The 57671-nt window shown below is 69.3% G+C and carries 32 protein-coding genes and 3 pseudogenes (2 of these 35 cut by a window edge); 14 read left to right on the top strand and 21 right to left on the bottom strand.

Translation table 11 applies throughout. The features are described from left to right. The 4 genes from QI554_RS31000 to QI554_RS30985 form a co-directional block, all read right to left on the bottom strand. Window positions 1-139: the beginning of a PrgI family protein gene (locus QI554_RS31000; protein ID WP_281474593.1), read on the bottom strand. The gene continues 800 nt to the left of window position 1, outside the view; 139 of the gene's 939 nt are visible here — the first part of the coding sequence; its start codon is at window positions 137-139; its stop codon lies beyond the left edge, outside the window. Window positions 140-145: 6 nt separating this feature from the next. Continuing rightward, window positions 146-1957, bottom strand: a complete 1812-nt coding sequence (locus QI554_RS43675) for a TrbL/VirB6 family protein (RefSeq protein WP_485131018.1) — start codon at window positions 1955-1957, stop codon at window positions 146-148. Between the two features lie 539 nt (window positions 1958-2496). Further along, window positions 2497-2919, bottom strand: a complete 423-nt coding sequence (locus tag QI554_RS30990) for a pilin (protein WP_281474590.1) — start codon at window positions 2917-2919, stop codon at window positions 2497-2499. A gap of 343 nt (window positions 2920-3262) precedes the next feature. Continuing rightward, entirely contained in the window at window positions 3263-4045 is a 783-nt protein-coding gene (locus tag QI554_RS30985) for a hypothetical protein (protein ID WP_281474589.1), read from the bottom strand. Between the two features lie 521 nt (window positions 4046-4566). On the opposite strand from QI554_RS30985, the gene QI554_RS30980 reads away from it, so the two are divergent. From QI554_RS30980 to QI554_RS30960, 5 genes and pseudogenes are all read left to right on the top strand, one after another. After that, complete coding sequence (locus tag QI554_RS30980) at window positions 4567-5205, top strand: hypothetical protein (RefSeq protein WP_281474587.1); 639 nt, start codon at window positions 4567-4569, stop codon at window positions 5203-5205. Next, window positions 5202-6122 (top strand): TRM11 family SAM-dependent methyltransferase, encoded by a 921-nt coding sequence (locus tag QI554_RS30975; protein WP_281474585.1) that lies wholly within the window; start codon window positions 5202-5204, stop codon window positions 6120-6122. Before QI554_RS30980 ends, QI554_RS30975 begins: the two co-directional genes overlap by 4 nt. Continuing rightward, window positions 6119-6640 (top strand): annotated as a pseudogene (locus QI554_RS30970) (DNA cytosine methyltransferase); the annotation flags it as partial. The gene QI554_RS30975 and the pseudogene QI554_RS30970, both read left to right, overlap by 4 nt. Before the next feature lie 567 nt (window positions 6641-7207). Further along, the gene (locus tag QI554_RS30965; protein ID WP_281474618.1) at window positions 7208-7927 is read left to right on the top strand and encodes a hypothetical protein; all 720 of its coding nucleotides are present in this window, start codon (window positions 7208-7210) and stop codon (window positions 7925-7927) included. 498 nt (window positions 7928-8425) lie between these two features. Beyond that, entirely contained in the window at window positions 8426-9463 is a 1038-nt protein-coding gene (locus QI554_RS30960; RefSeq protein ID WP_281474584.1) for a hypothetical protein, read from the top strand. 643 nt (window positions 9464-10106) lie between these two features. Here the strand turns inward: QI554_RS30960 and QI554_RS30955 are convergent. The 3 genes from QI554_RS30955 to QI554_RS30945 all read right to left on the bottom strand — a co-directional run bounded on the left by QI554_RS30955 (window position 10107) and on the right by QI554_RS30945 (window position 16480). Further along, on the bottom strand, window positions 10107-12569 hold the full coding sequence (locus QI554_RS30955) for an outer membrane protein assembly factor BamB family protein (protein ID WP_281474583.1): 2463 nt from the start codon (window positions 12567-12569) through the stop codon (window positions 10107-10109). An 857-nt stretch (window positions 12570-13426) separates the two neighbouring features. Beyond that, window positions 13427-14422 (bottom strand): PQQ-binding-like beta-propeller repeat protein, encoded by a 996-nt coding sequence (locus QI554_RS30950; RefSeq protein ID WP_281474582.1) that lies wholly within the window; start codon window positions 14420-14422, stop codon window positions 13427-13429. Between the two features lie 789 nt (window positions 14423-15211). Then, window positions 15212-16480: an outer membrane protein assembly factor BamB family protein gene (locus tag QI554_RS30945; RefSeq protein WP_281474580.1), complete on the bottom strand. Its 1269-nt coding sequence runs from the start codon at window positions 16478-16480 to the stop codon at window positions 15212-15214. Window positions 16481-16646: 166 nt separating this feature from the next. Here QI554_RS30945 and QI554_RS30940 point away from each other — a divergent pair, with 166 nt between their 5' ends. Next, the gene (locus QI554_RS30940; RefSeq protein ID WP_281474579.1) at window positions 16647-19757 is read left to right on the top strand and encodes an AAA family ATPase; all 3111 of its coding nucleotides are present in this window, start codon (window positions 16647-16649) and stop codon (window positions 19755-19757) included. Between the two features lie 64 nt (window positions 19758-19821). On the opposite strand, the pseudogene QI554_RS30935 reads toward QI554_RS30940, so the two are convergent. The 6 genes and pseudogenes from QI554_RS30935 to QI554_RS43630 form a co-directional block, all read right to left on the bottom strand. Continuing rightward, window positions 19822-20918: pseudogene (locus tag QI554_RS30935) on the bottom strand (integrase core domain-containing protein). 81 nt (window positions 20919-20999) lie between these two features. Continuing rightward, window positions 21000-21179: a hypothetical protein gene (locus QI554_RS30930; protein ID WP_281474578.1), complete on the bottom strand. Its 180-nt coding sequence runs from the start codon at window positions 21177-21179 to the stop codon at window positions 21000-21002. 46 nt (window positions 21180-21225) lie between these two features. Beyond that, window positions 21226-21939, bottom strand: coding sequence for a hypothetical protein (locus tag QI554_RS30925; protein ID WP_281474577.1), 714 nt, complete (start codon window positions 21937-21939; stop codon window positions 21226-21228). Between the two features lie 98 nt (window positions 21940-22037). Further along, on the bottom strand, window positions 22038-23129 hold the full coding sequence (locus tag QI554_RS30920; protein WP_281474576.1) for a site-specific integrase: 1092 nt from the start codon (window positions 23127-23129) through the stop codon (window positions 22038-22040). Beyond that, the gene (locus QI554_RS30915) at window positions 23126-23509 is read right to left on the bottom strand and encodes a hypothetical protein (protein ID WP_281474617.1); all 384 of its coding nucleotides are present in this window, start codon (window positions 23507-23509) and stop codon (window positions 23126-23128) included. Before QI554_RS30915 ends, QI554_RS30920 begins: the two co-directional genes overlap by 4 nt. A gap of 365 nt (window positions 23510-23874) precedes the next feature. After that, a complete protein-coding gene (locus QI554_RS43630; protein ID WP_425528086.1) occupies window positions 23875-24033 on the bottom strand; it encodes a transposase in 159 nt (52 codons plus the stop codon). A 293-nt stretch (window positions 24034-24326) separates the two neighbouring features. Here QI554_RS43630 and QI554_RS30905 point away from each other — a divergent pair, with 293 nt between their 5' ends. Beyond that, window positions 24327-25112 carry an LAETG motif-containing sortase-dependent surface protein gene (locus QI554_RS30905; RefSeq protein WP_281474575.1) on the top strand — a complete coding sequence of 262 codons (786 nt, stop codon included), beginning with the start codon at window positions 24327-24329 and terminating at the stop codon, window positions 25110-25112. 251 nt (window positions 25113-25363) lie between these two features. Here QI554_RS30905 and QI554_RS30900 read toward each other — a convergent pair whose 3' ends face one another. Beyond that, complete coding sequence (locus tag QI554_RS30900; protein ID WP_281474572.1) at window positions 25364-25921, bottom strand: hypothetical protein; 558 nt, start codon at window positions 25919-25921, stop codon at window positions 25364-25366. Between the two features lie 1329 nt (window positions 25922-27250). Here QI554_RS30900 and QI554_RS30895 point away from each other — a divergent pair. After that, window positions 27251-27622, top strand: a complete 372-nt coding sequence (locus QI554_RS30895; RefSeq protein ID WP_281474571.1) for a sigma factor-like helix-turn-helix DNA-binding protein — start codon at window positions 27251-27253, stop codon at window positions 27620-27622. Window positions 27623-27787: 165 nt separating this feature from the next. Here the strand turns inward: QI554_RS30895 and QI554_RS30890 are convergent, their stop codons facing one another. The 5 genes and pseudogenes from QI554_RS30890 to QI554_RS30870 all read right to left on the bottom strand — a co-directional run bounded on the left by QI554_RS30890 (window position 27788) and on the right by QI554_RS30870 (window position 33359). Beyond that, entirely contained in the window at window positions 27788-29284 is a 1497-nt protein-coding gene (locus QI554_RS30890) for a polysaccharide deacetylase family protein (protein WP_281474570.1), read from the bottom strand. A 238-nt stretch (window positions 29285-29522) separates the two neighbouring features. Continuing rightward, window positions 29523-30452 (bottom strand): glycoside hydrolase family 16 protein, encoded by a 930-nt coding sequence (locus QI554_RS30885; RefSeq protein WP_281474569.1) that lies wholly within the window; start codon window positions 30450-30452, stop codon window positions 29523-29525. A 239-nt stretch (window positions 30453-30691) separates the two neighbouring features. Next, window positions 30692-30838: a hypothetical protein gene (locus QI554_RS30880; protein WP_281474567.1), complete on the bottom strand. Its 147-nt coding sequence runs from the start codon at window positions 30836-30838 to the stop codon at window positions 30692-30694. A gap of 124 nt (window positions 30839-30962) precedes the next feature. Beyond that, window positions 30963-32129 carry a glycosyltransferase family 2 protein gene (locus QI554_RS30875; protein ID WP_281474565.1) on the bottom strand — a complete coding sequence of 389 codons (1167 nt, stop codon included), beginning with the start codon at window positions 32127-32129 and terminating at the stop codon, window positions 30963-30965. Window positions 32130-32517: 388 nt separating this feature from the next. Further along, window positions 32518-33359: pseudogene (locus QI554_RS30870) on the bottom strand (IS5 family transposase). Between the two features lie 353 nt (window positions 33360-33712). On the opposite strand from QI554_RS30870, the gene QI554_RS30865 reads away from it, so the two are divergent. The 5 genes from QI554_RS30865 (at window position 33713) to QI554_RS30845 (ending at window position 49339) form a co-directional block, all read left to right on the top strand. Then, the gene (locus tag QI554_RS30865) at window positions 33713-33922 is read left to right on the top strand and encodes a hypothetical protein (RefSeq protein ID WP_281474562.1); all 210 of its coding nucleotides are present in this window, start codon (window positions 33713-33715) and stop codon (window positions 33920-33922) included. A 422-nt stretch (window positions 33923-34344) separates the two neighbouring features. Next, window positions 34345-46095 (top strand): LamG-like jellyroll fold domain-containing protein, encoded by an 11751-nt coding sequence (locus QI554_RS30860; RefSeq protein WP_281474560.1) that lies wholly within the window; start codon window positions 34345-34347, stop codon window positions 46093-46095. Next, entirely contained in the window at window positions 46067-46603 is a 537-nt protein-coding gene (locus QI554_RS30855) for an SMI1/KNR4 family protein (protein WP_281474559.1), read from the top strand. The genes QI554_RS30860 and QI554_RS30855 overlap by 29 nt, the downstream gene beginning before the upstream one ends. Before the next feature lie 497 nt (window positions 46604-47100). Further along, window positions 47101-47271: a hypothetical protein gene (locus QI554_RS30850; protein WP_281474558.1), complete on the top strand. Its 171-nt coding sequence runs from the start codon at window positions 47101-47103 to the stop codon at window positions 47269-47271. 613 nt (window positions 47272-47884) lie between these two features. Then, window positions 47885-49339, top strand: coding sequence for an alpha/beta hydrolase (locus tag QI554_RS30845; protein ID WP_281474557.1), 1455 nt, complete (start codon window positions 47885-47887; stop codon window positions 49337-49339). Window positions 49340-49981: 642 nt separating this feature from the next. Here the strand turns inward: QI554_RS30845 and QI554_RS30835 are convergent. Further along, complete coding sequence (locus QI554_RS30835; RefSeq protein ID WP_281474556.1) at window positions 49982-50566, bottom strand: hypothetical protein; 585 nt, start codon at window positions 50564-50566, stop codon at window positions 49982-49984. Then, window positions 50563-51702, bottom strand: coding sequence for a type VII secretion-associated serine protease mycosin (gene mycP / locus QI554_RS30830; protein WP_281474554.1), 1140 nt, complete (start codon window positions 51700-51702; stop codon window positions 50563-50565). Before mycP ends, QI554_RS30835 begins: the two co-directional genes overlap by 4 nt. A gap of 1300 nt (window positions 51703-53002) precedes the next feature. On the opposite strand from mycP, the gene QI554_RS30825 reads away from it, so the two are divergent. After that, window positions 53003-57671, top strand: the start of a protein-coding gene (locus QI554_RS30825) for a LamG-like jellyroll fold domain-containing protein (RefSeq protein WP_281474553.1). It continues 6512 nt past the right edge of the window; only the first 4669 of its 11181 coding nucleotides appear in the window; it begins with the start codon at window positions 53003-53005; the stop codon falls past the right edge of the window.

Raw genomic sequence — 57671 nt, 5'->3', positions numbered from 1 at the left:
CCCACAGGAGGAGGAACACGGCGGTGAGCCAGAGGGCTTGGCGGACGGTGAGCGGTCCGAGCACGCGGTCGTCCTGCTCGATCTTCGGGATCCGGACCGGAGGAGGGTTCTCGTCGTCGGGGTACAGGGGCGGGGCCATCACGGGTCAACTCCCTTCTGTGGGTGGCGGGGTGTCTGTCGGGTCCAGGGGTAGGTGGAGGCGGATCGGGCGGCCGGTCGCGCGCGGCGGCCGCGGCGGGGGCCGTTCGATCTGCGGCGGCTCCACTGGAGCTGCTGCGGGCAGTGGGCGGGGGGCCTGCGCCGGGGCGCGCGCGGCGGTGCGGGGCCGCGCGTGCCGGTCTCGCTCGTCACGGGGCCACGTGACAGGGGGCGGTGTGGCCGACGGGGATGCGGCAGGCGACGTCGGCCCCGCCGGCGCGGGCCGCGACGGCGGGGGCGACGTGGAGGGCGGGTGCGGGCGCGTCCTGTTCCCGGCGCTCGGGGCGGGCCGCGCAGGAACCGGCGTCGCCCCGGTCGGCGGGGGCGCCGCGTCACCGCGTTGCACCCGATGCGGGGGAGATGACTGCGCGCGTGACGCCGCTGCAGGACCACGCGGTCCTTGACCTGCGCGGGAGGTTGACGCCGGGATCGTGGAGAGAGGCGGTACGGCAGTGGGAGGGGGATTCGGACGAGCCGGTGCGCCGGCTGAGCGCGGCGGGGCCGACGTTCGCGCCGTTGCGTCGGCGCCGCCGGGCAAGGGCGGTTGGCGGCGGCCACGGGTCTCAGATCCGTGCGCGGCTGGCGTGGAAGCCGACGGACTTGGCCGTGCCGACGCAGCTGATTGCCGCGGCTCGGGAGCGGACGCCTGGCGTGCGGCCGGCGGCGCCGTCACGGCGCCGCGGGGGCGCCCCGCAGCGGGCGTGCGGCGTGTTGGGCTTCGCTGTTGCACCTGACCGGGCGTCGCGGGCTGCGCCGATACCGCTTGGTGCTGCACGGTCGGGCCCGGGGCAGGCCCTGCCGCCCGGGGGCCTGCGGCTGCCGCCTGGACCGGCGCCGTATGTGGTGTCCCGCCGCTGCGACCGCGCGCACGGCCGGCTCGTGGGCCACCCCCGCGAGGTCCTCGGCCGCGTCCGCCGGGTCCACCCCCGCGGACCGGGCCCGAGCCGGGGCCGCGTCCACGTCCGCCACCACGGGGTCCGCGGCCGCCTCCGGGCGGCCGTCCGCCGCCAGCGCCCGGCTGGCGTTGCCGCCACCACGAGGCGGCTTGGCTCCCGAGCCGCCAGTACAGCAGCCCGCGTAGCACGGTGCGGACGATGCCACCGCCGGAACGGCGGGGCGCGGCTTGGAAGATGACGCTGGTCGCCCACTTGGGGATCTTCAGCAGGATGTAGAAGAGGGTGAGTCCGGCCAGGACTGCGCCGATCCCGCCTGCGGTGGGGAACCCGAACGGGCTGGCGTTGGTCTGCCCGTACAGGGTCCGGATGCCGACGATGAGCGTGGTGGCCTGGGCGACCTGGATGGCCAGGCAGCCGCCGAACGCCCGCCACCACAACCGGGCGAGGCCGTCGGTGGCAGGTGAGGCGTGGCAGGCGATGGCAAGTGGCGCGCACGCGGCCAGGAGCATCACCACGGCGACGCGGACCATGAATCCGAGCAGGACCGCGATGAGCACGGTGAACTGAACGATCACCAGGATGAGGAAGAACAGCCTGCCGCTTGTGGGGTTGAACAGTTTCGCGACGATGCCGGCGCCGTCGACGCCTTGTCCGAGGATGGTCTGCGCGACGGCGTTGGACAACTCGACCGCGTAGTGCATCAGTTCCAGCGACGTCGCCGCGGTGAGGAAGGCCACGACCAGGCGCGGCCCGATCTGCTTGGCGGCATGGCGGGTCTGCACGGACTCGTACGCCATGACGGTGACGCCGCCCGCGACAATGAACAGCCCGTACAGGCTCGCCGTGATCCCCAGCGATGTCATCCACACGGCGCGGATCGACGGGTTCGCCGCCGGGTCGGGGGTGGCGAGGAGGGTGCTGCCGAGGAGGTCCAGCAGCGGCTGGGCGGCCTCTTCCACGATCTTTCCGAGCAGCGCCGTGATCGCGCTCACGACCAGCCCGGAGATGTCGGGCATACCCAGCCCGCCGGAACCGGTCAGCCAGCCGCCGATCGTGTTGATCCAGTCCCCGGGGTTGAACGGGTTGAAGAACGCTGGGGTGACTGGGGTGTTGGTATTCGGGTCCGACGGCACGGTGCCCGGCCCCGGAGTCCCCCCGGGCCCTGGCGCGCCGGGAGCCGGGGTCCCAGGCGTCGGTGTCGGCGTGGGCCCCGGTGTGGGATCGGGCGCCGCCGGCAGCAGGCTCGGCACGCTCGTGCCGTGCGCGTCGTCGGCCGGTGCGGCGAGCGCGGATGCGCCGCCGAAGAGAACCACCGCGGCGGCGACGAGCACAGCGGCCCACAACGCGGCCCGGGCGAGTGCGCTGCGCGCAGTAGACGGTTTCCGGCACATGCCGCACTCCGCTACGCGGGCTGGGGCGGAGGGCTGCTGGCGGGGGCTTCGGGGGTGGCGGGCGTGGTGTCGCCGACGAACCCTTGGAGGATCTGGAGGATGATCGGCGCGAGGACGGCGAGCATGTAGCCGATCCCGGCGGCCTTCAGCGCCGACTTGGCCTTCTCCACCTCGCCCGGATCGCCGCCGGCCAGCAGGTACCGCAGCCCGCCGATCGTCAGGAACAGGGTCGCCGTCGCGGCGAGGATCCCGGTGATCCAGTTGCGGGTGTTCGCGATCACCACCGGGATCGTGTTGACCGCGTAGGCGTACTTCGGGTCGGCGAGGACGAGCAGCAGTCCGGCGGGCAGGGGCGTCCACAGCGTGCGGACGGCGCGGATGCGCCGACGCCGGGCGGTCGGCGCGCGGCGGTGAGCGGGGTGCTTGCGGGGCATGGGATCGGCCTCCTCGACGCGGCCCGGACCGGGGCCGTGCGGACCATCGGCTGACATGGGTGCGGTTGGTGCAGGGCTCGTCGGTGCCGGATCCCGTCTCGGGTCGGGGGCGGGGCCTCGGGCGCCGGACCTCCATTCGCGAGGTGCGGCGGCCTGGCTGGGCTCGGGTGTCAGCGCGAGCCGGACACCCGCCCCCGGCCGAGCCGTGAAGGCCCGGCACCGACAGGCGACCGGCCGCGGGGCGGGAGCCTCGGGCAGGGCCGGTCACCTGTTACGGAGGATTTCCGTGCCGGAAACGACAGGCGGGCCGCCAATTCCTCGGGCCAGTCGCCGACTTGATTGGTCAGACGCGGTGGCCGCGCAGCGCGTCGGCCAGGCGTTCCTCTGCACGTCGCCGGCGTCGCTGCAGCATCCTGGGCGTCGTCCCGGACACCGAGGCCAATTGCGCACAGGAGTCCGAGCCGAGCCGGGTGGTGCCGATCAACTCGCCCTCGGCTTCGTCGAGGACCCCGGCGCGGACCGCACGGGCCAGGACCAGGTCGGGATGCCCCACGGGCGCTGCGCCCGCGAGTGTCCCTGAGCTTACGCTGCCACCAGCGAACGCGTCGGTCTGGCCGAGGCGTTCGGCGACGGCACGGGCCCGGTGCCGGTACGCCCAGGCATGGCCCGCCCGGTCGGCGACGCGCAGCAGGCTGCGCGCGACCTGCGGCGCATCGGCGTCGACGGCGTGCAGCGCGGCCAGGAACGCGGCCAGGAGTTCCTGCTGGACGTCGTCGCGGTCGTCCGCCGCGAGGCGCCCGAAGCGGCGCTCGATGCGGCGCAGACCCGGCAGTGCCAGCCCGGCCGCGGCCACCCCCCACACCGTCCGTCCCGCGCGCACCTGCCGCAGGATCTCGGCCCACACACGGTCCGCCCACTCAGCCGGCGTCTCCGCCCGCCCCGGTAGCAGTCCCCGCGCTGCCAGCACCCCGAGCGGCATGTTCGTGCCGTCCACGACGAGGACGAGCGGCACGGGATCGGCGGCCAGCGCCGTGAACGCGGCTTCCACATGCGCGAACGGCGGCCAGGGCGCCACCCCGTCCCAGACGGACAGCTGCGATGAAGTGTCAGGCACGGCAGAGGGCATGACCGGGACTCCTCCCACGAGCAGCGGATCGGAGTCCCAGGCGGCCACCTGCCCCCGCCACCGCCTCGCCGGTCCCCGCCCACAACCTCGCCGGCCCCTCGCCCCTCGCTTGCCCTGCCCTCGCACGTGGCTCGCCCGTTCCGTGCATCCGCGCCCGTCGCACCGTTCGTCGGCCAGGCCGGTGACCGGCCAGCCCGGGCCCCTGCCGTCCGGCTCGTCGGCGAGCCGTCCCCACCGTCTGTGCCGCTCGCCTGGCAGGGGCCGGTGACACGACGGAGCATGAAATCCGGTCGGGTTCGCCGGGCGACGCCTCCCGCGCCCGTCGGTTAGCGGACCGCGCTGGCGCAGCCGGGCCGCGCCCGGACGGGACCTGTGGCGGCGCTTCAGGCCGTGTCACCACGGCGGCCGGATTCCGTGGTCGCGCGCTCATTCGTGCGGTGCCCCGTGTCGTTTCCGGTCCGCGGATTCTCCGTAACGGGCGTCAGCGCGAAACCGGACGGCCCTCTGGTGCCGACCCGCTCATGCCCCACCCCACCGCCACTCCCGACCCGCCCGAGCCCGACGACCGGCTTGATGTGCCCGTCACCGTCTGGCTCGCCCCCCGCCCCGGCCACAGCAGCCGGACCAGGCAACCCGCTGTCGCACGCGACGCGTTCGCGTTGCCGAGCTGGGTCCTGACCCGCCTCGCCGACCTCTACACCACCCCCCTCGCCGGCCCTCACGCGCAGCTGCGGCTGTGGCGCCCGCCCAATGCCGGGCCCCTGGTCCCGCCTCGCTGGAGCGGCCTGGCGGCCGGGATCGTCGTCGACCTGACCACCGCCGGCCTCCCGGCGGACACCCACGCAGTGGCCGTGCTCCACGCCGCCGCCGAGAACCTCACGCCCGGCGGGTACGTGTTCGCGGTCACCGCCTACGACCCCGACGGCGCCGAGGAAGTGTGCGGGCCGCTGGTCCGCGCTGCCGTTGCCCTCGGACTCGCCTACGTGCAGCACCTGATCGCGGTCAACGGCCACGCCGACGGTGACCGCATCGTCCCCCACCCCGGCGACGCCCCGCCCACCACAGGCCGCACCGGCCGACCCGTGCACGTGCCGGTCCACACCGACCTGCTCGTCTTCCGCACGCCCCTGCCCGACACACCGTCAGGAACAGGCCGGTGACGGGGCGTCCGGCCGGCGGTCGTTGGTCGGTGTGGGCGACCGCGCAGCAGTCGTCTGCCGCGCAGCGCCGCGGCCGGTACACCCCCGGATCGATGGCCCACCCCGCCAAGATGCTCCCCGCGATCGCCGCCCACGCCGTCGACGCCTACACCCGCCCCGGTGACCGGGTCCTGGACCCGATGTGCGGCACGGGCACGACCCTCGTCGAAGCCGCCCACGCCGGCCGCCACGCCCTCGGTGTGGAGTACGAGGCCCGGTGGGCGCAGGTTGCCCGCGCGAACCTCGCCCTCGCCGGCCGCCAAGGAGCGCTCGGCAGCGGCCGGGTGCTGGTCGGTGACGCCCGCCACCTCGCCGAGGTGATCCCCCCGGAACTCCACGGCCTGTTCGCGCTAGTGGTCACCTCGCCGCCGTACGGGGCGTCCGTCCACGGACGGGTCACCTCCACCCGAGACAGCGGGGAGGCCGGGGTGCACAAGTTCGACTGGACCTACGGCACCGACAAGGCCAACCTCGCCCACCAGCCCCTCGCACGGCTGCTGGACGGATTCACCGCGATCCTCGCCGGATGCGCCGCCGTCCTGCGGCCCGGAGGCCGGGTCGTGGTGACCACCCGGCCGTGGCGTCGCGGCGGCGAACTGGTCGACCTGCCCGGCATGGTCGCCGCCCGCGGCCCCGACGCGGGACTCGAGTTCGAGGAACGGTGCGTCGCCCTCCTCGCCGGCATCCGCGACAGCCGACTCGTTGCCCGCCCGTCGTTCTTCGCCCTGCACAACGCCCGGAAAGCCCGCGACGCCGGACAACCCCAGGCCCTCATTACACACGAAGACGTCCTCGTCTTCCGCCGCCCGCAGAAGCCCGGAAGTTCCCGCGAATCCCAGGGTGTTCAGCGCGTACTCAGTCGGGCGGCACCGCGATGAACGCCCGCACCGCGCGGCGCCTGGTGCGCCGCACCGACCGGCCGCTCCAAGTCGGCTCGCTCTGCACCGGGTACGGGGGCCTGGACCTCGCGGTCGCCGCACTGTTCCCGACCGCGACATGGGCCTGGTGCGCCGACGACGACAAGCACATCGCCGCCGTGATCGCCGCACGCTTCCCCGGAGTTCCGAACCTCGGCGACATCCGCGCCGTCGACTGGCAGCACCTCGCCGCCACGGCCCCGGTCGACATCCTCACCGCGGGGTTCCCCTGCCAGGACATCTCACTCGCCGGATCACGGGAAGGGATCGAACGTGGAAACCGCAGCGGACTGTGGTTCGCCGTCCTGGACGCCGTTCGCCAGCTTCGACCCGGGCTCCTCGTCGTGGAGAACGTCGCAGCACTCCGACGACGGGGACTCGACACCGTCCTCGCCGGACTGGCCCAAGCGCGGTATGACGCGCAGTGGACGAGCGTACGCGCGAGCGACATCGGGGCGCCGCACCGCCGCGACCGGATGTTCCTGTGCGCGTGGCCCGGACCGCACCTGCCGCAGGCTGCCGACGCCGCTTGCCCGGGACGCGTTCGGGCCGGGACTGCGCGAGGACCTGCCTACCGTCATCACCGCGATCGCCTCCGGTCACGTCACTGCACCGCCGGCGCGCACCCGCACCTGCCCCACCGGGAGGCAACCCTTTCGCACGGAACCTGCTGCTCACCCCGACGGCGAACCTCGGCGTGTGCGGCGGCAGCCAGCCACCCGCCAAACGCCGCACCGCCGGCCACGGACCGAACCTGGCCGACCAGCTCGAACACTGGGACCCCACACCCCACCCGAACGACTGACCGGCGAGCCCCCCGGACAGACCCGCACGCCGCCACCACACACGATCGGCGCGGCAATCCCCGCACGCCGTCACGACACCGAATCCGGGCCCACACGCCGGGAGACTCGGCCTGCCCTGCTGCCAACACCCACCGCGAGCGAGGCCGCCAAGGGCTCACCACGCCAACGCGGCGGCCTGTACTCGGCGCTGACCCCCGAACCCCCGAAACCCCGCACACGCCATGCCACTCCGGCCAACCCATGTGGGACTGGGGCCCATACGACCAAGCCGTCACCCGCTGGACCACCCTCCTCGGCCGACAGCCGCCGCACCCCGTCCACCCCGGTCCCCGAGGCAAGCCCCGGCTCAACCCCGCCTTCGTCGAATGGATGATGGGCCTGCCCACCGACCCCGGCTGGGTCACCGGCGTCCCCGGCCTGCCGCGCACCGCACAACTGCGCGCCCTCGGCAACGGCGTCGTCCCCCGACAAGCACTCCACGCCATGCGTGAACTGGCGGCTGACACCGCTCGGTCCGGCGCGAGCAACCTCCTCACCTCGAACCTCGCGCGAGCACCGTGGCGCCACAGCCTCCGGGCCCGCCCCCACACCAGCCGGCCCCGGCCGCCGCCGCACGCCATCGAACTGCCCCACACCGCAGCACCACCGCGGACGCACCACCACCGCAGCACACCCTCACCCGAGAAAGGCACCACCATGACCCACACCGACGCCACCACCACCTGGACCGAGACCGACACCACCACCGCGGACGTCGCGGCGGTCGGCACCCACAGCCGCACGCCGCTGCTCCTCACCCCCGACGAGGCGGGCGCCCTCGTGCGCCGCAGCGGCGGCTGGATGCGCCGCAAGGCCGCCGCCGGCGACATCCCCTGCACCGTCCTCGGCCGGACCATCCTGTTCTCCGACACCGACCTCGGCGACCTCGTCGTCATGCACCACCGCCCCGCCAACCGCTGACCATCAAGCCGCGCTCGTGAACAGCCGCGCCCGGACCACGTCCGGGCGCGGCCGTTTCGTTCCTCCTTCTCCAAGGACGAACCGATGCCGGAAACCCCGCCCAAAAAATCGAACTACCCGACCACGACCCGGTACTGAACGAGGACACCGCCCGACTGCTGCTGCGCATGCTCACAGCCCTGCTGCCACAACCCGGCTCGCCTCCAGCGGACCCCACCCGGAGCCCAGCCGAAGAGGCGTTGCTGAGCTAACGGAGCTTGCAGCACCTGGAGAAGGGCTGGGCTCGTCCGGCGAGTCATCGCCTGGGTCTGACAGCGCCCGATGGCCGTTGTCCGGTCTCAAATAAGTCCGGGCAGCACGAGGCTGTGACCTGGGGTGCCCGGACTTGTCTGAGACGGCAACGACCGAAGCGTCTCAGTGAAGTCCGGGCAACTATTCATTCGTCATGTCGGGATGCGACGGGGGCCGACGCGGCTGCCGAACGTAGACTCGCGCGCCATGGAAGAGATCTTCAAGCTCGGCGACATCCGCTGCCCGTCCGGCAATCTTGTGGTGGTCGACGGTGGTCACCTGGGTGTCTGGAGCGGCGAACGCTCGCCGGCGGAGATCGACCCTGAGATCCTCGGCATCGACGACCCATCGCTGATCAGCGACGTCGCGAACGCGGTCGACTTCGCCGTTCTCGGCCTCGACGCCGAGGAGGCGGCCCGGTCCTTCGACCGCCAACCGGGCCTCATGATCTATGACATTCCGGCGTCCGGCGCTGACGGGATGCGGGCGGCTTTCGACGAGCACTGCCGAGCCGCCAGGCTCAACGCGTGGTTGGAACCGCTTGCTGACCGCGAAGCGCATGCCCAGCGAGTCCGCCGAATTGCGGCCGCTGGCAGCGGGGGCTTCTTCATGTTCGGGATCCCGGTCATCGCGATCGGCGGCATCCCGCGCGACCGCGACCTACCGGTATTCGCGTCCCGGGCGGATTTCGGCCCCGGGATCGGCGAGCGTTGGTCTCAGATCTCGGTCCAAATAGCCGACGTGCCGGTGGAGTCGTCGCGCCTGCTCGGGGAGATCCGAGTGGACTGGGCTCGCGTGCTCTTCGGCGACACCGACGCGCTCAACGCCTGGCAACACGATGAGCCGGTGGACGGCCTGGCGGACGTCGCGTTCTGGGGCGCTGCGGCCGATGAGGCAGCCTCCCGCTTTGGCGCCCCGGAACTCGGCGAGCCAGGCGAGGACGGCATCCGCGGCTGGAGCGGCCTCGCGCTTCCCGAAGCAATCGAGAAGGCCCGAACGCTGCTGCGCTGGAAGGAAGAAACAGGCCGCCGCCTGGCCGTGGACTTCCGACCGCACGCCCACCACTGGCAGGTCATGCGCCAAATCCGCGCTTCGGAACTGGAATCCGGGACCGTGGACTTGGGCGACGCCCGTGCGCTCTGCGCCATGACCAGTTGGGGCGACGGCTACTTCCCGGTGACAGCGGACATCGACTCGACTGGTGCGGTGGTGTCCGTTCGGGTCGACTTCTCCCCGGCACCGTGATGAGGGGCGGCGTGGGGAACCAGCTGTCGAAGCAACTGTGCCAGATGCTCGGCCCCATCAAGTGCCCGGACATGACTGAGACACCCGCCCATCTGCCCGAAGATCGTTGAGACTGCCCGGACTTAGCTGAGACCGGGCAGCCGTGCAGACGAGAGAGAAGGGGCTCTGGTCCACTTGTTTACGAGACGGCAGGGTAATGCCGGTTACCCTGCCGTTCCGGCGTGTTGCCCGGGTGCGGCGAAATCGGCGGCCGCCGCCAGCTCCTTCTACGCGCGCCGTCCGCCACCGCGCCGTGGAGGAGAGCCTTTTCGTGCAGGCGCGCGGAGCTCGGCAGGCACGGGCTTCCGTAGGCGGACCGTCAAAGCAAGTCCGCCCACCCGCACCGGACGGACGTGCCAGGACTCCTCGTGCTTCGTGCCTGCGCTCACGCTGCGGCGGTGCGGCGTCTTCTGGGCGTGCCGGTCGCGGTCCGGTGCTTGCTATGCCAACTCGACTGACTTTGGCGGAATTTGCTGGGCCAGGCCTGTGCATGTTGACCGCACTGCGCCAGGCCGCAGAGCCGAACCGGGGCATGCGTCCGTACGGCATGTCGTGACGTGCCCGGCCCCCTAGAGGATCCCGGCTAGCCTGGTCTCCGGCCCGTTTACGTTGCGGCGGTGGGCTTGGGAGACTTGGTCGAGGGGCCCTGCCCAGTGGCCGCGTCGATGGCGTATACCGCCAGGCCACTCGGTACGTACACCGAGCCGCCCGCCGCCGCGGGCTGGGGCATGGGCGTGGCAAAGGACCACTTCTTCTTGCCGGTTGCGGCATCCAAGGCATAGAGATTCTTGCGAGCACTGACGTACACCGAGCCGTCGACGACTGCAGGCGCCGTGACGAGGAGGTCATCGATCTCGGAGAACCAGCGCGAGGCCCCGGTAGCCGCGTCCAGAGCGTGGACTCCGCCTTTGCCGGGGACGTACACCACGCCGCCGACCGCGTTGGGGACCCACGCCGTGCCCCCGTCATAGGCGGCGTTGGCGATGGTCCACCTCTCCGCCCCGGTCGCGGCGTCCAAAGCATGCAGGTGCTCTCGGTCGGTTGCGTAGACCACACCGTCGACCACCGGCGTGCGGACGGCGAGTGTGCCGTGCGCGTTGAACGTCCACTTCACTTTCCCCGTCGCGGCGTCCAAGGCCAGCAGGACTCCGTCTCCCGCTGGCCCGACCCTAAGGTCGGTGAACGCGAAGGCCGGCGTGTATACGACCCCGGCCGCCGCGGAGGGCGAGTAGCTGTTCGCCCCCTCCCCCCACGTTCTCTGCCCAAGGCGTGGATCCGCTTGTTGTTCTGCGGGCCGGAACGACCATCGGTGCCGTCCCGTCGTGGCGTCCAGCGCGTGCAGTGTGGAGTTCTCGCTGTTGACGTACACCGCCCCGTCTGCCACTGCCGGCGAGCCGTTGATCGGGCGGTCGGCCGCGTACGACCACTTCTCCGTGCCTGTGGCCGCGTCCAGCGCGTACACACTCTTGTCCTTGCTGCCGACGTACACCGTGTCGCCGACGGCAGCCGGCGGGAGCTCGATGAAGTACCGGGCAGTGAAAGTCCACTTGGTCGCGCCGGTGGCGGCGTCCAGTGCGTAAAGGGTGCTCTGGAGGTTGCCCACGTACACCGTCCCGTTCAACACCGCCGGGCTCCCGAATTCGACAGGGCTCCCCGGGGCAGCACGCCAGACCGGCCCTACGGGCGGCGAAGATGCAGCAGGGGTGTTGTCGCCGTCGCGAAGCAGCGCGGCCGCCACGCTGCCGCCACCGACGGCGGCGGCTAGGCCCGCCCACAGCACCCAACGCCGGGTGGGCCGAGACGGCTGGTCCTCCGGCCGGTCGAAGTCGTCCAGGGCTCCCCACGGATCGTCGTCCGCGGTCCACCGGGGCGGCGTACGCGGCGCGGTGGCGGTGGGCGGTTGGGGCCGGCCCACCGGCGGTCCGGCGCCCCGGTCGCGCTCCGTTGCCGCGTCGTGGATGCCGGCGGCGGTGTCGGGGTCCTTCGCGCGGTCGCCGGCTCTCTCATCCCCGCGGGGTCCGCCACCGCTGGCGTCGGTGGACACAAGATCGACTGGTGGCACTGGGGGTGGCGCTTTAGGCCGGTCGGAGAACCCGGCTCCGACGGGTGTTATGGGCTCGGGTGCCGGTCGGGTGGGCGACTCCAAGAGACCAGCGGGCTCGGGTTCGGCGTCGAGGGCGGTGGTGGCGGCGCTCAGCAGGGCGTGGGTGACCGGGTTGGGGAGCCATCCGGTCGCGAGTCCGGTGCGGACCGCAGTGGCGGCGTCGGGGAGGCGTTCGAGGACCTGGTGCGGGGTGGGGCGGTCGCCGGGTTCCTGGCTGAGGCAGTCGCGCAGGAGGTCGGTGTAGGCGTCGGGGACGTCGGTCAGGTCGGCTCTGCCTTCGATGATGTTGGTGAACACGACCGTCCACGGGCCGGATCCGAAGGGCGCCCGTCCGGTGGCGGCGTAGGCGAGGACGCAGGCGTAGGAGAAGACGTCGGCGGCGGCGGTGACGTCGGGGGTGCGGAACTGCTCGGGTGCCATGAACGCCACGGTGCCGACGGTCTGGCTGGAGCCGGTCAGGGAGGTGGCTCCGGCGAGGGCGGCGATGCCGAAGTCGATGACGCGCGGGCCGTCGGCGGCGAGCATCACGTTGGCGGGCTTGATATCACGGTGCACCAGTCCGGCGGCGTGGATGTCGGCGAGCGCGACCGCCAGCCCGCCGGCGAGATGCAGCAGCGTGCGTTCGGGAAGCGGCCCGAAGGCGGTGACCGCCTCACTCAGGGACAGGCCAGGGACGTACGCGGTCGCCAGCCACGGTTCATGCGCGTCGGGATCGGCGTCCACCACCGGCGCGGTGAACCGCGGATCCACCTCGCGGGCGGCTTGCACCTCGCGCGCGAACCGGGCCCGGAGCCTGCCGTCGCCGTCGTCTGCCAGTACATCCGCGCGGATGGTCTTGACGGCCACCGCCCGCCCCGACGGACCGCGGCCGAGATAGACACGGCCCATCCCGCCGGCGCCCAGCCGCCCGACGATCCGGAACGGCCCGATACTGCGCGGATCTTGCGGATGCAGCTGCTGCACAGGCCCCCCACGCCCCAACCGTCAACAAGTCAAGCGTGCCAGAGATCGTGCGCTGGTCTCCGGCAAACAGTCCACCCGGACAGCGCTCAGACGCGCCGCATCAAGCCACGCTTCCTCGGAACACGGGCCGATGTTGCGGTGCCGCCCAGGTTGGTCCGGAGAATTCCATTCGCCCCATGCCGGGTTTACGGTGGTGCGTCCCAGGGAGGCCGGCTACGACGCGCGCACTAGTAGGGCTCTTCACCCGCGCCCCCACCCGGCACGCGGCTCCCTGACGACGGCCCCGCTCGCGTCCCCCGGTGAATTCCAACGGAGGCGTCGGCCGGCAGCGACCTCACAGCGCCTCTCACCCGCTCGGATGGACTTCTCGGCACCTACCGGGTGCCCGGTTCGGTGACGAACGCGGCGTACAGCCGCTTGAGCGTCACGGTATCGACGTGGAAGAAGTCGACGGCGAGGAGTGATTCGGCCGTGCCCGCAGGAATGTGCGCCAGGTGTCGTCGCGCCGGCCGGGCGGTGGAATCTGGCGGGCCCGCAGGATCCGGCGGATCGTGGACGCGGCGACGCGGGGGCCCAGACGCCGTAGTTCGCCCTGGATCCGCACGACGTCCCAGGTCCGGTTCTCGGTCGCGAACCGCACGGTCAAAGCGACCACAACGACCAGGTCAAACTGGCATCCCCGTTTACGACCACTACAGGGATCACGCTGCACCGGATGGGTCCGAAGGCCGACTGCGTCGGCCGGTTCCCCAAGGCCGGGCCGCTGCTGAGCCGCCGCGCCGACCTGGACATGATCGCCGAGCACGGGGACGAGCTGCTCCGGCTCGCCGCGCCGCCGTCCACGTCTGCGCGACACGTCACGCGGGATCGAAGACCCACCACGTGGTCGCGTCCGCGGGGGCACCGGTCACCAGGACATGCCCGTCCCGCGAGACCGCGCGAACGGGGGTCGAGCCGATCGCGGCGTCCTTTCCGGTGGTGAGGTCGATCGCGATGGGCGCGCGGTTCATACCGTAGACGAATCGCAGGCCCACGACGGGCTGTTGCACACCGCGTTCAGTGGTGTATCGCGTCCAGGAACGCGGACCCTTGTCCAAGTCCAAGGCATTGGGTACAGCGCCGGAGTAGGCGTCCAGCGTGAGGGAGCCGGAGGTGTCGGGACTCAGTTCGACCGCGGTGTTTCCGTCAGGGCCAAGGAGCAGTATGCCGCTGGACTCTCCTGCGGGCAGGTCGCGGATGTGGGCACCCGTGAGCGGGTCGTACACCGACATCATCGGGCCATTCGCCCAATGCACGAGCAGTTTCCCCTGGAGGTCGGCGGGCAGGGGACCCACCAGATTGCGCCCGTACGCGAATACCAGCGGGGCCAAGCTGGACGCGCCTGCGGGCTTCTGAAGGTCGTTGACCGTCCAGCGGGGCGTGCCTGTTGCCAGGTCGTAGCCGCGCGGCCCGTTGCCCGCGTCCTCGACGGCGACAGCGTCGCCGAGCACCACGGCCACGTCCGTGCAGCGGCCGATGGCCCTGCCTGGGCCGCAGATTGCCGGGTTGAGTGCGCCCGCTAGGCCGGACGGGGTGATCAGGTAGCCGTTGGTGTATCCCAGCGGGCCTTTGGCGGCCGGGTCGAGCTGGCCGGCCACCTCGCCGATCTTGCGCGCCTGGGCGTCGTACGCGGTGAACTTCGCTGTCTCCTGGGGGCCGGTATGTTCCGCGGTGACGATTGCCGGGTGGTCATGCCAATAGCCTCGGAACACGTTCGCATGGTCCGACAACGGCACCGAGCCGAGCACCTTGCCCGTGGCGGACTCGAAGAAGGTCAAGGACTGGCCCGGGTTGCCCGGCTCTTCCACGGCCACTGCAAAAGTGTTGTCCAGTTGGGCAACGTCTTGGACTGCGGCTGTTCCGCTACGTCCCCAGGCTGGTTGTGCGGCGGCACCGGGGACTTGTGCTGCGGTGAAGTCGGGCACCCTCTGCCCGGCCGCGTCGGCCGATGCAGGGCTGCTTTGCGCGCCCGACGGAGTGTTGGCCGTGTCGGACCCGCCGCCCCCGCACCCGACCAGCGCCATCGCGAGAACCGCAGCTCCGCATGCACCAATTCGTTGCGCCATCAAGCTATTTCCCCCGTCGAAGGTCGTGAATTCCGGAGCAAAATACATGTGTTGGTCGACTAGGTGATGCAGAGATCGCGCGCCTCAACCGGTATGGCGACCGATTTGGTAACCGGACACCGTGTTTCATAGGTGTCGCATGTGAAGCACCGTCAAGCTCGAGGCTCGGTGCAGGCATTCGCCGTTTCATGGGCCGGCGCAAACGGCACCTGCGTTTGCCCCGACCCATGACCGCTTCCCGACGTGAACCCCGAGCCGTACCAGCGCGCCGAAGCGCACGCCTGCCCGATGTCCACCCCGCCCCCGCGCCGGCGCAGAGCCGGTCGGGCACGTTCGCATCGACTACGCCCACGCCTCCGCCGCCCGCCAGTCACTCGGCACCCAGCTCGACTCCCTCGCAGGGGTCGGTGTTGTCCGGATCTTCTCCGAGAAGATCTCCACCCGCGCCACCCGCCGCCCCGAATTCGACAAGGCCGTTGCATTCACACGCGGATCATCAGACCTGGCGAATGCCCAGGACGATGTCCCCGTTTTCGACTAACCGGCGCCGTTCGTCGGGTGTTGGCTGGTGGCGGGTGCGTGGCCGTCGATGGCGGTGAGTTGGAAGGTGCCTGTCGGCGGGCGCAGGACCACGTAGACGGCGTTGCCGGCCGCGGCGAGCCCCGAGACCGGTTCGCCGGAAAGGGCGATCCTCCCCTTCACCGTGCCGTGGTCCGGGTCGATGACGAGCAGTGTTCGCGATCCGTTGCCGGCATAGACCGTGTCGCCGGCGCCGGCCGCGATGATCTCCGCCGCGTCGTGGGCAAAGCCGGTCACGTCTACCTTCCACCGGACCATGCCCGACACCGTGTCCAGGGCGTACAGCTTGTCGGATTGGCCGCCGCCGATGAACACGCTGCCGTTGCCGACCAGGGGTTGCTCCTTGCTCTCGGCGTGAAGCTTGGCGTGCCACTTCTCGGATCCGGTGCGGGCATCGAGGGCGTACACCCCGCTGCTGCCCGTGTTCACGTACAGGACGTCCTGCATCACGGACGGCGGCAGTTGAGGTTCGCTGTCGACCTTGCTCCGCCAGCGTTCCTGGAACGATGTGGCGTCGAACGCCACGACGCCGGTGGATTCGGCGCCGACGGCGATGATCAGGCCGTCGTGCCCGATCGGCGGGAAGTCGTAGGAATCGCCTTTTCCGAACGTTCCTTTGTCCTTGCCGGTCGCCAGGTCCACGGCTTGGAGTCCGCCGGGCGCCGTGCCGAACACCACGGTCTGGCCGATCACACCCGGTTGACCGATGCCCCCGTAGACCCCGGCCTCGTACTTCCAGCGGACCTCGCCCGTAGCGGTGTTCAGCGCGTACACAGCGTCGGTGTTGTTCACCACGAGGGTCCGGCCGGCGAGCACCGGCTTCGTTCCCGATCCGACGCCGGGCACCGACGCACTCCAGCGTACTTTGCCGCTGTCGGCCTCCATGGCGATGACGCGCCCCTGATGCCCGTCGAGTTCGTAGGCGACGTAGACGGCGCCGTCGCCCAGTACCGGGTCGGTCGGCCGAGAGCCGTCGATCGGGACGGTCCATGGTGTGACGTGCCCACCTCCGCCCGAACCGCCGCATCCGGTCATCCCGGTCACGGCCAGGAGCAGCACTGCGGCCACGGCCCCCCGGAAGGACCGGTGGGCCAGACGTCGGGTCCCCAATGCGTTCCCCCCTTGCTGTCGAGTGCGGATGCCTTCACGGCACGCGACTCGGCTGTCGAGTCGGTCCCTCCATGGTCGGCGGGCTGCGATTTGTCCGCGTGGACGCACGCGCAACATCGAATATTTCTCGGATAATTGGGCGCCCGAAGCGGCGTCGATGCGTGGCTGACACGGGGGATGGGCGATGGGAGAAGATTCGGGTGAGGTCGGCGGGCGGAATGCGGAGTCTCGGCGTCGGGGCAGGCCGCCCAAGGAGATCGAAGGGGACAGTCCTCGGCAGGAGTTGGCGCGCGCCCTGACCGCACTGCTGGCCGGCCGGGGCTTGACACGGGCCGCCCTGGCCGAGCGGCTCAACTACCGCAGCAGCACCGTTTCGGAGGTCTTCGCGGGGACGAAACTGCCGTCGCGCGCGCTCATGTCGGCGATCGTCGTGCAGCTTGGGGAAGATCCCGGAACATGGCTTGCGCGCTGGAACGCGGTCCGGGAGTTCGAGGAATCCGTGCGCGACGCCTCTCGTGCCGGCTTCCCGCGGCAGATGCGGCAGCGGGAGGCGGCGCAGGGCGTCCTGAGCGTGGTGGCCGCATCCGCCCTCGCGGTGTCCGGCCGGACACCGGTTGCCGCGTCCGGTTCAGGCCCGCACCGGGATCGGCCGGCCTGCCAGCTGCTGGAGCGCGACGCCGAGATCCGGCTGCTCCAGGACCTGGTGGACGGCGCAGAGGCCGGTCGCAGCGGCGTTCTTGTCGTCAAGGGCGAGCCTGGCATCGGGAAGTCCGCTCTCCTGGCTTCCCTGCGGCCGTCCGCGGGTGTGGCGCGGCTCGCGGTGCGCTGCGCGGAGAACGAAGCCGAGTTGGCCTTCTCGGCGCTCAGTGCGCTCCTCCAGCCCATCGTCCACCTCGTCCCCGGCCTCCCGGGGCCGCAGATGCGCGCGCTACAGGTTGCTCTCGCCTTGCGCGACCCGGACGCGGACGAGGCGGCGCCTCGGCAAATCGCCATCGGTCTGGGCACGTTGGGCCTGCTCGCCGCGGCGGCACCGGTTGTGGCGGTCGTGGACGACGCCCAGTGGATGGACGAGGCATCGGCGGCCGCGCTCTCCTTCGCCGCGCGCAGGATGGGGGCCGAGGGGGTCGCACTGCTGGTCGGCGTGCGGTCGAACGAGTCCTGCGCCATGGACCTGAGCGGATATCCGCACGTGTCGCTGACGGGGCTGTCGCCGGGCCCTGCGAAGGATCTAGTCGACCGAGTCCGCGGCGGCCGTTCCTCGAACGCTCCGTCACTGGAAAGGCTGCTGCGTTGGACAGGCGGCAACCCGCTTGCCCTGAGGGAGCTTTGCCGGTCCGAAACGCCGACGGATGCGACACACGGGGAGAGTTCTCCGCTGGCTCTGCCCGAGATGCTGGACGGCGTCTATCGGAAGCGTCTGGCGCCGCTGCCCGAAGGCACCCGCCGGGCTCTGCTGATCTGCGCCGCCAGCTATACCGGGGACATTGCCGAGATCGCCGCCGCTGTGGGGCCGGCCGCCCGGGTCGGCCTTGAAGTTGCCGAAACCGCGGGCCTCATCACCCTGTCCGACCGCACCGTGGACTTCGTGCATCCCTTGATCCGCTCAGCCGCCTACCACGCGTTCGCCCCTGCGGAGAGACGCAACGCCCATAAGCTGCTTGCTCGTTCCGTCGCGGAAGTCGGCACGGACCCGGATCATCAGGCGTGGCACATGGCGGAGGCCGCGTTCGGGCCCGACGAGCGGGTGGCCGTTGCCCTGGATGCCGTGGCCGAGCGGGCACGCCGACGCGGGGCCCTCGATGCCATCCGGCATGCGTATCACCGGGCCGCCGAGCTGACGCCGCGTCCGGAGGACCGGGCGAGGCGGCTCCTGCAGGCTGCGGTCGGCGCCAGGCTCGCCGGTCTTCCCGACGAAGCGCTGTCACTGCTTTCGCAGGCGCTCGACCTCACCCGCGATCCCCAACGGATCGGCGAGATCCAGCATGCACAGCATCAGATCCGGCAGATTCGGTCGGCACCGCGCGATGTGGTGGCCGAGTTGGCCCGGACGGCCGCCGCCCTCCGTTCCGAGGCCCCGCGCGCGGCCGCCGAGCTTCTCGCCACCGCGACCTCGGCGGCGGGCATGGGCGGTCAGATCTCCCAGGCCGTCGCCATGGCGGAGGAGGGCCACAAGCTCGCCTGCGCGGCGACGGGCTCGGGGACTCCCGCGACGACGGTGATGTACGCGTACGCCCTGCTGGCCTCAGGGCGTACCGCGGCAGCCTCGGACCTCCTTCGTGCGGGAAACGAGGCGTTGCTCGCCGCGGACCCGCTCGCGCAGGGCCCGGAGGTGTTCGGCTATGCCTGCCTGGTGCTCACCTTCCTCGACGAGTACACCGCCGCGGATCGCCTGGCGGCGCACGCCCTGGACCGGATCACCGCCGTCGGCGCGTTGGAGCAGTTGGCCGTCCTGGCCAGCGGCATCGCGGAGTTGCGCTTGCGGCAGGGCCGGTGGCGGGCGGCGTACGCGAGCGCGGCACGGTCGGCGGCGCTCGCCGACGCACTGGGGCAGTCGGCGATCACCGGCTATGCGCTCGCCACACTGACCCGCATCGAAGCCGCCCGGGGAAGTTGGCGGCGCTGCAAGGAGTACGCGGCGCGAGCCGAGTCCCTTCTGGAACCGGGCGGCTTCCACATCGTCGCCGCGTTCAACCGCTTGGGAGTCGCGCAGTCAGCGTTGGCCCACGGCCAAAACGCGTTAGCCGCCGCAGAGTTGGAGTCCATCGGCCGACGCGTCGACGAATCCGGTCTGCGTACCGCAGCGGTGATTCCCTGGCACGGCGACCTCGTGGAAGCGTTGCTGGGGGCCAACCGCCGCAAGGACGCCGCTCGGGCCGTCGACGCGCTGGCAGCGCTGGTCGACCCCGGCTCGCCGCCGACCTCACGCGCCACACTCGCGCGATGCCGGGGCCTGCTTGCCGAGGACGGCCGTTTGGCGCACGACCACTTTGCCGTGGCGCTGCACCTCCAGGCGCAGATCGCGGACCCGTACAGCCTGGCGCGGACCCACCTCGTCGTCGGTGAACGGTTCCTCCGCGACCAGAGGCGCGCGGACGCCGACCGGCATCTCACCGCGGCGTGCCGGCTCTTTCGGCGGGTCGGCGCCGAACCGTGGGCGCGCCGGGCCGAACGCAGGCTCGACGTGACCGATGCCAGGGGAGCCGAAGTCGATGGGTACAGCACCCTCACCGCACAGGAGGCGCAGGCGGCTGCGCTCTTCGCCGAAGGAGCGTCCGAACAGCAAACCGCGGACGGGCTGTTCGTCTCGGTGCCCACGGCCGAGGCTCATCTCGAGGCTGCGGCCGCCAAGTTGGCTCTGCCGTCGAGACACGATCTCACCCATTTCCTGACGTGACCAAAGGCGGCGGCGAACGGTTCGGGCGTGACCCTGTAGGTGCCGACAAATACGTCCATGCAGGTCACGCGGCATGTCGGTATTCGTGGAGGGTTCCGCCGAGCCGGTCGTGTCGGCGTATGTCGAGGTGCGCGATCCGGTCGGGTTCGGTGATCGGTTCGGGCAGCGCGCGCAGCGGCGCGGCCTGCAGGAGTGTTCGGTGCGGGCGGTGGTTGTTGTAGTGCTGTTCGAACTCGCGTAGCGCGTGGAGCAGGTGGCGTTGGTTTCAGATGGGCGTGTGGTCGAGGAATTCACGGCGGCAGGTGCGGACCCAGCGTTCCATGAGCGCGTTCATCCGCGGGGTGCGCACCGCGGTGAGAACGGCGCGGATGTCGGCGTCGATAGGACCTCGTCGAAGAGCACCGGGAACTTGCCGTCCCGGTCACGGATCAGGAACTTGACGGTGGCGCCGGCGTCTTCCAAATCCATGATCAGGCTGCGGGCGGCCTGGGTGACCCAGGCTGCGGCGGGGCGCGGTGTGGCGCCGAGGATGCGGACGCGGCGGGTGGCGTGTTCGATGACGGCGAGGATGTACTGGCGCTGCCCGGTCAGGGTGACGGTCTCGATGAAGTCGCAGGCGAGGATGGCGTCGGCCTGGGAGCGCAGGAAGTCGGTCCAGGTGGTGGCGCCGCGTCCGGGTGCGGGATCGACGCCCTCGGTCCGGAGGATCTCCCAGACGGTGGACGCGGCGACGCGGACGCCGAGCAGGGCGAGTTCGCCGTGGATGCGGCGGTAGCCCCACGACGGATTCTCGCGCGCGAGCCGCAGTACCGGGAGCCGGATGGAGCGGACGGTGGGCGGGCGTCCGGGGCGTTTCGGGCGGGATGCGGCCGCGTGGCGGCGGCGCATCAGGTCGCGGTGCCACCGCAGGACGGTGTCCGGTCGGACGGTCAGCCGCATGCTGCGTAGCGCCGCGCGCGGGAGCGGGTGGAGCAGGGCGGCGAGCCAGGCCCGGTCCGCGGCGGTGAACGGCGGACGCGTGTTCCCGAGCTGTCGTTCGAGGACGGTCAACTGATGCCGGAGCGCGAGGATTTCGGCGTCCTTGGCGCGGTCGCTCATCGGGAGCAGCCGCAGGGCGGCGAACGCGTTCGTGACGGCGGGGTAGGCCACGCGGAGAAGCACGGGTGATCATGCTGCCGCAGCGGTGATCCCGCCCCTGACGCGGACCGGTGGCACCGTCCGGTAGCAGCCCCTACAGGGTTCTCACCTGCGCGGACGAGTTTTCGGCACCCACACCGCCGTCGCGGCCCACTTGATCCGGTCCCGGCGGGGCATCCCTAGGAACCCGGCGACGAACCTGGCCGCGAGCAGGGCGACCAGGACCGCGACCGTGAGCCCGAGGACAGCGACGAACACAGACAGCGTGATGGCGTAGCGAGGCATGACGGACTCCAGCCGCGGACCGGACGCGGCAGCCGGAAAGCCGTTCCTACGCTGCGAATTCGTAGGCGGACGGGGCAGAGCCGGTCGTCACCACCACCACGTGCCGCGCCAAGGCCCGGGCAGGCGGCGCGTGTCGGGTCGCTGCGCCGGTGGGACGGCCAGCGCGAGGCGGGGTGTGAGAGAGGTGGTGCCGCGTACCCGCGCCGCGTACACGGATGGCTCGCTGCACGGCCCGGCGCACCCGCAGGACAAGCGTGTGCCACAGGCGCCGGGCCAGCCGGGACCGGCAGACGTCGAGGAACCGACGGAAGCTTGCGAGCACGACGGCGACGGGCGAGGACCTGAGCTCGGCCGCGAAGGCGCCGGCCAGAGCGTCGGGGCGCGGCGTGCGGTACGGCGCGGTCGGGGTCTTCATCAGGTGGACGTGGTGCAGCCGGCCGTCGCCGTACGCGAGGATCTCGAAGTTGCCCGAGCAGAGTGCGCCGGTGAAGCGATGGGTCTCCACGAACTGCCCCCGCACGAGCGACTCGACCTCGATCGACGTCGCCCCTCGGAAGACCTTGAACCACTTCGCGGCCACGGCCGCGCGACAGACGGGCCACCGCATGCCCACCCGCTCGACGACCAGCCGCAGATGCGGCACGTCGTGCTGCGCGTCCAGAGCACACGCGACAGGGGTGGGCTGCAGGCTGGGACAGGGGACGTCGGCGGAGGTGACGTCGGGCCGGTCGGGCCCCGCGTCTCTCGCCGGACAGAGCATCGCCGTCACGCACCCCGCGGCATCGGTGGACGCTGGCCTATCGTGCCAAAGTCCTCGGCGCCCCACCGCCCCTTCGGCCCGATACATGGCCTACGGGGCTACAGCCCCAGCCCGAGGGCGGCGTTGTCGGCCCACTCGTCGACGATGCGCATGTACCCGTACAGCGCCGTCGAGGTCGGCGACCAGCCCCCTTGGTCCGCGATGGACTTCGCGTCGTGTCCGGCGCGGCGGGCCGCGGTGGCGAGCCCGGCCCTGATCGAGTGCCCGGTGATCTTCTCGACGCCGGCGTTCTTCGCGATGCGTTTGAGGATCTCGCCGACGGCCTCGGGGGACAGGCCGCGGGACGGATCGAGGTTGCCGTGCCGGTCGATGGGCCGGAAGGCCGGGCCGCCGGTGTCGTCGGCGATGCCGGCGGCCTCGATCCAGGCGCGCCAGGCCCGCACTGGGCAGGTGAGTGGGTGGGTGCCGTACGGCGCCGAGGCGGTGCGGGCGCCGGTCTTGACCCACCGCAGGTGGACGAGCAGCCGCTCCCGGGCGCCGTCCTCGTCGTCAAGCACCTGGTGCACGACGTCGCCGACCCGCAGGGAGGCGGTCTCGCGGCGGCGCGCGGCGACCGGGAAGCCGACCAGCAGCAGGGCGCGGTCCCGCAGCCCGGCGAGGGTGTTGCCGGGCAACGCCTGGCTGATGCGGCGCAGTTGGGTGACCGCGAGCGGTGGGGCCTGGCCGCGGCCGCGCCGCTCGCCGGTCTGGGACAGCCGCCGTGCGACGGCCTTGATGGCGTCGCGCGCCATCGCGCCGGCGCGCGGGTCGACGGCGGCGCCGCGGTGACGCAGGGTGACCGTGGCGCCGGTGACGCGGCGGTTCATGGTGGAGACGGCGGCGCGCTTGGCCTGGTCGAGCCAGGCGACGAAGGCGACCATCGCGCCCGGTGTGCCGGTGAGTTCGGGGATGCCGAGGAACGTCGTGTACTCCTGCCACACGCGCCAGTCGTCGGCGTAGCCGCGCGCCGTGTTGGGCGGGGTGTGCGCGGCGACGTAGTCGGCGGCCGCGGTGTCCAGCAGGGCGAGCCGGGCGGCGGTGTCCAGCCCGGACCAGCCGGGCAGCGCGAACGCCGGCGCCGCGGCGGTGTCGTCGCGGTGGTCGGGGACGGCGAGTGCGCTTCCCGGAGCCGCGTGCGGTGCGGTGGTCACGTGCCGGCCCCCACCTTGGCCGCCGCCGCAGCGACGGCGTCGACCGCGCGGCCGGCGGTCTCGACCACGGTCTTGCGGGAGCTCTTCTCCATGCCGAGGAACCGGAACGCCCGCTTGCTCTCCTCCGCCGACCCGTGCAGCGCGGTCCGGACCACCAGGGAGTGGAGCCGGAGCCGGCCGACCTTCACCACGCCAACCACCACGACGGCGATGACGAGGGCGGTGCCGATCTTCTTGCCGAGCGCCGTGCCGAGCGCGGTGCCGAGTGCGGCGTGGCGGGCGGCGCGGTCGGCGGCCGCCGCCGCGTCCTGGTCGGCCTTCGCCTGTGCGGCCGGGTCGTCCGCCGCGGTGTGCTTCGTGGTTGCCGTCCGGCTGGCCATGCCGCCCCCCGAGTGCGCTGCTCTGGTCCCGGAGCGGCGCTCCGGGATCCGGTATCCGGGGCAGAGCCCTGACCCGTGATATCGGAGGTTATGGCGGGCCAGCGCGCCCGGAAGGCCGACGCGCCCGCCAAGAACGGCGGAACGGTCATGAAGTTCTTGGGGGAGACCGGGGTCCACTTTTGGGCCTCTGCGGGCGGCCCGGACGTAGCCGGAGTCGATCACCGCTCGCGACCAGTCCAGCTTGCCGGCACCGTGGAGCTTCTCCAGCAAGACCGCGCGCAGCCCGTCCCACACGCCGGCGTCGTTCCACGCCCAAAGGCGCCGCCAGCAAGTCATTCCGGACCCGAACCCGAGCTCCTGGGCAACTACTCCCACTGGATCCCGGTGTGCAGCGCGAACAAGATCCCGCACAACGCCTGCCGGTCGGGCACAAGCGGCCTGCCCGGCACCTTCCTCAGCACCGGGACCGGCAGCAGCGGCTCGACCCACCCCCGCAACTCGTCCGAGACGATCGACGGAAGCAACTCCCCTTTGCGCCCACACCGTTCAACGACGCCAGCACGTCGAGGTCACGCTCGCAAACGACGTTCTGTTAGGACCTGTAAATGCCGCGCACTGATCCGCCCTAAATCCCGGACCGGGGTGTCGAGACCGTACGAGCCGCATCGCCTCCCAGCACATCGGTGGGTGGGCACCATCCAGCCCCAGTTGGGGACCCCCTGAGGTTTCGTCAGATCACGGTCCAGCCCGCCAATCGTTGTTGGCCCTGTCGATATGCTCACGCCTCACGTCCCCCGATTTTCGTGTGAGGCTTTGCATGTCTGTGCTCAATCGCAAGCGGTCAGCGGCATGGGCTGCAGCCCTTGGCGCGGCCGGGCTCTTTACAGCGGTAGGTGCCGGCTCCGCCGGCGCTGACGAGGCGCAGACCCTGATCGTTCGCCCGAGCCCGGGACAGGTGAAGTTGCAGCTTGCTCCCGAGCCTGTGGAGCTTGGGTTGTACTGGCCTTACTCCCCGTCGGCGCACGGCGTGGTGCTTGAGGTCGATTACAGCGACGTCGCTTCGTTCGCCCGCTTCGAGTTCGCGAAGGTCCACGAGCAGGTCTGCCACCCTGCCGGGACCAAGATCAGGTGCGACATCGGCGATGTGGCCGGAGGCGGTCCGATACTGCGCGGGCTTGTCGTCCCGGTGCAGGGGGGCAAACCGGGAGACCACGGCCGGATAACCGTCTCGCTGTCTGCTTCGAACGTTCCGGTGCAGCCGACGCAGAGCGTGGAGGTCTCGATCCCGGGCCAGAAGCCCGACCCCACTCCGACCGGAAAGCCGTCTCCCGCCGCCCCAAGCACACCGCCCCCAAGCACGCCGAACTCATCGGCGCCGGCCGCTGGGCAGCCATCAGGGGCCGTCACGACAACACCAGCAGCCGTGTCCGCTCCCTCGGCGGACCCGGACGGCAGGACAGCAGACACCGCCCATCTTGCGGAGACCGGCGGATCCTCCACCACGCCGTGGATCGCCGTAGCCGCCGTCGGCTTGCTGTTGTCCGCTGGTGGCGCCTTTGCCGTGGCGCGTCGGCGGAAGCCGGGCGGCAGCGCCGCAGTCTGAGCCGCCACTGACGGCAACGATTGAACTCGGCCACTACGCGCCAAGGACAGCCACGCAACCTCCGCATCAAGCCGCCCCGGGCCGTTCAGCCCGGGGGGCTTGCCGTGCGCGTGCCTCGCGACCGCTCCGCGCTCGTGGCATCGGCACCCCGAGGCCGCGCGGGCGCCACCTTCGACAAAGCCGCGCAGGGCACGGCAGCTGTCAAGCAAACTCAAAGGTTCCTCGCCATCGCAGCGCTCTTGCGTCGAACGTCACGACACTCCCGGGCGATAGCCCCGACCTCGCCGCACGTCCGCCGCGTTGGCGGGACGCGCGGCGCGGAGCCGGCGGGGCTTGTCGCGGACGAGTGCGGCGTGGCCTCCGGCGGTGAGCTTGTCGCAGGCGTCGCCGACCGCGCCGGAGGACCTGCCGCCCAGCGCCCGGCCGGTCTCGCCCGGGGTGAAAGCCTCGTCCAGGTTGCCGGACCGCCAGGCGGTGCGCGCGTAGTGGGCGGCGAGCTGGGTCTTGCCGACCCCGCCCATCCCGGACAGAACCCGGCCCGCCGAGACCGGTCCGGCGGATCCGACCACCGCAGTCCCGCCCTGGGCCAGCACCGCGGCCAGCCGGTGTGTTTCGGCCCGGTCCTGGAACCACCGGGCCTGCGGCGGGATCAGCCCGACCTGGTGCGGCCACGCCGTACGGATACGCGGGGCGGCGTGCTGGGGACTCAGGTCGGCGACTTGCTGGAACCAGCTGTGGGGTTCGGGCGGGGTCGTCCACGCCGAGGCCGCCGCCGGCCGCGAGGTGTTGTTCGGCTTGGGCGAGGACACGCTGGATTGTGGTCACGGCGGCGCGTGCCGTCGGCCTGCTCAGGTGCGCGGATCACACGACCGTCGCCCGCTCAGCGGAGGATGCGGGAGCTCGTCGACAGGTCCGAGGGAGCTGTCCAGGTTGCGACCTAGCGTCCCTCGACGACGCGGCCACCACATTCCCGATTTGATTCGCGACGGAGACACCACGGTGCTGCTTGTCGCCAGACGACGTGGCCGACGCGGCCCTCGGTTCGGCGGCCCCGGTCGCGGCCGCTACCCGGCTGCTCGGACTTGGGTGCTAGCGCGCTGACACCCGCACAGTCACCTCCTGGTACTGCGGCTTTGGCGTCTGCCGCGCAGGTACGCGGCGGCAAACAGAGCTGCGTAGAGCACGAAGACGGCCGCGCCGACCGCGAGGAATAGCGTGTCCCACCGGGAGTTGCGAGTTGCTGGATACAGCATGGCGGCCAGGGCTATGCAGACTCCGAGCCCTCTGAGCAAGTTCACAGTTTCCTCTTGTTGGCGCCCTGTGGCGCCCGTGTGGTTCGGGCCTGCGGACCTGCTCGTGTCCCCGCGCGCAGGGCATCGACGGCGAGCCGGTCATCGCTGGTGGCGTACTTTGCCGACTTCGGTACCACCAAGGACTCGGGCCAGGCGGCGAGCCGCGCGGCGGCGCTGCCTGGCCGGCGATGCCCCAGCGGGAGCGGAAGGCCGACGCGTCCGAGGCCGGTGACCACCAGCTCAATGCCTCTGCGGGTACGAATGAAACACCAGACCCCCAAATCATCCACCAGCGGGGGAGAAGCGAAGCGGGACGCCCGAAATCCGTGTCAGACGCCCGCATGAACACGGCCAACCGGAATGTCGAGAGCTTGGCTTGGTGCACACGGCGCGGGGGCGCGGGTTGATGCTCGCGGCTCGACGCGTGCGCTGCGCAATCCCTGCTCCTCGCAATTGCGGGGCCGCATAACATGATCGAAGCATGTCCGACTTTCTGTATATGTGCTGATATGTTAAAAGGAGAGTCTTGTGTGGCGCGGGTGACGGGTGGGGCCGCCGGGCCCGTGACGCCCGTCGCCGTGAAGACAGACGCCTGCGAGATCGCTTCTGAGGCCGGGAACTGCTATAACGGCGATCAGTTTTGACACAACGCCGATCTCAGTTGATCCACCGGCGACGCTGAATGGATCGTCCGCGTCCTTGAAGAGGGACGCCTGGAATCGGGTGCCTTGCCCGCCAGCGCCGCGCAACATCGCTGCTGCGTGGTCGCCCTGCGGGTCTGTCCCGCGTTCCCGATGAAAGCGCAACCCTATGACTGGCTCTGAGGCCGCGAACACCATGCCGCAGGTGCCTGCACCGTCGGAAGGCAAGGAGGCCGAGGCTGAGGCTGAGGTCGTGCGCTCGGCGTTCCACGCGGCTCTTGCCGGGCTGGCGGCGGTGCCCGACCCCATGGTGCGCGTCCGCGCGGCCGGCCTGCTGCAGGATGTGGTGCGGGACCTGCAGGGTGAGCTACGGGCAATCCGGTACCAGGCGGTCGCGGCTCTCCGCGAGACGCGGACTCTGCAGGAGATAGCTGACGAACTCGGTGTGTCCGTTGCGCGCGTCTCGCAGCTCTCCGCCAGCGTGTCGCACCGCCAGATCTCGACGGCGGCCAGAAGCCGGCCGTCCGCGGCACGGGCATCCCGGCGCGCACCGGCTGCAGATGACAGGGACTCCTGAGGCAGCCCCGACGATGCCACGCACCGCGCGTCGCCGGTGAAGCCGGCGGCCAGTGTCGACGGAGACGCTGATCGCTCGGGCGGGCAAGGGCAAGGGCACCAACCGAGGCGAGGTGTGGGGCAGACACTCCACGGCGGCGGTGGCGTCGTCGCTGGCGGCCACTCCTCACGTGAAGTGGGACATCGCCTCGCCGACCGTGAGGACGGGGATGCCGCGCGCGGCTATGCCGTCCATGACCGCGGCGAAGCCGGCCTGGCTTATCTGCGTACCGGCGGTAGGGGGTCCTGGGACGAGTTGATGGAAGGCGAGGATCAGCCAGTCGCCGTTCTTCGCGCATCGGTCCAGCTTTCCACCCGGCTCGAGCATCAACGAGAGCGGTGAGCCGTCGATGCCGACGCCGTCAGTAAGCCCAGTGAGTGCCTTGAGCCGGTGGGGCATGGCGGGCACGAGCGACTCGACGGTTTCGGCGATGATGCTCCGCGCGGTAGTGAAGTGCTGGGCGGCGATGTGGTCGACGGGCACGCCGTCACTGGTCGCTTGGAACGCGCCGTGGGGATAGGCGAAGTGTGTGCTGTGCAGGCGGTTGGCGTCGAGCCAGCTGCGGAGCCGTCCGAAGTCAGCGTCGACTTGCCGGGACGTGAGTTGGCTGTAGCTGGCGTCGTGGGCTGAGGTCGAGTATGCGTGTCCCGCCATTTCCCAGCCCGAGCGGTCCTGCATGTCCCGCATCTGCTTGAGGGTCAGGTAACGGCTCGTGCCGACCGCCTCGGCAATGTTGTACATCGTGCCGGCGAAGCCGTGGGCTTGCATCACGGGCTGCGCGAGATCGTAGACAGACGCGAAGGAATCGTCGAAGGTGATCGACACCACCCCGCGGGGAAACTTCGTGCTGGTGTCCGGTAGTACCTCGACCGCTTGGAGGCGGACGGTGACAGGGCCGGCATTGTCGTCGTAGGCCGCGAACGACATGTCGGTAAAGCCTGTGGTGACGGAGGGAACGCCGGTCTCAGATATGGAGAACGCCCCGCTGGCCTTGGTTATGTCCGCCCACTGCAAGTGGATGACCACCCATTCCCCGGACTGCACGTAATTGGCGCCTTCGGCGGAGTGGGTATGGAACTCCCAGCTGAAGTAGTTGGAGAATGCGCGGGTACCGACGTAGAAGGCGAGCTGCCGCAGGTGTGCGACGTCCTCGACGCGCAGGACGAGCCGGATCATCTTGGCGGTCAGGTCGATTGCGGGCATACCGGCCCTGCGTAGAAATGCCTGGCGGCCCGATCCGTCGGTGGTGACCCTGGCCGACTGAGCGCCTCGCGTGAACATCGTTCGGTCGTTAACGTCGGCGGAGGCGGTGCCGACGCCGCCCGCGACCCAGCTGTGTCCGGGCTGGAACTGTTCAGACCAGACGGGGGCGGGGCCACCAGGGGGCGGTGGCGGCGGGTTGTGCGACACAGCCTCGCTGCCGGCCGGAGACGACCCATCGTTGAGCAACCACGCGGCGCCGCCTGCTGCGCCGCCGGCAAGCAGCAAGCCGCCTGCTGCGTAGCGCAGCGCCGAACGCCGTGGGATGCCACGCGTTCCAGCCTGGGGGCTCACACGATGAGCCCTGCGGCCCGTCGGCTGTGCCGACCCGTTGACCGGCTCCACGCCAGACTCGTCGCTCATAGAGGTGTCTCCTGCATGTCCAGAACGGGTGCGGCGCGGCCGCGAGGAAGACTCACGACTGTGCGGCGGACAGACGGTAGCAGCCGGGCTCACGCCGGCATCACGAGCGGGTAACCGGGAGCCGTGGGTCGGGAGCCGTGGGTCGGGAGACCGGAAATGAACCCGCGCCCACTTGTTCCGAGCTTTCGGCTGAAGGATTGCTGTGCTGTCCTCGGTTGCGCCGGAGCGCCCAGCGCCCTCAGTTCTTGGGCATGGTGTCTATGTAGTGGGTGTTCTGTGCATAGAAACCGTCCACGGCCTGCTGAATGGTCTTCAGCGGGACGGCTTCGCCGGCCTTGCAGTAGACCCAGTTGACGTCCATGGTCCAGGTCCGATCGCCGGTGAAGGGCAAGTCGATGAGCCAACTACTGAACTGGATACTCGTGGGTTCGCGGGGGAATTCCTTGCCATGGCTTCGAAAGAGGACTTTGTCGTCCACGGTGTAGCTGACCGTGCCGTTCATCGCGGTGATGACCACGGTGTGCCAGCCTTGGAAGGTCTTCTTCTCGGCGTGGGTGATGCGGTCGCCGTCCTTGGCGGTTCGCCAACTGGTGGTGTCGAGCTTGGGTCCGGGCGCGCCCCACCCACCGTTGGGCAGGTACTCGACGTCGAGTTCGGTGTATTTCGCGGGCTCTGCGCCCTTTGGAGATATCAGGAACATGGCCTGGTTGATGTGGTCGCCGTCGCGTCCTGTCGCGGGCTTGTCCGTGAAGTAGACGCGGGCGGCGAATGTTCCGGTGAAGAACTTGGTTCCAGCAGTGGCGAGCTGGGCCTGCCGGGTGCCGGCTTTGGTGCCGTCGCTGGTGAGCTGCAATTGCAGTGCCTTGCCGCCTTGGGCGGTGGGCACCTGAGGGAAGCTGATGCCGGAGGACGCCCATGTGCCCTCGATTCCAGGGCCGCCGCCGCCGTCGCGTGCCTCCCAGCCGTGGGCCTCAAGTGTGGGGTCGCTGGGACCGGCGTAGTCGAAGCTGTCGAACAGAATGCCCGGCGGGTGAGTGGTCGTCGGGATGGGGGTCGGTGGGGAGGCGGGCGGCGCGGGCTGTTGCGCGGCCTCCCCGGCCGTCGGCCTCGAGCCGCCGTCCTTCAGCTGAGTGGCCGCGAATGCCGTACCGGCGGCGATGACTGCCACAGCGACGAGCGGGCTGAGGACCGGCAGGCCACGGCGGCGCCCACCGGGGCGGGGATGGTTCACGGCAGAAGCTCCTGGGATCTGTGGCTGGAAACGTTCCTTGTCCGCCGGACGCGGCAGGTCACGCTCGCCAGCAGATTGTCCGCCACGTTGGTCGGCGCAGCCGTGGTGGGGGTGGCATCAGGCGGGCCCGACGCGGCTGCGGGTTCAGTGCGTCCGGTGCCGCCCGGCTTGGCCGCTCAGCGGGAGTCGGCGGTACGGGTCTCCGCGCGCGCCGGGCGGTCCGAGGCGCGCTTGCGGCGCCGACGGCCCTCGCCGGCCATGCGACGGTCCCAGCGATGGCGCCATACGGACGCCAGGAGGGTGGCGACGGACGTTGCGGCCATACACACCGCGATTGTGAGGAGGACATGGTCCACCCTGGCGACGTGGGCCACAGTGAACGTGGTGGCTGCGAGCAACAAGCAGACACCCAGGCCTTTGAAAACGTTCATGTGCGCTGGTGCACCGCTACTTCCAGGCCGAGACGCGGGTGACGTAGGACTTCCAAATCGATGACACGAACCAGTACGCCCGGATCAGTGTGTAGAGCATTTCCGGGACGACGAGCGCTTCGATGACCATCGCTTTCCAGCCCAGTGCGCGCACGCACAGCACGGGATAAATGACCAGGAACCATGAGGCGAACAGCAGCCATAGGAAGGGCCATTGGGAGATTCCGTGCCTGGCGATGGCCGCGGCCTGGATCGTGCCCCACCCGGCAAGGTAGACCAGGCTGAGCAGCCCCAGATTGATGCTGACGATGGAGGGCCAGGTGTGCTTGGTCCAGCCACGGTCGCGTAGCGCGTCCATGGTGCCGCGGATCCAGCGCTGGCGTTGCTGAATGAGCTCGCGCAGCGTCGGCATCAGGTCGGTGTGGGCGACGCACAGCTGGTTGGCTGTCACCTTCCAGCCGCACTCCTTGAGGGTGAGCGTGGTCTCGTAGTCCTCGACGAGGTTGCGGTGGTCCTCCCAGAAGACCTCGCCACGCCAGTCGATCACGGACTGCAGTGCTTCGCTTCGGTAGAAGGAGCCGGCGCCGGCCATGGTGTGGATGTTTCGCCGGTAGCGCATCGTGGTCGCGCGCCCGTACTCCAGTATCTGCATGCCGAGCAGGTAGCGCTGCCACCAAGAGCGCCACAGACCGGTTTGGCCCAGACAGGACGCGCTGACCCCGCCGATCTCCGGGTCCTGTTCGAGGATTGTGGAGGCCCGCTCGATGAATTTGGGGTGCAGTTCGGTGTCCGCGTCCATGACGAGCACATGCCGCGCTGTCTCGGCGAGCCTGCCCTGGGATTCGTTGCGCAGCCAGTCGATGGCGTAGTTGAGGGCGCCGGCCTTCTTGTGCGGGTTGCTGGCCAGGTTGAGGACCACCGTGAACGGCGTTGTCGGATCCTCGGCGAACTGCAGGGCGTAGTCCTCGGTGCGGTCGGTCGAGTTGTTGACCACAACGAGGACGAGGTCAGGGCGCCGGGTCTGCCGGGCCAGCGAGTTCAGCGACGCGAGCACACCCGCTTCCTCGTTCCGGGCGGGTATGACCGCCACGGTGTCGAGAACCCGGGGCGCCGCGGTGTCGGACCCAGCTCTGCGCCGACGATGCTCGCCGCGGCGCACGCCAGCGGCCTCCAGCTCGTGCACTGGCACTGCCTGCCCCCTGCTCAACGGGCTCCCACCAGCCCCCACCAATCGCATGCAGGAGCAGAATTTATCTGAACAGACGTACAGACACCCAGCCGACCGGCGATCGGAATCTGCCGCTTTGGCCGATTTTCGTGGGCGCGGCGTGGTGTAGATCACGGCGGCACGGCTGAAATTGTACTTGCCAGTATGCGCGGGCTGTGACGTCCCGTGATCGCTGCGGTACGACGTGGTCGTGCGGTGCGTGCGGCCGGGCGGATACCGGGAGAGCCGAGCGTCGAAAGCTGTGCTTGCTTGAAGTTGTGGACGTATCGATGGCCGGCAAAGAACCGGAAGCGGCCCACCTAGCTCCCAGGTGGGCAATTGGAGCTAGGGCATGTCTGGTGAATCACGGCTTGGACCAGAGGAAGATCGCAGCGACGTGCAACGCGGCCTGGTAGTTCGTGGCGAGTTTGTCGGTGCGCATTGCGATGCCGCGCCACTGCTTCAGGCGGTTGATGCAACGCTCAACCGCGTTCCGTGAGCGGTAGGCGTCCCGGTCCAGGCGGCGCGGCCGGCCTCCGCGCCGGCCGCGCCGTCGTCGGTTGGCCTGCTGGTCGGCGGGTTCGGGGATGACCGCGCGGATACCGCGTCTGCGCAGGTGGGCGCGGATCGCCGCCGGTCCGCCAACACGGTGTGCGGGCGCACGCGCGGTCGGCCAGCCGCGCGTGGGACGCGGATCCCCGCCATCCGCGGTGAAGTGTGGTGCGTCGTTCGCCTGACCGGCTGTGACGACGAACGCGAGCGGGCGGCAGCGGCCGTCGGCGGCGAGGTGGACCTTGGTGGTCAGCCCGCCGCGGGACCGACCGAGGGCATGGTCGGGCGGCTCGCCGTCGGGCGCCCCCTTTTCGGGGCGTCGGCGGCGTGCTGGTGCGCACGGACGATCGTCGAGTCGACCCCGACGAGCCAGTCCAGGTCGCCTTCGGCGTCCGCGCGGGCCTGCAGCGCGACCAGGATCTGGTGCCAGGTGCCGTCGCGGGCCCAACGGGTGAACCGGTCGAACACCGTCTGCCACGGCGGGCATTCGACCGGCAGGTCCCGCCACGCCAGGTTGTTGCGGTATTTGAACGCCACCGCGTCGATCACCTGGCGGTGATCCGTCCACTGACCACCTCGGCGCGGCGTCCGATCTGGCAGCAACGGCTCGATCAACGCCCACTGGCCATCAGTCAGGCCCCCACGAACACCCACATCACATCAAACGACGATCACATCCATCAGACACGGCCTAGTTGTACGGCCGTCCGCAGAAGAATCCCTGGACACCTTGCTCACCATAAACCGCGGTCACATGGACTCCGTGACTCGCAAGCGCGAAGACAAGCAGTCCGGCCCGTCCAGCCCGGACCTTGACTCGCAAGCGCGAAGACAAGCAGTCCGGCCCGTCCAGCCCGGACCTCGCGGCACAGCCAGGCTCAACCTGGCCTCGGTCGATGGATGATGCTGCCCAACCACCCGGGCTGGGTCACCGACCTCCCCGACCTGCCCCACAGCACGCAACTACGCGCCCTTGGCAACGGCGACGCCCGGGAAAGGCGAACAGCGTGACCTACACCGAGGACACCTCCACCTGGACCGAGCCCGACCTCGCCGCCGACACGGACACCACCTCCGCCGTGCACGCGCCCGTTCGGTCGCTGCAGACCCCGGAGGAGGCCGGCGCCCTCGTTCGCCGCAGCAGCAGCTGGATGCGCCGCAAGGCCGCCCTCGAGATCCCCCTGCACGGTTCTGGGCCGCACCATCCTGTTTTCTGACACGGACCTCGGGGGCCTCATCGTGATGCGCCACCGGCTGACCCTCTGGAACCCACCACCCGCGCCCGGACGACGTCCGGGCGCGGCCCTCGTCGGAGGCGAAGGCGCGTTGCGCCTGAGCGTTTGCCCTGCGTCGACCTTCCCGGGACCGGGACCAGAGGACGGCGCCTGCGACTGCGCGTGCTCGCCAGGCCCTCGCTCCGGCCGGTGGGTAGGTCGCACGCGACCCAGCAGCTGTCACGCGACTCTGCGAATCGATGGACATCGTCGTGTAGGCACGCGCCCGGCGACATGCGGCATGTCACGGCGCAAATCTGGCGCGATTAAATGTCGACTAGTCGGCTGGTCTCTTGTGCTACATGATCACTTTGCGTTTGGATCTGCCAGGCTCTTAGTTGGTTAGTTTTCGGGGGGGAAGCCGCGTGTCCGGCCTGCTTCGTGTGTCTGCTTGGCGTTCCATGTCTGCGGCGGTGGCGCTTGCGTTGGTGGCCGGTCTGGCCGTGAGCGCCGACGCCGCAACTGTCGCCAGTGCGGCCAGCGGACCGGAGAAGCCTCGAAAGCCCCGCCCCGTGCAGCAACTTGGGTCGGCTGCGGGTCTGCCACATGAGGTGGATTCCGACACCACGCGATTCAAGGAGGGCGAAGGCGGCGCACTCGGAGCGCCCGCGCCGGGTCAACTTCCTGCGCAGCAGTCACTTCTTCCGGTCCCGGTGGAGTCCAAGGGCCACACCCCGGAAGCAGGACCTGCCGAGACCGTGCAGGTGCAGGACCGTACTCAGCAGCCGAAACAGGGGCTGAGCGACGCAGCCGCAGCCGCCCCGGCTGGTCAGCCGCCGGGCAAGAGCAGCTTCGACGCCGCCACCAGCCGGGAGGTGCCCACCGAACGCGGCGAGAACACACAGGTGTTTGCCAACGCTGATGGTTCCAAGACCCTGCGGGTCTCTGAGGAACCGGTCAACTTCCTCACCCCGCAGGGCCAGTGGCAGCCCGTTGACAGCACCCTTGTGCCGGCGGCCGCACCGGCACCTCCAACTGCTCCCATTGCGCCGCCATCAACCCTGGTACCCAACGTCACGGCTGACGCGGCAACGGCTGGTCCCGCTGGGTGGCAGACCAAGGCCGGGGCGCTTCCGGTGCAGATTGCGGCCGACGCGGCAGCGCCGACCGTGGCTTCGGTGAAGGTTGGCGACGGCCAGTCCATCGGATTCGGTATGCAGGGCGCGGCACCGGTCCAGGGAAAGGCTCAGGGCGACACCGTCGCCTTCCTGGGCGCGCGCGAGCACGCCGACGTGGCCCTGGACGCGGGTGAAGGCCGCATCAAGGAGACCATCACCCTCCAGAACGCACAGGCCCCCGACACCTGGATGTTCCCCCTCGCATTGGAAGGCCTCGCGCCTGAGATCGACGCCGGCGGCAACGTCGTCTTCAAGAACACCGCAGGCGAGCCGAAGGCGGTGATCCCGCACGGCTGGATGATGGACTCCGCCGTCAACCCCGAGTCGGGCGACGGCGCCGCGTCTGGCGCGGTGTCGTATGAAATCGTCCGGCAGGACGACGGCCGCCAGGCGCTCAAGGTAACGATCGACCGCGCTTGGCTAAACGATCCTGCTCGCGTGTTCCCCGTCAAGGTCGACCCGAGCGTGCTGCCGTTCACTCCGGCCGCGAACTCCGTGAGCATCGTCGAGAACCGCAACTACTTCCAGACGGACGTCTACCGGCTCGGCTACAACTGCGACAAGGGCGTCTGCAACAACGCGGCGATCATGCTCAACACGAGCGAGGTCTCCAACGTCCTACGCAACAACAGCATCACGGGCGCGCGCCTGAACCTGTGGAATGTCCACACGTACGACTGCCAGAAGCCTCGCGAGGTGACCGTCCACGCCAACACCGCGCCGTGGAACCCCCCCACCGTCCGCTACCCCGGACCGGCATATGGCCCCGTGCTCGGTTCCGCGACGTTCGGAACGGGCAACGAGGCCGACGGGTGCGGCGACGGCTGGGGAACTATCAACCTGGGCCAGAGTGGCGCGGACCTCATCCAGGGGTGGGTGACCGGTCAGCCCAACTACGGCCTCACTGTGCGTACGGCGCTCAACGACCCCAACACGTGGAAGAAGTTCGACACCGCTGCCAACAACGGTGCCAAGCTTGACATCGACTACACGCCGTGGCGTGCGTCCTACCGAGTCAACTCCGTGGTCCGCCCGGTGACCGCGGCTCAGGACGGTGCGGTCAACATCACGGTGACGAACACCGGTGCGACCGCCTGGACTGCAAGCTGGGCTGCTGGGGCCAACTCCCTGCACTATCGGCTCTTCGCCGGAACGACTGAGCTTTCCAATGTGGCGTGGACGCCGCTTCCGAACAACGTCAACCCCGGTGAGTCGGCGACGTTCGAAGCAAGGATCGCCAAGCTGAATCCCGGCAGCTACACGCTGTGCTGGGACATGGACGTCAACCAGGTAGCGCCCTTCTCGCAGCTCGGCGCACCGCCGTTGTGCCAGGACCTGGCCACCGCGAATCAGATACCGGTGCTGACTTCGATGACGCCGGGCAGTGGATACCAGTCGGAAACGGTTACCCCCACGCTGACGATCGCCGGGTACGACCCGGACAACTACCCTCGGAACTACGTCGAGTACCGCGTCGAGGTCTGCGACGTGGTCGGCACTGACTACCGGGTCAACTGCATCACCTCGGGTTGGTCGCAATCGCCTTCATTCACGATCTGGCCGCTCACTCGAGGCAAGACCTACGCCTGGTACGGGTATGTCGCGGACAGCTGGGCTGAGAGCGCGCGCCCGAACCCCGCCATCCTCAACATCGTTAACCGCGACCCCGTGCTCGATGCTGCCTGGCCGCCGAACGGTTACACCGCGCCCACGCTGACCCCGATGCTGTACGCCGCGGGCCACGACCCTGACAACTGGCCCAACCAGGGGCTCGAGTACAAGTTCGAGGTCTGTGAGGTCGACGGCGCCGACGCCCGGAAGAACTGCAAGGACTCCGGCTGGACCGCGTCGTCGACATGGACAGTTCCGAGTGCATGGAACCTGCGCTGGGCGAAGTCCTACGCCTGGTACGCGACCATCGGGGACAAGGGCGGCGGCGCGGGCAGCATTGCTAGGCCGGTGTACTTCACCCCGCAGGTCCCGCAGCCGGCGGTGACTTCGCACCTGGCCTCGGGAACGGACGGCAAGGACTTCAACGTCCAGGTCGGCAACTACACCACGTCCGCGACCGATGCCTCCGTCGGCGCCGTCGGTCCCGACCTGACGGTTCGCCGCACGTACAACTCGCTGGACCCGCGCGCGAAATCGGCCTTCGGTGAGGGTTGGTCGTCGCGCTGGGACATGCGGGCTGTGCCGGACCAAGACGGCTCCGGCAACGTCGTCGTCGTGCTCGCGAACGGGCAGCAGGTGCGCTTCGGCCACAACAGTGACGACACATATGCTCCGCCCAGCGGTGGCTTCGCCACTTTCAAGAACGCTGACGGTGGCGGCTGGATCCTGGCGGACAAGACAGGCATTCGCCATGCATTCGACGCAGCGGGCAAGCTGACCACCGTCACGGACAGCTCTGGCCGTAGCCAGACCTTCGCGTACGACGCTGCCGGCCAACTCACCCGTGCCACGGACGGGACGTCGGGCCGGTACCTGGACTTCGCCTGGACCGGTGCCCACGTCACGACCGTGACCACGAACCCGACCGGCGTCCAGGCACCAGGCCTGGCATGGTCGTACAGCTACGACGGCGACCGCCTCATAGCCGTCTGCCCGCCGGCGGCAAGCGGCAGCGGGCCGTCCTCGACGTGCACCAAGTATGAGTACGGCAACGGCTCCCAGTACCGCAGCATCGTCACGGACGGCGCCCCGCGCTCGTACTGGCGGCTGGGTGATGCGGCCGGGACCACGGCGGCGAGTCAGTCGGTCGTGCAAGGCGGTAGGGACAACGGCACCTACAAGAACGTGACCGCGGTCGCGCAGGGTGCTCTCGGCGGAACCCCGGACGGGGCAGCGCACTTCAACGGGACTTCGTCCTACGTGGACCTCCCGAAGGACCTGGTCCGCGCGAACCAGTACACCAGCGTGGAGCTGTGGTTCCGCACGACCGCCGGCGGGACGCTGTACAGCTACAGCCAGAAGCCCGTCGACGCGCAGGACGACAGCACCGTCGGCGTGCCCGTGCTCTACGTCGGCTCCGACGGCAAGCTGCGGGGCCAGTTCGGCAACGGCAACGTCTCCCCCATCACCACCGCTGGCGCGGTCAACGACGGGCAGTGGCACCACGCCGCTCTCGTCGGGCAGGGCACCACGCAGACCCTGTACCTCGACGGGGCGAACGTGGGCACCCGTAGCGGTGAGATCCGCAACGTCGATCCGTTCAACAGCATCGGCGCCGGCGGCGCGAATTCGCAGTGGCCGAACCGGTGGAACAGCGACCCCAAGGGGTTCTTCAACGGCGACATCGACGAGGTCGCCGTGTACGACCGGCCGCTGGGCGCCGTGACTGTCGCCGAGCACTACGCGGCTCGCCGCGTCGCCGCGCAGGCCGTCAAGCTGTTGCTTCCCTCGGGTCGTACCAACACGCAGGTGGTCTACGACGCCGCGAGCGAGCGGGTCAGCCAGCTGACTGACGCCAACGGCGGTGTCTGGAAGCTCTCGGTCCCCAGCTTCGAGAGCTCGTCTGCGCCGTACGCGGCAGCAGTGGCTGCGACCGCACCGAAGGGCTACTGGCGGCTCAACGACCGCGAAGGATCCACCGGCGTCAACGCGGTCGCCGGCGGTGCAGCGGCGTCCTACACCGACGTGCGCCTTGGTGACGCAGGCGCGTTCGCCGCAGGCGACGACACCGCAGCGGAGTTCAACGGACGCACGTCCGTGACCCGCCTGCCTGACGGAAGCCTGGGCGCCTCGGGCAAGTTCTCGGTCGAGCTGTGGTTCCGCACGGAAACCGCCGGCGTGCTCGCGGGCTATGCGACCATGCCGCTCGCCGACGCCGACGTCAACACCCCCGGTGTGCCCATGATGTACGTGGGCACGGACGGCAAGCTCCGCGGCATGGTGTGGAGCACCGGGCCGACGCCGGTCACCTCGGCGAACTCGGTGATGGACGGTCGCTGGCACCACGCGGTTCTGTCCGTCCAGGGCTCCGGGGCGGCGCAGACGCTCTATCTGGACGGCGCCAAGGTCGGCTCCAGCGTCAACCAGACGGTGTACGTCGACCCGTACGTGACCGTGGGTTCCGGCCTCTTCAACGGCACGGCCTGGCCGGCCAAGCCGGCCGACGTCAAGGGCGCCATCCGGGGCACCATCGACGAGGTCGCGGTCTACGACAAGGCGCTCGACGACGCCGCGGTCGCCGATCACTTCACCGCGCGGGGCAAGCTGCTCTCCAGCCCCGCCCCCGCGTACCGGGCGGCGGTCGCCGGGACGGGTCCCTGGTCGTACTGGCGACTTGACGAACCCAGCGGTGGCCAGGCCGCCTCGCAGCAGGCTGTCCACGAGGGTGTGGGCCAAGGCAGCGCGCACAACACCACCCCGGCCGCGGGTCTGATTCGCGGCGACGAGGCCTTGCACTTCAATGGCCAGAGCTCATACGTCGAACTCCCGCAGGACCTGATCCACGGGTCGTCCCAGGCATCCATCGAGCTGTGGTTCAAGACGGCTAAGCCAGGCGTCTTGTTCGGCACCCAGTCCGACCTGCCCGGCGCTGCCACTCAGGCCAGTTGGGCGCCGCTGCTCTACGTCGGCACCGACGGCAAGCTCCACGGCAAGTTCTACAGTTCCCCCGGCCAGCCACCGCAGATAGTCTCCACGGCGTCAGTCAACGACAACGCCTGGCACCAAGCCGTGCTGACCACGGACGGCCAGGTCCACACCGTCTTCCTCGACGGCGTCAGTCAGGGCAGCTCATCCGCGCCGGTCTTCCACGAGAACAACCTGCGCAACTTCGTCGGCGCGGGACACACCGACGCCTGGCCGAACGCCCCCGCAGGCGAGGGCTACTTCGACGGTGACATCGATGAGGTCGCCGTCTACCGCAAGGCCCTGGACCCCGCGACAGTCGGAACGCACTACGGTCTCCGGACCGACCTGCTGCCGCAGTACCGCAGCAGCGTTGAGGCCGCCTCACCGATCGGCTACTGGGCGATGACCCCGTCCGACAGCGGCGTCGTCCCGAATCTGGTTCTGCCGCCGACCACGGACGCGGCCGGCGTGTGGAACGTCCAGTACGGCGTGGACGGCGCGTTCGGGCGAGACGGCAATCGCGCGATGGGCTTCAACGGCACCTCGTCCTACCTCCGCCTGCCCGAACCCCGCTTGGGCCAGCTGAACCAGTTCTCCGTCGAGATGTGGTTCCAGGCCAAGGGCCCGGGCGTGCTCATGGGCTACTCCTCGGTCGAACTGCCGTACATCCAGGCCAACAGCCCCTCCACCCCGATGCTCTACGTCGGATCGGACGGGCACTTGCGCGGCCTGATCGCCTACGGCTCGACCACGACGATGAAGTCGCCCGACACCGTCATGGACGGGCAGTGGCACCACACCGTGCTCACGTTCGACAACACCGCCAAGAAGCAGAAGCTGTATTTGGACGGCAACGACGTCGGCACCATCGACTTCCAGACCGCCTACTTCGACCCCTACGTGACCATCGGCGCCGGCGGCGTGAACACCTCCTACGGCTGGCAGGCACCCCCGCCCAACTACAAGGGCTTCTTCACCGGCTCCATCGACGAGGTCGCGCTCTACCACCAGACGCTGACCCCTGACACCGTCAACGCCCACTACGCCGCAGGCACCGCGCAGACCAACTCCTCGCTGACCTCGACGATCAGCGTCACCGATCCCGGCGGCAAGATCGCCAAACGGACGTTCGACGCCCTACGCGGACGGGTGCTCACCTCCACCGACGCGGGCGGCGCCACCACCGCCTACGCCTACGACACCGGCGGGTTCCTCCACACGGTCACCGACCCCAATAACAACGCAGTGGTCAGCGGACACGACGCCCGCGGCAACGAGATATCCCGGACCACCTGCCGTACCAGCAACTCCTGCTGGACCGGCTACCAGGAGTTCTTCCTCAACGCCGGGGACGACCTCGACCCCCGCAACGACCGCCTTATCACGACCCGCGACCCGCGTTCCGTGGACGCGCGTGACAACACCTTCAAGACGCAGTACACCTACACCGCGGTCGGCCAGGACGACACCGTCACCAGTCCCGACGGCACCAGCACCAGCCGGACCTACACGACCGCCACGACCCCGGCGCAAGGCGGCGGCGTGACGCCCGCGGGCCTGCTCGCGAGCGTGACCCAACCCGGCAACCGCACAACCTCGTACACGTACTATCCGAACGGCGACCTCGCCGCTGTCACCGGCCCCACGGGCCTGGTCACCCGATACCTGTACGACAGCATCGGCCGCAAGTTGACCGAGTCCGTGTTCTCGGACTCGGTCCCCGCCGGCGCGGCCACGGTGTACAGCTACGACACCTCGTCGCGCGTCCTGACGGCTACAGACCCGCAGGTGAAGAACGAGATCACCGGAGTCACCCACCAGGGCCAGACCAAGCGCGAATACGACGCTGACGGCCGTGTCCTGACGGAGACCGCCTCTGACCTGACCGGTGGCGACACCGCGCGGACGACCACCTACGTCTACGACCCGCACGGCCTGCTCACCTCGGTCACCGACCCGGAAGGCGACATTACGGCCTTCGGCTATGACGTCTTCGGCCGCCAAGAGCGCCAGACGAACGCGGTGGGGGACACCACGCTCTTCAGCTACACCCCCACCGGCCAACAGGCCACAACCACGCTCGTCGCGTGGAAGAGCGACCCGAATGCGACTCCCCGCGACCTGATTATGGAGTCCCGCGCCTACGACCCGGCCGGACGCTTGGCCTCCGTCACCGACGCCGCCGGTAGCACCACCGTCTACCAGTACAACGACGACGACACTCTCGCCCGCACGATCGCCAAGGCGGTTACCCAGAAGGACGGCAGCACGCACGACATCGTGCTGACCCGCAACTGGTATGACGGCGCGCAGCACGTCATCCGCACCACGACCGGGAACGGGCTCACGACCGTCGAGACCCAGCTCGACGCCATGGGCCGGCCCGTGCAGGAAATCCTCGACCCGGGCGGTCTGCACCGGACCACCAGCTACCGCTACAGCACGGCCGGAGACCTGATTCAGACCCAGCTCACCGGTCCCGGCATCACCATGCCGGAGACCGTGGACGTCGAGGTCGACGCGGTGGGTCGCCCCGTCAAGCAGACCGTCCGCAACGACGACGGCAGCGGCCGCGCCGACGCGAACCTGGTCACCACGACCGCCTACGACCAGCGCGGTCTGGTCACGTCCGCCAAGAGCCCGAACGCCAACGCGGGCTGCACCGCCCCGTGCGACGTGACGACGACGTACGACATCCTCGGGCGTGCCGTCACCACCCAGCAGCCCCAGGTGACCGTGACGGTCAACGGGCAGACACCGACGACCGCACGGCCCACCACCACGGTCGGCTACAACACCTTCGGCGAGGTCACCCACGCTCGCGACGCGAACGGCAACATCAGCGTCACCCAGGTCGACAAGCTCGGCCGGGCCACGGCGACCACGCTCCCCAACTACACGCCGCCCGGCGCCACCGTTCCGCTGACGGCCACGCGGAGCCAGGCCTACGACAAGCTCAGTCGGCCCGTCAGCGCCACCGACGCCCTCGGCCGCACCAGCACGATGAAGTACGACCAACTCGGCAATGTCATCGAGCAGGTAGCGCCAGGCACTGATACTCCGACCAGCAAGTTCACCTACACCCCGACTGGCCTTCAGTTGTCGGCGACCGGGCCGTCGGGCGAACTCGTCGAAGCGACCTACGACCAGCTCGGCCGGAAGCTCACCTCGTCGGTGCGCGACCGCCGGCCGATCACCGAGTGGTTCGTGACCGACTACGCCTACGACGACGCATCCAACGTCGTGTGGGAGAGCTCCCCGCTGGGCCACGCCACGTCCACCCAGTACAACCGCGCTGGCCAGCCCATCGCGGTCTGGGATCCCCAGGACCACGTCACCACCTTCGACTACGACGGCCTCGGACGGCCCACCAAGACCACGCTGCCGTCCGGCCGTTCCACCAAGACCGCTTACAGCCCTGCCGGGCGCGTCGACTCCACCCAAGACGTCGGGCGCGACGGCGGCGTGCGCACGGCGACCGCGAAGTACGACGCCGACGGCAATGTGCTCACCAGCACTACCCCTGGGGCCGGTCAGACCAACGCGACCTACGACGCAGCGGGCCGCCTGAGCGCGCGGACAGAGAAGGTCAACACCACCGACAGCATCACCACGTCGTTCGCGTACGACGCGGCGGGCAACCGCACCCGGTTCGTTGACGGCCGCGGCAACCCCACCGTCTACACCTACAACACGTGGGGTCTGCCCGAATCCACTATCGAGCCCTCCACGGCCGCGCACCCGAACGCTGCGGACCGCACCTGGACCACGATCTACGACGCCGCCGGACAGATTGTTCGCCAGCTCGCGCCCGGCGGCGTGCAGACCGACACGACCTACAACCCGCGAGGCCAGATCACCGCGCAGACAGGCAGTGGAGCGGAAGCGCCCACGACAGCCCGCGGCTTCACCTATGACGTCTCAGGCCGCATGCTGTCGGCAACGGCGTCGGCAACGAACACGTACACATACAACGACCGCGGCCTGCTCCTGACTACCTCCGGCCCGGCGGGCGCGAGCAACTATGACTGGACCGCCGAAGGCCAGTTGTACGAACGCACCGATGCTGCAGGCACCTTCACCTTCGAGTACGACGAGAACGGCCGCTTGGCCAGCTCGATCGACGGACTTAGCTCCACCAAGGTCATCTACGGCTACGACAGCGACGGCAACCTCGAGCGCGAGAACTACAGCATCTACCTCCAGCCGCTTCAGGCGGGGGGCGCGTCAGCGCAGTCCGCTCAGGTCGCCCCCGCCATGGCCGGTGGCTCGCAGCGCACGTACACCTATGACCAGTTCGGCCGCCTGGTGACCGACAGCGTCTTCAACTCGTCCGCTGTCCGCCAGACCTCCGTCAGCTACGGCTACGACGCGGACAACCACATCACCACCAAGACGACCACCGGCGTCGCCGGTGCGTCGACGAACACCTACACCTACGACCTGGCCGGGCGGCTCACCAGCCACAACAACGGCACCGCGACGACCCCGTACCAGTGGGACGCCGCAGGCAACCGCACGAAGGTCGGCGGCACCACCGCAACCTACGACGAACGCAACCGCCTCACCCAGGCCGGCACGTCCACGTACACCTACACATCGCGGGGCACGCGGTCCTCGGTCACCGTTCCCGGCATGACCCGCAACCTGAAGTTCGACGCGTTCGAACAGATGGCCAACGACGGCTACTCCGACTACACCTACGATGCCCTGGGGCGCGTTGCCAAGCGCGGTACCCAGAGCGGATTCAAGTACGAAGGAACCAGCAACAACCTGATCGCAGACGGCACATCGCGGTTCGCCCGCGCCCCCGGTGGAGACCTACTCTCCACCGCGACCGGCAGCGCGTCCCAGATCGCCATCAGTGACCAACACGGCGACGTCATCGCCTCACTCGACTCAAGCAACTACAGCCTTGCCGGTTCAAAGACCTACGACCCCTACGGCAAGGTCACCGCACAAGCCGGTACCAACACGAGCATCGGTTACCAGGGCGGTTACACCGATTCCGCCAGCGGTCAAGTCAACATGGCCTCCCGCTGGTACGACCCGGACACGGCGGCCTTCGACAGCCGAGACACCTGGACTCTTGACCCGGATCCATCGGGGATGGCTAACCGCTATGCCTACGCGACTGGCGACCCGCTCGGCAACACGGACATAGACGGGCACAAGCCATGTTGCTGGGGAGTCCCGGTTCCTAAGCCCAAGCCCCCCACAAAGCCTGGGTCGCCGAGCAAGCCGACCAAACCCACCAAGCCCGAGAAGCCCAATAAGCCGAAGGACCGGGACGACGACGACGATTCAGAGATCCATGGCGAGTTGCACATCCCGCCTACCCAGGCTCAGCTTGAAGCGACCCTGCGCAGCTACTGTGCCGAATATGCAAGCCGGGGGGTGTACGCGAACGAGTGTTGGAATGACGTGCCGCATGGGACGTACGGTCGGCTGACCAAGCTCAAGTGCTGCGTCATCCACGGGCCATCGTGGGGGCCGGTTGACCCGCCGCCCGTGGCAACTCCGCCAGGTGGAGGCGGCCGCGGTCCTGCTCCCCGCAAGCCGATCATCGAGCCGAAGCCGCCGCACCGTCCCACCGCACCGTCAACGCGCCCGCCGACCGAGGCCACGCCCGTCCTCGATCAGGCGCTCAACATCCTTGCCCTGGTCCGCGCTGGCACACTCGTTCTCGATGTTCTCCAGTCGGTGGATGCTGCACCCCAGCCCGGGGCCGTCGCATACACCCCCCCTCAGGAGCAGCTCGACCAGCAGCTCAGCGAAGAGGAAGTGCAGGAGCTCGCTCAGCAAATGCGCACAGAGGCAGCGGCATGGTCTCCTGATGCCGACATTTCCAGGGGTGGGGGAGACATCTGTGCCGCGCCGCAGTCGTGGCGATTCCACTACGGCCCTTTGCTGTACAACGCGCGTGCGGATGGCAAGGTCAATTCGGGTGCGGTAGCGATAGCCTGCCCAGGTGACACAGGATCGGAGGCCGATCGGGGCATCTCCCCCCCAGGCTGGCCTAGCAACGGGCAGGGAGCCGACTGGGTGTTCGCCCGGTGCCATCTCATCGGCGACCGGCTAGGGGGGACTGGCGACTCGGTGGAGAACCTGGTCACGTGCTATCACCTGGCCGTCAACCTTTCATGGATGGCAACTGTCGAGAATCGAACTAAGCGTCAACTGATCAACAAGCAGAAGGCCGCGCTGTACATTTCGGTCCCGATATATCTGAATCCTGGAGACCAGAAGCCGACGGCGATCTCCATGCAGGTCTATGAGATCGACCGGCGGACCGGCGCCTTGACAAGTTTCTGCAGCAAGGTGATACCGAACGTTCCGGGCGACAATAAGGGAAAGAACCAACCGATTACAGACTATGTGAGGGCTGGCTGTGGATATAAGGCTATGGCACGTCCTTGACCTCCCCGGGCGTGAACCCGCTGCGGTTGACTGGGGAGAGGTTGAAGCCGCTCTGGGGACAGCTTTGCCTGCAGATTACAAGCAGGTTGTGGGCCGCTACCGCGAACTGGTAGTAGGCGGGTTCATTCGGATCCTCCACCCCCATGGGCGCCGTCCGGGAATGGACATCGTCTCCGAAAATGAGAGCAATCGCGCCTGGATTGAATTCCTGGCCGAAGAGGCGGAACTCGAAGACGAGCAGAGCCCGCCCTATGCTTCCTTCCCGCATCCCGGCGGAATCTTGCTATGGGGTGTCACAACCAATGGTGACTATTGTTACTGGGTCACCAATCCGCAGGGCCCGGATAGCTGGAACGTGGTTGTCTCAACACACAAAGGGGAGCAGTGGACCGAGTTCTCGGGAGGATTTGAAGAATTCCTCAAGGCGCTTTTCCTGGATAGAGACAGCGTGTCTTGCTTCCGTCGGGACTGGCCGGGCACGGATAGCATAAGCCACTTTCGGGAGTGAGTGAGGCGTCCCTGGGTTGTTGAGGGGACGAACGGTTGCAGTCGTGCGGTCCGAAGTTCCAGAGGTGCTGGCGCGGTGGTGTTTGAAGGTCGAAGACCTGTCAGCGCAGTTCAGGTTGGATGTCGATACTCGTGTATGGCGTCGCCGAGTTGGTTATTTCTCATGCACCGAAGCGTTCGACGTGGCCAGGATCGGTGATCAGTTCGGGCAAGGTTGGAGTGGCGCCGCCTGCTGGATCGTCAATGGTGACTTCCGGTACTGGCGTACCGGGTCCGACACCCCGGACGAGTGGTCGTGGTTCAGCCTGGAAAGGGCCCAACGTTTGGGCAGAATTCCGGGCGGCTAGGTGAATTCATCGAGACCCTATTCCGCGCGGGTCCCACGGGTCGTGCTCTCTCACGAAATTTCGGAACTGGCACGGCGAACGGGCATGGGGCAAGCGCGGCGATTTCCTCACGAAGTGGTGAAGCAAGACCAGCTAGGTCAGCGAACCGTCCGTGATCACCACGGTGTCAGGCTTGGGCCGCGACCAGTGTCCGGTCGCGGCCGGCGTGCCGTTCGCCAAGCCGGTCGACAAGCGCACCGTTGGCGTGCGTCGATGGCGGGTTCGGGCTGTGCGACGGCCCGCCGCCGACGTGGCGTTGAACGCGCTGCCCATGCCGGGCTGACGGAGTGCCAGCGGACAGCGACACGGATCGATGCCGGAGCGCTCGCAACAGTAGGGGCGTTCGCTGGTTGGTGGCTCTCAGGCTAGGTGCTTGGGCCAGCGCCCCGCAGCACCGCGACCGGCTGTCTTCTGTCGTTCCATTAGCTGCGCGAACGCGTCGCGCTGATCTGCCCCATAGGCGAACTCCGGGAACTCGACGACACCTTCGACGCGATGCTCGACCACCTGGCCCCAACCCGCCCGCCAGGTCGCCGACGCTGGACTGCCTGGAATCCGCGGCCGCGGCCGCGCAGCGCGGCCATTGTTTGCCCAGCGACGCTTCTAGAACATGATCAACTTCAATCGATCCAGCACCCCGCAAGATCGTATTTGATGGTGGATCTGGCAAACTCCTGGCTGGTTCTCCTCCCGGGAAGTCGCTGGTCTCGTCCACGTCGCACGTGGCGTTCCGTGTCCGTCGCGGTGCCACGTCGCGCCCCGCCTGTCGAATGGTTCTTTGGGTGAACGGCTTTCTGGTGCGCCGCATTACGGCGGTTCTTGCGATACCCGTGCTGGCTCTCACCGGGTGCACGTCAGGTTCAAAGGGCGGAGGCGCCGAGCCACGAGACCCCGCGGTGGTCGGCGGGACCCCGGAGCTGCGCGCGTTCTACGAACAACGACTCGACTGGCATCCTTGCGCCGACGACGCGGGCACCGAGAACGATGACTTCCGGTGCACGACGCTGCGCGTGCCACTGGACTACGCGAACCCGACCGGCCGCACCATCGACCTCGCCATGGCCATGCTGCCGGCCTCGGAGAAGGACGAACGCATCGGTGCGCTGGTCACCAACCCCGGCCCAGGAGCGTCCGGTGTCCAGTGGCTCTTCGGGGCCGCGGACAGCTTCGCGGGCACGCTGCATGCCCGGTTCGACGTCGTCGCGTTCGATCCGCGCGGGGTGGGCGCCAGCAGTCCGGTGCGCTGCCTGGACGACGCGGCGCGCGACGCGCGCAACACCGCCGACGGGCCGACCGCCGACAGCGAGCGCGCCGCCTACAAGGACCGGCTCGACCGCGAGTTCGCCGCCGGGTGCCGGCAGAAGTCCGGCGACCTGCTGCCCTTCATCGGCACCCGTGACACCGCCCGCGACATGGACGTCCTGCGCGGCGCTCTGGGGCAGGCGAAGCTCGACTACCTCGGTCTCTCCTACGGCACCTACCTGGGAACCCGCTACGTGGAGCAGTTCCCCGACCGCGCCGGACGCATCGTGCTGGACGGTGCGGTCGACCCGGCGCAGGACCGCCTCAGTGCGTCCGTCGAACAGGCCGTCGGCTTCGACATAGCGCTGTCCCACTTCGCCAAGGACTGCACCCACTACGCCGACTGCCCGCTCGGCAACGACCCGGACAAGGCCCCGTCGGCCGCCGCCGACTTCCTCGACGGACTGCGCGACGCCCCTCTGCCTACCCACACCCCCGGCCGACAGCTCACCGCCAACCTGGGGTGGAGCGGCACCATCGGCATGCTCTACGGCGACGCCACCACCTGGCAGCCGCTGCGCGACGCCCTCACCGCCGCCATACGCGACCACGACGGCACCGACCTGCTCTCCTTCGCCGACCAGTTCAACGGACGTGCCGAAGACGGCCGTTACGACAACTCCGCGGACGCCTTCGAGGCCATCAGCTGCGCCGATTCGCCGGGTGACACCCCGTCCGCGGAGCGCGTGCAGCAGGCCTTGGACGAGCTCGGCGAAGACGCCCCCCTGTACGCCCGCGGCACCACCGCGGCCGAACTGGCCCGCCAGGACTGCGCCTTGTGGCCGAGCAGGGCCAACGAGCCGCCCCATCCGGTCAAAGCACCGCCCGGCACCCCGGTCCTGGTCATCGGAAACTTCGGGGACCCGGTCACCCCACCCGCCGCAGCCAAGCGCTTGGCGGAACAACTCGGCAACGCGGTACGGATATCCCTGCTCAGAGGCGGCCACACCGCGTTCGGAACCGGGAGTTCGTGCATCGACAGGGCGGTCGCCACATATCTGATACACGGGACGGTATCGGCCGAACTGGTTCAGAAGGGCTGCATCTGATGCTTGCGCCTTCAAGGCACGATGCGCTCTGTCACGAGGCAGTTCTGCACCGCAGGTTCTAGCCGCAAGGCATGTCCGGCGTGGCGGTCTTCGCCCGCGACAGCGACTGCGGCCCACGGGCGGTCGGCATCGTGCAGGAGCGCGGCTTAGCTGACGGACCCAGCTCGTTGACGGTGCTACCGTTCCCGACCTTGCCGCGTTGGCCGTGCAAGCACGCGCCATCGTCCGGCAACTCCTTGGGCTGCCCCAGGCCGGGCTGCCTACGCTGCCCGACACTGAAGACGCAACCGGCCTGGCGACACCAGTGGGGCGGATTATGGGTGCCGAAAAAGCCATCCGCGCACCGCGCACCCCACCGCCGCGTGGGTCACCGAGGCAGTCCGGAACCTGGTCATGGACCTGGAAGACGCGGGCGTCGCCGGAGTCCACGCGTTGCGCGAGTTCGGGCAGCACTGCAACACGCATCGGCCGCACCGAATCCTCCACCAGGCGGCGCCACTATGTGCGCTGCCCGATCTGATCACCGACCCCGATCGGATCACGCACCTTGACATACGCCGACACGACAGACTCGGCGGCACCCTCCACGAATACCGACATGCCGCTTGATCTGCACGGACGTAATAATCAGCATCCACAGGGTCACGGCTTGGTAGTTCCGGCGGGCCGCGCGAGCTGGGCCACGATCTCCTGGATCCGGCTGGGGAGTTCGGTGCTGCTCCCGGAGACGACACTGATGTTCGGCGTGGTGTTGGAACTCGTGTCGCTGATGCTCAAGAACTGCTGAGCGGCGTTCGCGGCTGCGGCGCTGTGGACGGCGGTGTCGAGGGGAGTGCCGACGGTGGCGATGAGTCCGCAGCGGCGTTGGGTCATGCCGGCGACGTAGGTGGCGAGGTCGGTGGAGCCCGGCGGAATCGTCACGCGTTCGGCGTTGACGGTTCCTGTGGCAGCCGTCTGCTGGAGTGCACGCCATGTGGCGTCGGATGCGGCGGCGCTGGCCGTGTCGTCGGGGTAATCGACGAAGCAGACCTTGAAGTTGAGTGAATAGTTGTTGGCAACGACGGGCTCACCATGGTTGCCGGTTGGCCACCATATCCAGGCTGCGACTGCCGCAGCGGCAAGGGTGCCGATTGCGCCCGCGATGACGAGGCGGGTTCTGCGGGAGGTCGACCGGACGATGCGAAGGACCGGATTCGCGGCAGCGGTCTGGGCGTTACGGGGGGTCATCGGCGGCGCGCCTTCGTCTTGGACTTGGAACGTTGTCGTGGTGGCGATGCGGCTGGCGCCCGGGGGCTCCGCGGCTTGGATGCGATCGGCGCGGGAACCGGAGCCTTCGCACGGCGGCGCCTGGTGAGCCACCACCCCCCCGCGGCCGTCATCACGACGGCGGAACCCGCGGAAACGATGAGGAGCACGGGCGACGACGACCCATCCGCGTTCGGCGCCGCAGTGAGCGGGTTGTCGGTGTGGACCGTGTCCGGTGCGCGGGAAACTGCGTTCAGCGGATCGAGGATGCCGTGGCCGTACTGATCATGCGGGCCTTGTGGCTTGGCTGTGTCGACGAGCTGGCGGACCACCTGGGCTGCAGTGAGTTGCGGGTAACGCGCTCGGACGAGGGCTGCCGTCGCGGAAACGTAGGCCGCCGAGTAGCTCGTGCCCTCGGTTCGGACGTACTGCCCCTTGTTGTTCGCCGAGCGAATGTCGGTTGCCGGCGCGGCGATGCTGCTGCCAGACCCTGACTGACTGCGGGGCCAGAAGCGGTAGTCCGTTCCGACGCCGGTGACATTGATGACGCCGGGGAACGACGCCGGATACATCGGCTCGTTGGATTCCCGACCGGTGTTGCCGGCGGAGGCGACGATGACGCAGTCGCGGTCTTGGGCGTACTTGACGGCGGCGCGCAGGGCGGGGTCTGGGTCGGGGGTGCCGAGCGAGATGTTGATGACCTTGGCGCCGTGGTCGGCGGCGTAGGCGATGGCCTGTGCGACGGTGCCGGCTTCGACGTCGTTCTGCAGGCTGACGCGGATCGGCAGGATCGAAGCTCGAGGGGCCAGGCCTTTGACCCCGCTGCCGTTTGACGAGGCGCCGGTTCCGGCGATGATCGCGGCTACGGAGGTGCCGTGGGAGTCGGCGGAGACGTCGGTGGTGCCCTGGTCGCCAGCGAGGCCGACGAACCCCGTCCCGGTTCGGACTTGCCCGGCGAGGTCGGGATGGTCGGCGGCCACACCGGTGTCGACGACGGCGATGAGGACTCCGTCACCCTGGGAGATCTGCCATGCCTGTTCGGCGTGGAGGTGCCGGTCGTCGAGTGGCCATGCCGGATCGGCGAGCGCCGGGGTGGTGAACGCCAGAACCGTCAACACGGCTGTGGCGCAAAAGAGTCTGCGGCCGGCGCGGTGTGTGTGCGCGCGTGGGAGTCTCATGGTCGTCACCTGAGCGTTCCTGGGTCGGCGACCGGCGTCGCGGGTTGGCGGTGGAACTCACAGGCCTGGACGGAGCCCAGACCTGACGGGGTAGCCATGCTGCGGTCCTGCGCCGCCCTGTCCGCGTGGCGAGCGTGCCAGAAGCGAACACTTGCCCGGAGTGCGACGTGATCAGCAAATCGGATTGTCGCCAAAGAACTTTCGGGCTTTGGTCATGCGAATGAAAAATCCATCAGACTCAAACCGGGCCAACGGTGAGGTTTGCTGACGATCTGTCATCTGCGGATCCCGCCCGTTGGTTGCTGTCATGTCCCGTGCCCGGATAGATCTTCGATCGCCGTGTGCGCTGCCCACGGAAACTTGCTCGTCTGTGGGGGAGTTGCACGTGCTCGGGGTGGATGCTGCGAAGAACGCGTCAGGGGCTGAGCGCAGGCGTTCCCCGTGGCGGACTGGGCGGCGTTGGCGTGCGGCGGGCCGCCGGGCGGTGGCGGTGTTGGCTATGGGCGCGGTGTTCGCGGTCACAGCAACGGACGGCGCCACGGCGTGGGCCGCGCAAGGCGGACCAAGCCACGGCTCGCCGTCGACACCTCAACAGCGCGCGGGCAGCGCTGCCGGGTTGCCGCACGAGACCGACGGCCCCGCGCGCAAGCTGCGGGTGCAGGGCCCGGCAAATCCGCGAGTTCCGGGCGAGGGGGAGCTGCCGCCGGATGCGGACGCTCCGGACCCGGCGCCGCCCGCGCCTGAGCCGCGCACGCCCACTGCCGTCACGGACACGCGCAGTGTTCCCGACGGGGCCAAGCCCGCCCGGGCATGGCAGCCAGGCGACGGCACGGCACCGCAGGCTCCCGCCGATGCCGCGAAGTCGGAGGCGTCACCCGCAGGCATGCCGGCGCCGGGCCCGATGCTGGGCAAGGAGAGCGCGGCAGACCGGTCGGTGTTCCAGAACCCGGACGGCACACGTACCGCCCGCCTGTACACGGGCACAGTGAACTTCCAACAACCGGACGGCTCGTGGGCGCCGATCGACACGGCGCTGGTCCAAGAGCAGAGCGGCCGTTGGACGCAGAAGCAGAACAACGCCAAGCCCACATTCGCCCCCAACGCCGCCGACCCGCGTCTGGTCGCGTCCGGGCCGGACGCCCAGCACCAAGTCGCGTTCGGGCTGCGCGGCGCGGCCGCGGCGAACGCTTCAGTGGACGGCAGCACCGTCACCTACGGGGGCGTCCTGCCCGGAACGGATGTGGTGTTCGAGGCCCAGCCGCGCCAGGTCAAGGAGACCCTCGTCCTCAAGGAAGCGACCGCGCCGACCAGCTTCACCTACCCGTTCGCACTGACTGGGCTCACGCCGTCGCTGGACGCGGACGGGAATGTGCTTTTCAAGGACGCCGACGGGGTGGTCCGGCAGACACTGCCGCACGGCTACATGGAAGACGCGCACGTCTCTGCGATATCCGGTGAAGGCGCGGTGTCGACTGGCGTGACCTACAGCCTGACCACTGTCGACGGGGCTCCCGCGCTGCAGGTGTCCCTCGACGAGGCATGGCTGCACGACCCCGCTCGAGTGTTCCCGGTGAAGGTGGACCCCACCACGACGACCAGCGGCGCCTCGGTCAGCACGTACGTGGAGAGCCCGTACAACCAGAACTTCTCCACCGGATCGGACATCCGTGCCGGCTCGTGGGACAACGGCGGCCACAAGGCCAACGCCTACCTGTGGTTCGGGAATTGGGGCGGCGAACTCTCCAACGCCTACATTGAGTCCGCCACCCTGTGGCTGTACAACACCCATTCGGGCGGCTGCACCAACCAAGGCGTGACCGTCTCTCCGATCACCAGCGACTGGCAGTACAACACGATCAAGTACTACCCGGGTGTGAGTATCGGTGCGGCCGTCGGATGGAACGCCTTCTACGCGGGCGACACCTGTGGCGGTGCCCGGTGGAAATCAGTCAACCTGGGGGTCTCCGCCCGCGAGGCCGGCGTGCAGCTGGTCGAGAGCTGGGTCCACGGCGGCTCCAACCTCGGGCTCGCGGTCACCACGGACGTCGGCAGCGTCGCTGCGTGGAAGCGGTTCAAGTCCGTCAACTCCGATGCCCCGCCGTACCTGGCTGTGACCTACAGCCCTGTCGGCGCGGACTACAGCGTGGGCACGGCCGTATTCCCCACCTCGAGCCTCGCCGGGTCGGCGCAGGTGACCGTCACCAACCGCGGCAACAGCACCTGGACGACGGATGCCTTCAGCGTCGTCCCGTGGATCTACGACACCTCGTGGAACCTGATTAGCAACACCATGCCGCGCACCGCTTTGCCCGGCAGCGTCGCACCCAACCAGTCCACGACGGTCAACGCGACGATCCCGTCCATGCCAGCAGGCAACTACATCATCTGCTGGAGCATGTGGGGCCCCGCAGGCGAGTTCTACACCCAGTACGGTGTGCCGATCAGCGCGCCCTGTTCGGTGATCCCATCGGGAAATACGAAACCGCGCATCTACGCAATGTCACCACTCACCAACAACACGGTCGGCAGCACGACGCCATTGCTCAGCGTCGACGGGGACGACCCGGACCATTATCCGCAGGCCAGCCCCGGCTACAGCTTCCAGATCACCGAGGTCGGCGCGACCTCCCCGGTGGCCTCGTCCGGTTGGATGGCAGCCAACGCCTGGAGCCCGCCCGCTGGCGCGTTGAAATGGGGCAAGAAGTACGCCTGGACCGCGTCGGTCGGCGACGGCCAGGACGTCACCACGTCCGCGCCCTCCTATTTCACCCCGGTGATCGACCAGCCGCTGGTCACCTCGCATCTCGGCGGCGGCTCCGACAAGCAGGTCGACCCGCTAGTCGGCAACTACACGACCTCCGCCGTCGACGCCGATGTGGCCGTGGTGGGGCCGGCGCTGCGGATATCCCGCACCTACAACTCGCTCGACCCGCGCACGGACACCCTGTTCGGGGCCGGCTGGATCACTGCCTACGACATGCAGGCCCTCCCGGACCAGGACGGCACCGGCAACGTCGTCGTCACCCTGGCCAACGGACGCCAGGCCCGATTCGGGGCCAACAACGATGGGACGTTCACCGCTCCCGAAGGCCAGACCATCGTCCTTGCCGCGCGCAGCGGTGGCGGGTACACCCTCACCGACACGTCCGGTACCGTGTTCACGTTCGCGCAGCAGAACGGGGCCGGGTGGAGGCCCACCGCCATCGCCGACCGGGACGCCCGCTCCGTGACGCTTGCCTACAACCCGGACGGCACCCTAGCGACGATCACCAACACCACCGCAGGCCGCAGCCTGCACCTCGCCTGGGATCCCGTCGCCCACCACGTAGCCACCATCACCACGGACCGGGCCACCCCCCAGGACCCGAACAGCGCGCTGGTGTGGACGTACACCTACAACGCTGACCAACTCGCTAAGGTGTGTCCGCCCACCTCGTCGACCGACTGCACGCAGTACGCCGGGACTTCGGGCGAGAGCTCCGGGTCGCACTTTCGAACCATGGTGATGGACGCCGGCCCTGCCCACTACTGGCGCCTGGACGCTGACTCGCAAGGGGCGGTACGGCAGGTCGACGAGACGCTCATCGACCTGGACGAGTCACGGAACGCCGCACCGATCTACACGGGGTCGGCAGCTGGGCCGCTGGCCGGCGTACCGACCAAGGCAGCAGTCTTCAACGGCACCACCTCGTACGTCGGCTTCCCCTACAAGCCCCTGGCGGACAAGACCCGGGCGACTGCTGGGGTGTGGTTCAAGACGTCCTCGGCCGGGGTGTTGCTCAGCGAGGGAAGCCCCCCGGACGGATCAGGGACTTACAGCGACCTGCTTCTGTACGTCGGCACGGATGGAAAGCTCTACGGGCACCTGCCAAACGGGCAGACAACCCGCATCGTGTCCAGCAGCCTCGTTAACGACAACAAATGGCACTTCGCCGTGCTGACCGGAGTCGACTCCACGCAGTCCTTGTACCTGGACGGGGCCCTGGTCGGCACGCAGTCCGGCATGCTCTCCATCACGGGTGCCTACTACTACCTGGGGGCGGGTTACACCACAGACCAGCCCGCGCACCCTGCCGATCAGTGGGGGCACCTGAACGGCCAGATCGGCGAATTCGCCCTGTACAACCACGTGCTGGGCGCGACCGCCGTCCAGCAGCAGTACACCGCCGCCACGAAGGCCGCGACCGAACTCTCCAAGATCACGCTCCCTTCGGGGAAGATACAGATGACTGCGCAGTACAGCGCGAAACAGGACCGGGTTGCGAACTACACCGACGAAAACGACGCGACCTGGACCGTCGAGCCCCCCACAAGCAAGACCACAGACGCAGGGGGCTACACCGCCGCTGTGTTGAGCGGCCGACCGAGCGGCTACTGGCCGCTCGGCGACGCGGACGGGGCCACTGCCCAAGACCTGACCTGGCACGCGCCCGTGCGCCCCGCGTCCGGCACCTACCACGACGTCACATCCAACGCCGCCGGACCGCTGGCATCCGGTAGCACAGCCTCAGCGACATTCAACGGCACGAGCTCATTCGTGCAGCTGCCGTCCCAGGCAGCACCCACCCAAGGCCCGGTGTCCATCGGCCTCTGGTTCAAGACCACGGCGCCTGGAGTGCTCTACTCCTACCAGTCCTTCCCGCTGGGCGGAGCCGCGTCAGGAACGAGGAACTGGAATCCGGCCCTGTACATCGGCACGGACGGGAAGCTGTACAGCCTGCTCTGGGGCGGCCAGTCCCAGACGCACACCAGCGCGGCTGTGAACGACGGGCAATGGCACTTCGCCGTGCTGTCCGCCGGCGTGGACACCCAGAGCCTCTATCTCGACGGCGCGGCCGTCGGCACACCGGTGGACGGCAAGCTGGCCTACAACGGCAACGCCTACGCCTACCTCGGAGCAGGCACCGCCGAAGGCTGGGCCGCGGCGCCCACCGATCCCGACGGACACTTCAAGGGCCAGATCGCCGAGACGTTCAACCTCCCATACCAGCTCGGTGCTCCATCCATCGCCAGCCTCTACGCAGCCGCAACGACCAATCCCGGACCGGACACCACCGCCGCCGACCTGTACCAGGCTGCGGTCGTCAACAGCCGGCCCACCGGCTACTGGCGGCTGACCGACGCAGGGGGCGCCGTCGCGGCGGAGCAGATCTCGGTGACCGCGGCGAACGGCTCCTCGGGGTCCTACCAGAACGTGACGCTCGGCGGTGCGGGGCCGATCGCCTCGCCGGCGAGCAAGTCCGCCGGCTTCAACGGCACCACCTCCGTTCTCCAACTCCCCGTCTCCGATACCCCCACGCGCGGTGCGAGCTTCGAGCTGTGGTTCAAGGCCACCGGCCCCGGAGTGCTGTACGGCTCGCAGGACCGGCCCCTCGGCTCCCAGGCAGGGAGCTTGAGCGGGAGCGGGACCGTGCTGTACATCGGCAGCGACAACATGCTCTACGCCGGTCTGCAGGGCAGCTCTATCGGCTCGAACACCACGGTCACGGACGGTGCCTGGCACCACGTGGTCGTGACCACCGGGCAAGGCTCGCAGCGCATTGCGAGCCTCTACCTGGACGGAGTCGAGCGGTCGGGGACCGCCTACGTCCGCTGGGAGGACCGCCCGTACGTGTATGTGGGGGCGGGCAACGCCACCGCCTGGTGGCACGGTCCCACCGACGTGGAAGGCCGCCTGCCCGGAGCCGTTGCCGAGGTCGCGCAGTACGACGCGGTGCTGTCACCGGAGACCGTCCAGGCCCATTTCGCGGCGGCTACCCAGCCGCGTACCGACGGCGTAGACCTGTTCGCCGCCTACCGGGCCACAGTGATGGCGTCCCAGCCGCGCGCCTACTGGCGCCTGGACGACGTGGCCGGCGCGACCGCTGCTGGCTCCGAGCTGAGCATCCCGCTGCCCGGCGGCAGCTACG

Origin of the sequence: Yinghuangia seranimata (assembly GCF_029953285.1) — a bacterium.
GTDB lineage: Bacteria > Actinomycetota > Actinomycetes > Streptomycetales > Streptomycetaceae > Yinghuangia > Yinghuangia seranimata.
The sequence above is the reverse complement of the archived record's forward strand: the minus strand, read 5'-3'. Positions and strand labels throughout refer to the sequence as shown.

Excerpts from the sequence above, each read along its gene's own strand:
- QI554_RS30905 (WP_281474575.1), top strand. The coding sequence starts at position 24,327 with ATGTCTGTGCTCAATCGCAAGCGGTCAGCGGCATGGGCTGCAGCCCTT.
- QI554_RS30985 (WP_281474589.1), bottom strand. The coding sequence starts at position 4,045 with ATGCCCTCTGCCGTGCCTGACACTTCATCGCAGCTGTCCGTCTGGGAC.
- QI554_RS30990 (WP_281474590.1), bottom strand. The coding sequence starts at position 2,919 with ATGCCCCGCAAGCACCCCGCTCACCGCCGCGCGCCGACCGCCCGGCGT.
- QI554_RS30960 (WP_281474584.1), top strand. The coding sequence starts at position 8,426 with ATGGAAGAGATCTTCAAGCTCGGCGACATCCGCTGCCCGTCCGGCAAT.
- QI554_RS30915 (WP_281474617.1), bottom strand. The coding sequence starts at position 23,509 with ATGGCCAGCCGGACGGCAACCACGAAGCACACCGCGGCGGACGACCCG.
- QI554_RS30980 (WP_281474587.1), top strand. The coding sequence starts at position 4,567 with ATGCCCCACCCCACCGCCACTCCCGACCCGCCCGAGCCCGACGACCGG.
- QI554_RS30945 (WP_281474580.1), bottom strand. The coding sequence starts at position 16,480 with ATGTTGCGCGTGCGTCCACGCGGACAAATCGCAGCCCGCCGACCATGG.
- QI554_RS30890 (WP_281474570.1), bottom strand. The coding sequence starts at position 29,284 with ATGAGCGACGAGTCTGGCGTGGAGCCGGTCAACGGGTCGGCACAGCCG.
- QI554_RS30880 (WP_281474567.1), bottom strand. The coding sequence starts at position 30,838 with ATGGCCGCAACGTCCGTCGCCACCCTCCTGGCGTCCGTATGGCGCCAT.
- QI554_RS43675 (WP_485131018.1), bottom strand. The coding sequence starts at position 1,957 with ATGACATCGCTGGGGATCACGGCGAGCCTGTACGGGCTGTTCATTGTC.
- QI554_RS30930 (WP_281474578.1), bottom strand. The coding sequence starts at position 21,179 with ATGCCTCGCTACGCCATCACGCTGTCTGTGTTCGTCGCTGTCCTCGGG.
- QI554_RS30925 (WP_281474577.1), bottom strand. The coding sequence starts at position 21,939 with ATGCTCTGTCCGGCGAGAGACGCGGGGCCCGACCGGCCCGACGTCACC.
- QI554_RS30965 (WP_281474618.1), top strand. The coding sequence starts at position 7,208 with ATGTGGGACTGGGGCCCATACGACCAAGCCGTCACCCGCTGGACCACC.
- QI554_RS30835 (WP_281474556.1), bottom strand. The coding sequence starts at position 50,566 with ATGACCCCCCGTAACGCCCAGACCGCTGCCGCGAATCCGGTCCTTCGC.